This is a genomic window from Pseudomonas sp. P4_B4, assembly GCF_056402255.1.
Genome location: NZ_JBFUHS010000037.1, coordinates 1 through 56101, shown reverse-complemented (window position 1 = coordinate 56101; position 56101 = coordinate 1). Strand labels below are relative to the sequence as shown.

The following is a 56101-nucleotide window of genomic DNA, read 5'->3' as shown; positions in this document are numbered from 1 at the left end:
TAAATCCGGCCTGCTGCCTTGGCTGCGTCCGGACGCCAAGTCGCAAGTGACCTGCCGTTACGAAAACGGCAAGGTTGTCGGTATCGATGCTGTCGTTCTGTCGACCCAGCACAACCCGGAAGTGTCGTACAACGACCTGCGCGAAGGCGTGATGGAGCTGATCGTCAAGCACGTGCTGCCTGCCGAACTGCTGAGCAAGGACACCCAGTTCCACATCAACCCGACCGGCCAGTTCATCATTGGCGGCCCGGTGGGTGACTGCGGCCTGACCGGTCGCAAGATCATCGTCGACAGCTACGGCGGCATGGCCCGTCACGGCGGCGGCGCGTTCTCCGGCAAGGATCCATCGAAGGTTGACCGTTCGGCGGCCTACGCCGGTCGTTACGTGGCCAAGAACATCGTTGCCGCCGGCCTGGCCGAGCGCTGCGAGATTCAGGTGTCCTACGCCATCGGCGTTGCCCAGCCGACTTCGATCTCGCTGAACACCTTCGGCACCGGCAAGATCAGTGACGACAAGATCGTCAAACTGGTCCGCGAAGTGTTCGATCTGCGTCCATACGCGATCACCACCATGCTCGACCTGCTGCACCCGATGTATCAGGAAACCGCTGCGTACGGCCACTTCGGTCGCACCCCGGCGACCAAGACCGTTGGTGACGACACCTTCACCACGTTCACCTGGGAAAAAACCGACCGCGCCGACGCTCTGCGTTCTGCTGCCGGCCTGTAAGATTCCCCCGCAACACCCGAAGCCCCGCACGGTTCGCGCCCTGCGGGGCTTTTTATTGGGATTCGCTTTACACCGCGTCGCGGCCTTCGCGGGCTTGCCCGCGAAGAGGCCAGCACAACCACCAGAAATACCCGGCAAAATACCCCCTCTCCGCGCCACCCAATACTGACCTAGCCTTCAAGCACCTCACCGAGCAAGGATGCTCAAGATGCTTCCCGACCTGCGCCTGTTTTTTGCCGCTCTACTGACCTTTACCTGCCTGACCGCCAGTGCCGCCGAGTGCCCGGACTGGCCATCCGAACGCGCCCTGAACGAAGTCGGCAAACTGCAACAGCAAATCGACTACTGGGACGACAGCTATCACCGTCAGGGACGCTCATTGGTTGCCGATGAACTCTACGACCAGTCCCGCGCGCAACTCATCCAATGGCGCCACTGCTTCAACCTGAGCCCGCCCGCAGACCCCTTGCGCACTGCGCGCGGCACGCTGCCCCACCCCATCTCCCACACCGGCCTGGACAAACTGCACGATCGGCCCGCCGTGGAAAAATGGCTGCGTGACCGGGTGGACGTCTGGGTCCAGCCTAAAATCGATGGTGTGGCGGTGACCCTGGTTTACCGCAACGGTCTGTTGGCCCAGGCAATCAGCCGCGGCGACGGCGAGAGCGGTCAGGACTGGACGGTTCCTGCGCGGCAGATTCCGGCCATCCCGCAACGGCTATCGCAGGCCCGGGACTTGATCGTGCAAGGCGAACTGTATTGGCGCCTGACCGATCACGTGCAGGCCCGGGCCGGTAGCCTCAATGCTCGTGCCTCGGTGGCAGGCCTGATGGCGCGCAAGGTGTTGAGCGCCGAACAGGCCGCCGGCATCGGCCTGTTTGTCTGGGACTGGCCCCAAGGGCCGGCGAGCGTGTCCGCACGTGCCGCGGCGCTGACTGCGCTGGGCTTCCCGAGTACCACGGCATACAGCCAGCCCATCGCCTCCGTCGTCGATGCCGAACGCTGGCGCGAATACTGGTATCGCTCCCCCCTGCCCTTTGCCAGCGATGGCGTGGTCCTGCGCCAGAACCAGCGCCCGGCCGCCGAACGCTGGCAGGCCAAGTCACCCTACTGGGCCATCGCCTGGAAATACCCCTTCGCACAGGCACTGGCCGAAGTCCGCCAGGTTCACTTCAGGATCGGCCGGACCGGGCGGATCACCCCGGTTCTTGAACTGACCCCGGTGAAGCTCGATGACCGGCAGATCAAACACGTCAGCGTCAGTTCGTTGCAACGCTGGCAGGCGCTGGACATACGCCCGGGTGATCAGGTCGCCATCAGCCTGGCCGGGCTGACCATTCCCAGGCTCGATAGCGTTGTATTGCGCAGCAGCGTACGCGCCGAATTGAACGTGCCGGTGGCAGAGGACTTTCATTCATTGAGTTGCTGGCAACCGACTCCGGGCTGCGAGAGCCAGTTTCTCGCGCGCCTGACCTGGCTCAGCAGCAAACAGGGCCTGGCGCTGCCCAATGTGGGTCCGGGCACCTGGGAAAAACTTCTTGCAACAGGTCGCCTGAACGGTCTGCTGGATTGGTTGACCCTCGATGCCCAAGAGCTTGCTACCATTGACGGTTTCGGCGAGCGCAGTGCGGCTCGCCTTGCCGACAGTTTCAATCAAGCCCGGCAACGCCCGTTCGCGCACTGGCTGAAAGCCCTGGGATTGCCGCCGACAGGTCAGGCGCATCTCGGCGATGCATGGCAGGCACTGGCGCAGCGAGACCTCGAACAATGGCGGGCCGAGGCCGATATCGGGCCAGGGCGCGCGGCGCAACTGAACGCTTTTTTCCGCGATCCGCAGGTCCTGGCCTTGAGTGAAACGTTACGTGATGCGGGGATTGACGGCTTTTAGCTGTCGGCCCTGCGCCCACCGGGAACCCCAGGGGACCGCTGGGCTCCAACAAGCCATTGCCACACCGGCCCGCTTGCTTTCTTCCATGGAGCTTTTATGAAATTTCTTTCACCGCTCGCCCTGTTGACCCTTTGCAGCGTGCTGGCCACCCCGTTGATGGCGGACGAGGAAGCGCCGGGGCTGACCGGTTGCGCCGCCAAGAAGCAAGGTATCGTCAACCAGATCGAATTGGCCAAGGTCCACGGCAACGCCGACCAGCAGGCAGGCCTGGAAAAGGCCCTGAGCGAAGTAGAAGCGAACTGCACCGACGCCTCGCTGAAGAAGGAACGGGAAAACAAGGTGCTCGACGCCAGGCACGAAGTCAGCAAGCGTCAGGCGGATCTCGACAAGGCCATGAGCAAAGGCGACCCTGACAAAATCAACAAGCGCAAAGACAAACTCGCCGATGCCCGCAAGGAATTGCAGAACGCACTCGATGAGCTGGATAAGTAACGCAGCAGTTTTTTGTGGCGAGGGGGCTTGTCGGACCGCCGCACCGCCCCGTTGGACTGCGAAGCAGTCCCAAAATCGCTGAATCGAACTCAGTCAGATATTCCTGACTGCTCAAACAAACGACGGCTACGTCGTCGAACGGGGCGGTTCGGCGGTCCGACAAGCCCCCTCGCCACAGGTTATGCGTAGCGCCGAATCAATGATCCCGAAACGCCTTATGACACGCACTGCAAGCATCTTCGACTTTCTGCACCGCCGGCCCCAGGTTGCTGGCCTTGTAGGGTTGAACCTGGCTGGCGATCACCAATTCACCGGTGGCGCTTTCAAGGTCACGGGCCATGGACTGGAAGCGCGCCTGCTGCTCCCAGACATCGCTCTTGGCGCTGGTGTGATCTTCTTCGCGGACCTGCGGAAAGTGTTGCCACGGCTCACGGGACAGCGCATCGAGTTTCACCGCGCCTTCGGCGAACTTCGGGCCATCGAACGCAATGCGTCCACGCAACATGCCGCCCAGGTCTTCGCCAGTATTGAGCATCTGCTTGAAAATGGCCTTGCGCTGGCCGAGCGGCGAGTTGGGGTCGATGCCGCCACAAGCGGACAACGTCAGGCAGGCCAGCAATACAACAGAAAGTCTTTTAAGAGTCATGGTGGCTTCAGGTCACGGGAAACGGCGGCCAGTATCCTCGCGTCATCGGCAAAGACCAATAGCCCTATTATCAACAAGGGTTGTTTGAACGCATGGAGCGCTCAGGCAACCGGCAAAGGAATCACTCCATGAACAGCCGTTTCAAGGCATGGCGTCACAGCCTGGCCTGGACCCTGCCGATGGTGGCCCTGCTCGCAGGCTGCACCGGTGGCGACAACCAACAACCGAAAACCCACGCCCTGGCCACCTACTCCAGTGCCACATGGGAAGCGCTGCCGGCGGTGTCCGACAGTGACCTGGTCGCCGGTTTCGGTTCGTGGCGCAGCGCCTGCACCCGACTCAAGGCCGACCCGGTCTGGGGTGGCACCTGCGCCGCGGCTACCAACGTGCCGCAAACCGCCAGCGACATTCGCGGTTTTCTCAAACAGAACCTCGATGTCTATGGTCTGCGCGCCGCCAACGACAGCCCCAACGGCTTGATCACCGGCTACTACGAACCGGTCTATCCCGGGAGCCTGACCCAGACCAGCGCTGCCAGTGTCCCGGTCTATGGCGTGCCCGAGGACATGATCATCGTCGCCCTCGACAGCATTTACCCGGAACTCAAGGGCAAACGCCTGCGCGGTCGACTCGAAGGTCGCGTGCTCAAGCCGTACGACGATGCGGCAGCCATCGAAACCAAAGGGGTCAAGGCGCCGGTCGTGGCCTGGCTGACCGATCCGATGAACCTGCAGTTCCTGCAAATCCAGGGTTCGGGTCGTATCCAGCTCGACAATGGTCGCCAGTTGCGTATTGCCTACGCCGATCAGAACGGCCATCCGTATCGACCGATCGGCCGCTGGCTGGTGGAACAGGGCGAGCTGAAAAAAGAAGACGTGACCATGGGCGCCATCAGCACCTGGGCCAAGGCCAATCCGTCGCGGATTCCCGAACTGCTCGGCAGCAACCCCAGCTATGTGTTCTTCACCCGCAACCCGGACAGCAACGAAGGTCCGCGCGGTTCGCTGAACGTACCGTTGACCGCCGGTTACAGCGCGGCGGTGGATCGCAAGGTGATTCCGCTGGGCAGCCTGTTATGGCTGTCCACCACCAAACCGGACGGCACAGCCCTGGTTCGCCCCGTGGCAGCACAGGACACCGGCGGCGCCATTGCCGGCGAGGTTCGGGCGGATCTGTTCTGGGGCACCGGCGATGCGGCCGGGCAACTGGCCGGGGACATGAAACAGCAGGGGCAGATCTGGATGCTCTGGCCCAAAGGTGCGGCGCTGCCACAAGTACCGCAGGTGGCGGATGCAGAGAAGACAAAACCCTAAACCAGCGGTGGCTGCCAGATAGCTATCGCGAGCAGGCTCGCTCCCACATTGGAACGCACACTCCTGTGTGCGAGCCTGCTCGCGATGAGGCCCGCAAAAACCCTGAAGATTTTTAGACCGACACCACAAAAAAACTCACGATCAACGCCATCCCCACGAACCACACCAGCGACCGCAGCGTCGCCCAGTCCGCCAGGTAGCAAATGATGTAGAGCAGGCGGCTGGTGATGAACAACACCGACAGCACATTGATCGTCACCAGTTCGGCATTGCCTGCCAGGTGCGCTACGATCACTGCCGCAGCGAACGCCGGGGTCACTTCAAAGCTGTTCAGTTGCGCCGCATTCGCGCGCCTGCCCAAGCCTTCCAGCGAATCGAGAAAATCCCGGGGGTCATGGTTGTCTCTCAACCTGAACCCGCCACTGATCTTGGCGACCCACGTACACACATACGGCAGGAAAATCGCGATCAAAATGCACCACAGAGCAACCGTCATAAAGCAGTCCCTTTTTCACGTTTCAGAACAGTCAAAATTTCATGACCAATATACCGATCAGCACCAGCCCACAGGCCAAGAGGCGCGGCCCGCCAAAAGGTTCTTTGAGGTAACGCATACCGAACAGCACCACCAGAATCACACTGATCTCGCGCAGCGCCGCTGCCTCGGCAATCGAACCCAGCTGCATTGCCCACAGCACCAAAGCGTAGCTGAACAACACGCAGAACCCGACGGCCAGACCCAGCCGCCACTGCTCGCGCCAGAACAACATGAACGCGGGTCGTTTGCGCACCAACGCCAACAACGGAAACGGCCAGGCACTGAGCAAGGTGACCCAGATCAGGTAATCCAGTGGATGGGACCAGCGCCGCAATGCCTGCCCGTCGATGTAGGTGTAGCAACCGATGCACAGGCCGATCAGTGCCACCACCGGTAGCATCGACCATGGAAGGCGCGCTCCGCCGCCGCCCTGCCAGAGCAGGCACAGCATGCCGAACGGGATCAGCAGGATTCCGAAGATCTGCTGATGGGTCAGCACCTCCCCGGCAAAGATCAGCGTTAGCGCCAGCACCACCAACGGTGACAGGCCGCGCATCAACGGATAGACCAGCCCGAGGTCGCCGACCCGATAGGCCTGGATCAGCAAATAGCGATAGAGCAATTCGAACGCCGCCGATGCCAGGATCCACGGCCAGATCTCCAGTGGCGGCACGCTCAGGAACGGCAACATCAGCACGACAAAGAGCAGCGCCACGCTGTCCATGCAGGCCACCACCAACAGCCGCTCCGCACTGAACTTGATCAGGGTATTCCACGCCGCATGCAACAGCGCCGCCACCAACACCAACGCCGTCGCAAGCACGGCCTACTCCTTTTGTTGTCTCCACGATCCGGCAAAATCCGCGCAGAGAATTGATTCGCCATATGTCAGTGGCTGTTTATACTGCAAGCGACCACGCCGCACTCAGTTGCGCACAGACTAACTCCTATAAAAATTCTGCCCGGCCCGCTCTCGTCGAGAACGGTCGTCGGCCTGCGTATGCCTGATCACAGCGTCAAGACTACCGACAGAGACCTTGCGCATGCCACTCGCTTTGCTTGCCCTCGCTGTTGCCGCCTTCGGCATCGGCACCACTGAATTCGTCATCATGGGTCTTTTGCCCGATGTCGCCCGCGACCTCGGCGTGAGCATTCCCGATGCCGGATTGCTGATCACCGGCTACGCCCTGGGCGTGGTGTTCGGTGCACCGATCCTCGCGGTCGGCACCGCCAACATGCCGCGCAAGGCCACGCTGTTGGGCATGACGCTGATGTTCATCCTCGGCAATATGCTCTGCGCGCTGGCGCCGAACTACGCCACGTTGATGGCCGCGCGCGTGATCACGGCACTGTGCCATGGCGCATTTTTCGGCATCGGTTCGGTGGTGGCTGCCGGGCTGGTGGCACCCAACAAACGGGCTCAGGCGATTGCCATGATGTTCACCGGCCTGACCCTGGCCAATGTGCTCGGTGTACCGCTGGGCACTGCACTCGGGCAATACGCAGGTTGGCGCTCGACCTTCTGGGCGGTGTCGGTGATCGGGGTACTGGTGGCGATTGCCCAATGGGTCTGGCTGCCGAAAAACATTGCGATGGATAAAGCCAACCTGGCCAGCGAGTTCAAGGTACTGGGCAAGGCCAATGTACTGCTGGCCCTGGGCATGAGTGTGCTGGCCTCGACCAGCCTGTTCAGTGTGTTCACTTACATTGCGCCGATCCTGCAGGACATCACCGGCGTCAGCCCCCACGGCGTCACCCTCATGCTGCTGTTGTTCGGCGTTGGCTTGACCGCCGGCAGCATGCTCGGTGGTCGTCTGGCGGACAGCCGCTTGCTGCCTTCGCTGGTGGGCATGGCGCTGGCGGTGCTGGTGGTGCTGGCGGCATTCACGCAAACCAGTCACTCGATGATCCCGGCTGCGATCACGCTTGTGCTGTGGGGGACTTTCGCCTTTGCACTGTGCCCGATCCTGCAACTGCTGATCATCGATCAGGCCCACGAGGCGCCGAACCTGGGTTCAACCTTGAACCAGAGCGCCTTCAATCTCGGCAACGCCGCCGGGGCATGGATCGGCGGCCTGGTGGTGGCCAGTGGCGCGGACCTGGCGGATTTGCCGTGGACGGGTGCACTGGTCAGTGGGTTGACCGTGTTGACTGCACTGTTCTTCATCTATCGCCAGCGGCGCGGTGCGGCTGCGCTTGATGTGGCGGGCTGAGCATCAACTTGATTGTATGCTCGCGAAGGTGGCGCCACCGATCTCACTGAGTGGCGTCATCATCCTTGAACTGGTCTTTGACGTACTTGATCTCGGTCCGGCCGTGAGGCGCCGGCAAGCCGTCTTCACCGAGGTTTACGAACACCATTTTTTCAACAGTGAGGATGCTCTTGCGGGTGATCTTGTTGCGCACTTCACACGTCAGGGTGATCGAAGTGCGGCCGAACTCGGTCGCCGTGATGCCCAGTTCGATGATGTCGCCCTGGCGCGAGGCGCTGACGAAGTTGATTTCGGAAATGTACTTGGTCACTACGCGCTGATTACCCAACTGGACGATGGCGTAGATCGCCGCCTCTTCGTCGATCCAGCGCAGCAGGCTACCGCCGAACAACGTGCCGTTGGGGTTGAGGTCTTCGGGTTTTACCCATTTGCGGGTGTGGAAATTCATATTCACTCCTGACCATCCTGCCGACTGATGCCCGGCATCATGGCAGAGCCCGGGCTAGAGCTCTATTAGGCTTCGACTATGGTCGCGATTACCGTTCGGACATTGACCGACAGAAACGCTTTGGAAGATCAGCATAGCCCGCTATAATCGCCACCGTTTCAAAACGGTAACCTCTACTTGATACCGTTTTCCCGCCACCTGTCCGAGGGGCGCTGCAGCAGGTTCGACCTGTCAGGCTCGGATGGGGCGTTGCCTGGCCTTCACTGGCTGGACACTAAACGCACAACGGCGCCCATTCGCATACATTACGAATGGAGGCTCTTCATGAGCGCTGTTATCACGCCTGCAGATTTTAACGATTACAAAGTCGCCGACATGTCCCTGGCTGCCTGGGGCCGTCGCGAGACCATCATCGCCGAATCCGAAATGCCAGCCCTGATGGGTCTGCGTCGCAAGTACTCCGAAGAGCAACCGCTCAAGGGCGCGAAGATCCTCGGCTGCATCCACATGACCATTCAGACTGCCGTGCTGATCGAAACCCTGGTTGCCCTGGGTGCCGAAGTGCGCTGGTCGTCCTGCAACATTTTCTCGACTCAGGATCAGGCCGCCGCGTCCATCGCCGCTGCCGGCATCCCGGTTTTCGCCTGGAAAGGTGAAACCGAACAAGAGTACGAGTGGTGCCTGGAGCAGACCATCCTCAAAGATGGCCAGCCATGGGACGCCAACATGATCCTCGACGACGGCGGCGACCTGACCGAGCTGCTGCACAAGAAGTACCCAGCCGTTCTGGACCGCGTCCACGGCGTGACCGAAGAAACCACCACCGGCGTTCACCGCCTGCTGGATATGCTGGCCAAGGGCGAGCTGAAAATCCCGGCCATCAACGTCAACGACTCGGTGACCAAGAGCAAGAACGACAATAAGTACGGCTGCCGTCACAGCCTGAACGATGCGATCAAGCGCGGCACCGACCACCTGCTGTCCGGCAAGCAAGCGCTGGTCATCGGCTACGGCGACGTGGGCAAGGGCTCCGCTCAGTCCCTGCGCCAGGAAGGCATGATCGTCAAGGTTTCCGAAGTCGACCCGATCTGCGCCATGCAAGCCTGCATGGACGGTTTCGAACTGGTTTCGCCGTTCATCGACGGTATCAACAACGGTACTGAAGCAAGCATCGACAAGGCGCTGCTGGGCAAGATCGACCTGATCGTGACCACCACCGGCAACGTCAATGTTTGCGACTCGAACATGCTCAAAGCCCTGAAGAAGCGTGCTGTTGTCTGCAACATCGGTCACTTCGACAACGAAATCGACACCGCTTTCATGCGCAAGAACTGGGCATGGGAAGAAGTGAAGCCGCAGGTTCACAAGATCCACCGTACCGGCGCTGGCGATTTCGATCCGCACAACGACGACTACCTGATCCTGCTGGCCGAAGGCCGTCTGGTTAACCTGGGTAACGCAACCGGCCACCCGAGCCGCATCATGGACGGTTCGTTCGCCAACCAGGTTCTGGCTCAGATCTTCCTGTTCGGCCAGAAGTACGCCGACCTGTCGCCAGCCCAGAAGGCCGAGCGCCTGACTGTTGAAGTACTGCCGAAGAAACTCGACGAAGAAGTGGCCCTGGAAATGGTCCGCGGCTTCGGCGGCGTAGTGACTCAACTGACCAAGACCCAGGCCGACTACATCGGCGTGACCGTCGAAGGTCCGTTCAAGCCGCACGCTTATCGCTACTAAGAGCAGCTGCAAGCTTTGAGCTTCAAGCGGCAAGCACAGGCCAAAAGCCGATCTTGCCGCACGAAGCCCGCAGCTTTGCCCCAATTTGCCAAAACAGTGTCAGGCAGCAAGTTCCAGGCACAAGAGACGAGCGCACCTCCGCTTCTCTTGCAGCTTGTGGCTTGCAGCTTGTAGCTGGAGGTTCCCTCCATGTCCCAAGATCGTCGCTACAGCTTCGAGTTCTTCCCTACGAAGACCGATGCTGGGCAAGAAAAGCTGCTCGCCACTGCTCGCCAGCTGGCCGCCTACAACCCCGATTTTTTCTCCTGCACCTACGGCGCCGGCGGTTCGACCCGTGATCGCACGCTGAACACCGTGTTGCAGCTCGAAAGCGAAGTCAAAATCCCTGCCGCTCCGCACCTGTCCTGCGTGGGCGATAGCAAAGCTGACCTGCGCGGCCTGCTGGCCCAGTACAAGGCCGCCGGCATCAAGCGTATCGTCGCCCTGCGCGGTGACCTGCCTTCGGGCATGGGCATGGCCAGCGGTGAAATGCGCCACGCCAATGACCTGGTTGAATTCATTCGTGAAGAAACCGGTGATCATTTCCACATCGAAGTCGCCGCTTACCCGGAAATGCATCCGCAAGCTCGCAATTTCGAAGACGATGTCGCCAATTTCGTGCGCAAGGCCAACGCTGGCGCCGACAGTGCGATCACCCAGTACTTCTTCAACGCCGACTGCTACTTCTACTTCGTGGAACGCGTGCGGGCGTTGGGCGTGAACATCCCGATCGTACCGGGCATCATGCCGATCACCAACTACAGCAAGCTGGCGCGCTTCTCCGATGCCTGCGGTGCGGAAATCCCGCGCTGGATCCGCAAGCAACTGGAAGCCTACGGTGACGACACCCAGAGCATTCAGCGCTTTGGCGAACAGGTCATCACCGAGATGTGCGAACAACTGCTGCAGGGTGGCGCTCCAGGGCTGCACTTCTACACACTGAACCAGGCTGAAGCGAGCCTCGCGGTGTGGAAAAACCTGAAGTTGCCACGTTGAGGCAGCTACAAGCTGCAAGTTGAAAGCTACAAGCAAGATCAAAGGATCGCATTCTTCGGCAGCTCCTGTAGGAGCTTTCGCAGGCTGCGATCTTTTGCTTTCAACGCACTATTAATGTGCGGCTATCCACGGAGTTAGAGCATCTGCGGTCAGTTTCTGGCTCTTTCCGGTTTCTCGTCGTAATCTCAAGCCCATGCCTTTGATCACGCAGCTAATCGCCGTGCTTGTCTTCACTTGCCTGAGCTTCACCGCCCGAGGCGAGAAGCTGCGCATTGTCACGGAGCCGTGGGCGCCTTATGTGTACGAAGACAACGGCAAATCGCTGGGCCTGGACTACGAAACCACCGCCATTGTCTTCAAGCGCCTGGGCATCGAAGTGGAGTGGCAGTTCCTGCCCTGGAAACGCTGCCTGTCGATGCTTGAATCGGGCCAGGCCGATGGCGCGCTGGACATCTTCCACAGCGACGAACGCGATGCGACCCTGCTCTACCCCAGCGAACCACTGTCTGAAGTCCAGTTCGTGATGTTCTACGCCAATGAACGGCCCCATCCGTTTCGCACCCTCGATGACTTGCAAGGCCTGACCATCGGCACCTCGCCGGGTTACCTGTACAGCAAGGATTTCAGCGATTCGACGCTGTTCACCCGCGAGCCGGCCCCCACCCATGAAGCCAACTTCGGCAAACTGGTACGCGGGCGGATTGACCTGCTGATCACCGACCGCCGGGTCGGCCAGCATCTGCTCGACGAGCTGGGCATCCGCGACAAGATCACCGAAAACCCCACGATCATCAGCCAGCAAAGCCAGTTTCTCGCGGTGCGGCGCAATGCGGGCATGGATCTGCTGGTGCAGCGTTTCGGCGCCGAACTCAAACGCTTCAAGCGCGAGCCCGCCTACGCTGAACTGAGTGCCCGCTACGGCGCGGAACCGGCAGCCAACGTGAAGACTGAAAAGACCACGGCCGCCACGGAAAAAACCGTTGAGCAGCAGGAAAGCGGCGCACAGTGATTGCTCTGTTATACTCCGGCCTTCCCGCCAGGCTCACGCCCGGACGCCCGGAATCGTTAAAGGCATCTCAACCCCGCTACTGCGCAGCTTTCAGCCCGCGCGAGCGCTTGCAGACGAGCCTTCGAGACCCAGCAGGACCGGACGGGATTGCGTCCTCTTAAACGCCATTCGCGCCAGGCAAGACTCCCATTGGGCCAAGCCCTAACTTAAAACAGGATTACTCATGTCCTTTGCTTCCCTCGGTCTCTCCGAGGCTTTAGTCCGCGCCATCGAGGCAGCGGGCTATACCGAGCCTACTCCGGTGCAACAGCGGGCCATTCCCGCCGTGTTGCAAGGTCGCGACCTGATGGTCGCGGCACAGACAGGTACTGGTAAAACCGGCGGTTTCGCCCTTCCGATCCTGGAGCGGTTGTTCCCCAACGGTCACCCGGACAAATCCCAGCGCCACGGCCCGCGCCAGCCGCGCGTACTGGTCCTGACCCCGACTCGCGAACTCGCCGCACAAGTGCATGAAAGCTTCAAGGTCTATGCCCGTGACCTGAAGTTCGTCAGCGCCTGCATCTTCGGCGGTGTCGGCATGAACCCGCAGGTTCAGGCCATGTCTCGTGGCGTAGACGTGCTGGTGGCCTGCCCTGGCCGCCTGCTCGACCTGGCCGGCCAAGGCAGCGTCGACCTGTCCCACGTGGAAATCCTCGTGCTGGACGAAGCCGACCGCATGCTCGACATGGGCTTCGTCCATGACGTGAAAAAGGTCCTGGCCCGTCTGCCGGCCAAACGCCAGAACCTGTTGTTCTCGGCGACCTTCTCCAAGGACATCACCGACCTCGCCGGCAAGCTGCTGCACAACCCGGAACGCATCGAAGTCACGCCGCCGAACACCACGGTCGAGCGGATCGAACAGCGCGTATTCCGCCTGGCCGCCAGCCACAAGCGTTCGTTGCTCGCGCACCTGATCACCGCTGGCGCCTGGGAACAGGTGCTGGTGTTCACCCGCACCAAGCACGGCGCCAACCGCCTGGCCGAGTACCTGGACAAACACGGCCTCACCGCCGTCGCGATCCACGGCAACAAGAGCCAGAACGCCCGCACCAAAGCCTTGGCCGACTTCAAGGCCGGTGAAGTGCGCATCCTGGTCGCCACCGACATCGCCGCTCGCGGCCTGGACATCGACCAGTTGCCTCACGTGGTCAACTTCGAACTGCCGAACGTCGATGAAGACTACGTGCACCGCATCGGCCGTACCGGCCGTGCCGGTCGTTCGGGCGAGGCGATTTCGCTGGTCGCCCCGGACGAAGAAAAACTGCTGAAAAGCATCGAACGCATGACCAAGCAGAAAATCGCCGACGGCGACCTGATGGGCTTCGATGCGAGTGCCGTGGAAGCCGAGAAACCTGAAGTACGCGAGCGTCCGGATATGCGTAACCCGCGCAATCCACGCGGCCCGCGCGGCGACGGCCCGAACGGCAGCGGTGGTGGTGGCGGTCGCAAGGACAAAGGCAAGGACAAGGGCAAGGAAAAACCGGCCGGCGAACGCGGCGAGCGCCCTGCCCGTCAGCAAAAGCCACGTGAAGGTACTCCGGCTCGCGAACAGCGTCCGTCGCAGCCTCCTCGTGCTGCCTCTGATCGTGCCCCGGACGAGTTCCTGGACGACGATATCGATAACTTCGGTAACCGCGTCGACTACGTGCCGCAGCAGAAACCCGCGCAAGGCCGTGGTCGCCGTCCGGGTGCTCCGGCACAAGGCACTGCGGCAGGTTCGGGCGCTCCACGTTCCGGCAAGCCACAAGGTCGCCAGAACGGTCCGCGCAACAGCGATGGCGCCAGCACCGGCACACCACCGGCCAAGCGTAGCGGCCCTCGCAGTGGCGCACCGCGCGACGGCCAGGCCCGCCGCGAAGATTCGCGCAATCGCCGCCCGGCCCGTGACGACCAGCCGCTTTCGGAACCTGCCGTACAGAACCCGCGCGGCCCCGCGCCGAAGATCATGCACAAGGAGTCGAAGGCTGACCGCTTCCCGACACCTGAGCAGCTGGATCAACTGCCAAGCCGCCCTCGTGGTGAGAAACCAGCGCTGCTGACCCGCAATCGCTGAGTTATCGCCGCAATAAAAAACGCCCCTGACCGCAAGATCAGGGGCGTTTTTTTGTGTCAGGCGCGAAAATTACTTCGCTTTCACACCTTCAAACGTCACGTACAGCTCGACCGCATCGGACGCTGGACCCAGGTTTTTTTGCTTGCCGAAATCGGAACGCTTCAGGTTGGTAGTACCTTCGAAACCGGCACGGTAGCCGCCCCATGGATCCTTGCCTTCTCCCAGGAAAGTGGCCTTGACCACGATCGGCTTGGTCACGCCTGCCATGGTCAGATCACCGGCTACGTCAGCAGTGTCTTTGCCAGCAGCATTTTTACCCGTTGGTGTGACGCTGGTGGAAACGAAGGTGGCTTTGGCAAATTTGCTCGAGTTCAGGAGATCATCATCGCCGGATATGTGCTTGTCGCGCTCAGCATTGTTGGTGAAAACGCTGGCGGTGTTCACGTTGAACTCGATCTTGCTGTCTTCAGGCTTGGCAGCGTCGAAGCTGAACTTGCCGTCGATGTCCTTGAAGGTACCGGTGATGAAGCTGTAGCCCAGGTGGCTGATCTTGAAGTTGACGAAGGCGTGCTGGCCTTGTTTGTCGACGGTGTAGTCAGCCGCCATCACGTTGGCGGACAGCAGAGCAGAACCGATTGCCAGAGCGGCGAGAGTCTTTTTCAACATGCTTTTTTTCCTTGGGAGTCGAGGTTGAACTTCAGGCTTTGCGACCCAGCATTCGCTTGAGGGTCACATCACGGTCGATAAAGTGGTGCTTCAATGCTGCCAACGCATGGAGTACGGAAAAAATTACCAGCACCCACGCCAGGTAGAGGTGAATCGCACCGGCGTTATCTGCCTGGTCCGGTAGTCCGGAAATCAGGGCAGGCACTTCGAACCAGTCAAACACCGGAATCCCGGCACCTTCTGCGGTGGAAATCAGGTAACCGGCAATCATCACAGCGAACAGACAGAGATACAGAAAGGCATGGCCGAACATGGCACCCAGACGCGTCATGCGGCTGTAGCTGGCCAGGGTTGGCGGCGGCGGGCTGATGAAACGCCACAACACGCGCAATACCATGACCCCCAGCAGGATCAAACCGATGCTCTTGTGCAGATCCGGCCCTTCCTTGCGCCATGGGTCGTAATAGTCGAGGCCAACCATCCATAGCCCAAGGGCGAACAAACCGAACACGGCCAGTGCCACGCCCCAGTGCATGAAGATGCTGACCCAGCCGTAGCGGGAGGTAGAGTTACGTAGCTGCATTGCCTAGATCCCTGTAAGTGCTGGCCCAAGACTATCGAGTTATCTGTCGAATTAAAGCGGAAAGTTTTACTTTGAAATATCGAGAAATACGGTCAAGAGTCTGAAACAGGCGAATTAAGGAAAGATTAAAGTCGAAAGTGTCAGGAAAAGTGAATACAAACCGAAGAACACCTGTATCAAATGTTTTATTCGATTTTTGCTCCCGGCTTTTTTCAGGCATAAAAAAACGCGGCATTTACGCCGCGTTTTTTTGCTCCCAGGGCTTACTGCGCCTTGGTATCCGTTGCCAGGGTTGCCGCAGGTTTGACTGCCGGCTTCTTCACCGGTTCGGCTTTCTTCACCGGTGCCTTGGCCGGGGCTTTTTTCGCCTCGGTCTTGGCAGCTGGTTTCGCCGGAGCCTTCTTGGCCGGCTCGGCTTTTGCCGGGGTTGCTGGCTTCGGTGCTTCGACCGGAGCCGGTGCAACGGCCGGGGCGGGTGCTGGCACAGGAGCAGGTGCTACCGGCTCAGGTGCCTTGACTGGCTCTGGCTTCTTCTCGTCATCCGAGCCGCCGAACAGGTTGCTGAAGAAATTGCCTTTCTTCGCCACCACCGCACCAGCGCCCACCGCTGCGGCGGCCGGACCCACTTTCGCCGGTTCGAACGACTTGCCCGCCGCCAGGTCTTCAACCTGACTGGCTGCACGTTGACCGGTACGCAGCGCGCCTTCCAGGGTGCCGGGATACAGGGTATCGGTGTGTTCGCCAGCGAAGGTTACGCGCTGAATCGGGCGTTCCCACAGGCGCCAGAACTTGCTGATCTGGCCCGGACCGAAGGCCAGGTAGGCGCCGCCAGTCGACGGGTCGGTGCTGTAGCGACGGATTTCATAACCGGTGAACGAGCCACGCGCCTGTGGATAGAACGTGTGCAGACGGATCAAGACCTGATCGACCATCTGCTTGTCGCCAAATGCCTGCATCACCCGCGCGTTGTCGCCGGACAGGTTGATCACCACGTTGGCACCACCCTTCAGGGCAGGCTCGATCCACAACATGCCCAGGCCGGTGTTGCTGAAGATCTCACCGGACATGCGCGCCTTGGGCTCCCATACCGGCGTCTTGAACTTCAGCATGATCTGGTCGCGCCAGCCGTAGTTGGTGCCCTTGATCGCTGCCAGGTGCTGGGCGTCCAGCGCCGGGGACATCTGGATCTTGTTCAGGGCGCGCAGTGGCACGGCCAGCACCACGTAGTCAGCTTGATAGCTGACGCTGTCGACTTTGACGGTCACGCCATCCTTGTCCTGAATGATCGACGAGACCCGGGAATTGGTCTTGATGGTTTTCAGCTGTTTGACCAGGGCCTGGGCCAGCACCGGGCTGCCACCGACCAGGCGCGAAGCACGCAGGTCACGATCGGAGACGCCGCGGTAAACGCGGCTCTGCTGCGCGAAGTACAGCAGCGACAAGCGCGAAGGTTCGTCGTAGCGGGTACGGATCTGCTGGTTGATCAACTGGCGAGCGGTGGCCGGCAGGTTCTGCTTGTCGAGCCAGCTCGACACGTTCATCTGGTCCAGCGCATGCAGCGTGTTGTTGGCGGCCGGGTTCTGCGGGTCGTCGATCGAGCGCGCCAGATCGTCCACGGTCTTGTCGAAGCGCTTGAGCGCCTCGGCGGTGGCCGGCTGCTTGGTCGCCAGATCGGCGGCAGAGAAATACTCGCCATCGATCAGGTAGCCTGGGGTCCGCACGAATTCAGGGGCTGGCGTGGTGCTCAGCTTGAAGTTCGATACGTACTTGTTCAGCACCGGTTGGACCTTGTCGTTGCCGATCCACTCGCTGGTGGCCATGCCGGAACGGCCGCCCAGGCTTGACTTGGCTTCCAGCAGGGTGACCTGCCAGCCCTTGTTCTGCAGCTCATACGCAGCAGTCAGGCCCGACAGGCCGCCGCCGATCACGATCGCGGTTTTATCCTTGGCCAGCGCAGACACGCTGAACAGCCCCAACATCACCAGCGCACAGGCGCGCAGCCAACCGACAGACATTCAGCGAACTCCGGAATCACACGAGGAAAACAGCAGTTTTTGCGAGCCAGACGGCTCAAGAACCGCGAAGGATACGTCAGCCTTCAGACGCCCGCCAGCAACGTCTATCGGCCTGTACAAAGTAGCTCATTCGACACAATGGGTTGTCCCCACGGCACGCATTGCATAGGCTTGCGCGATTGTTTGTCCGCGCCGGTCACGGACCGCCTCCAGGAGAGTGAAAATGGGCCTGAATAATCAGTGGATGCAACGCGATCTCGCCGTGTTGTGGCATCCCTGCACCCAGATGAAAGATCACGAACAACTGCCGCTGATCCCGATCAAGCGCGGGGAAGGCGTGTGGCTGGAAGACTTCGAAGGCAAGCGCTACCTCGATGCGGTCAGCTCCTGGTGGGTCAATGTGTTCGGCCACGCCAACCCGCGGATCAACCAGCGCATCAAGGACCAGGTCGACCAGCTCGAACATGTGATCCTTGCCGGCTTCAGTCATCAACCGGTGATCGAGTTGTCCGAGCGCCTGGTGATGATGACGCCGGAAGGCCTGACCCGGTGCTTCTACGCCGATAATGGCTCGTCCTGCATCGAAGTCGCGCTGAAAATGAGCTTTCACTACTGGCTCAATCGCGGTCAGCCGAACAAGAAGCGCTTCGTCACCCTGACCAACAGCTACCACGGCGAAACCATGGCGGCGATGTCGGTGGGTGACGTGCCGCTGTTCACCGAGACCTACAAAGCGCTGTTGATGGACACCATCAAGGTGCCGAGCCCGGACTGCTACCTGCGCCCCGAAGGCATGAGCTGGGAAGAGCACTCGCGCAACATGTTCGCGGCCATGGAGYAGACCCTGGCCGAAAACCACGACACGGTCGCGGCGGTGATCGTCGAGCCGCTGATCCAGGGCGCCGGTGGCATGCGCATGTACCACCCGGTGTACCTCAAGCTGCTGCGAGAAGCCTGCGACCGCTACGGCGTGCACCTGATCCACGACGAAATCGCCGTCGGCTTCGGCCGCACCGGGACAATGTTCGCCTGTGAACAGGCCGGCATCCGCCCTGATTTCCTGTGCCTGTCCAAGGCCCTGACCGGCGGCTATCTGCCGCTGGCGGCGTGCATGACCACAGACGACGTCTACAGCGCGTTCTACGACGACTACCCGACCCTGCGCGCCTTCCTGCACTCCCACAGCTACACCGGCAACCCGTTGGCGTGCGCGGCGGCCCTGGCGACCCTGGATATTTTCGAAGAAGACAACGTCATCGAGAACAACAAGGCCCTGGCGCAGCGCATGGCTTCTTCCACCGCGCATCTGGTCGACCACCCGAACGTGTCCGAAGTGCGCCAGACCGGCATGGTACTGGCCATCGAGATGGTCAAGGACAAGGCCAGCAAGGAAGCTTATCCATGGCAGGAACGTCGTGGTCTGAAGGTGTTCCAGCACGCCCTGGAGCGCGGTGCTTTACTGCGTCCATTGGGTAGCGTGGTGTATTTCCTGCCGCCGTATGTGATTACCCCGGAACAGATCGATTTCCTTGCCGAAGTCGCCAGCGAAGGGATCGACATTGCAACCCGTGACAGCGTCAGCGTGGCAGTGCCGAAGGACTTCCACCCGGGGTTCCGTGATCCGGGCTGACAGTCACTGATTACCCTGTGGCGAGGGGGCTTGTCGGACCGCCGCACCGCCACAAAAGCCCGTCAGCCACAAATGCGATTCCGATCCAATTTTTAGAGACCCAGCATGAGACTGTCCCGCTTCTTTATCGACGCCCCCCTGAGCATCGGCGAGCACGAGTTGCCCGAAGCCCAGGCCCATTACATCAGCCGCGTGCTGCGCATGGCCGAGGGCGATGCGTTGCAGTTGTTCGACGGTTCGGGCCAGGAGTTTCGCGCCAGGCTGGTCGAAGTCGGCAAAAAACGCGTGGTGGTGCTGATCGATGAAAGCTTCGCCGGGCAGGTCGAGTCGCCGCTGCAAATCCATCTCGGCCAGGGCCTGTCCCGAGGCGAGCGCATGGACTGGGCAATTCAGAAAGCCACGGAACTGGGCGTCACTGAAATCACCCCGATCTTCACCGAGCGCTGCGAAGTCCGGCTCAAGGACGAGCGCGCCGATAAACGCCTGCTGCACTGGCGCCAGGTGGCGATCAGCGCATGCGAACAGTGCGGGCGCTCGCGAGTGCCGGTGATTCATCCGCCAATGCTGTTGGCCGACTGGCTGAAGCAAACACAAGCCGAGTTGAAACTGGTACTGCACCCGGTGGCCGAACCGTTGGTGAGCCACGCCAAACCTTCAAGTCTGGCATTCCTGATCGGTCCGGAGGGTGGTTTGTCCGACGCCGAAGTCGATCAGGCCAAGGCCAGCGGCTTTCATGCCGCCCGCCTCGGTCCACGGGTGCTGCGCACCGAAACCGCGCCGGTTGTTGCACTGGCGGTGGCCCAGCAACTCTGGGGTGATTTCTAGGCCCCATCGCGAGCCTGCTCGCGATGGCAGCACCCAAGTCTGGCGCTACTGCACCGGATCACTCACCGGTTTGGCAATGATCGCCTTGAGTTCGCTGGTCATCGGGAACTCAAGGTTCAAACCCTTCGGCGGGATCGGCTGCTCGAACCAGCGCTTGTAGATGCCATTGATCTCGCCCGAGCTGTACAGATCCGCCAACGCGCCGTTGACCAGCGCCAGGAACTGCGGATCGTCCTTGCGCACCATGCAGCTGTAGATCTCCCGCGATTGCTCCTCCCCGACCACCACCCACTTGTGCGGGTCATTGGCCTTGGCGCGCTCGCCGTAGAGCAGCGCGTCGTCCATGTAGAACGCCACCGCCCGGCCCGATTGCAGCATCTGGAAGGCTTCGCCGTGGTCCTTGGCGCTGATCACGAACATGTCGATCTTGTGATCGACGTTGTAGCTTTTCAGGAAGCGCTCGTTGGTGGTGCCGGCGGTGGTCACCACGTTCTTGCCGCGCAGGTCGGCGAAGCTCTTGATCCCGCTGTCCTTCGCGGTCAGCAACTGGCCTTTGACGTAGATGAAGCCATAAGAGAACGCCACCTGCTTCTGCCGTTCGGCGGTCACGCCGGTGGAGCCGCACTCCAGGTCCACGGTGCCGTTCTGCACCAGTGGAATGCGGGTCTGCGAGGTCACCAGGTTGTACTTCACCTTCAAGTCCGGCAGCGCCAGTTGCTGCTGGATGCGCTCGACGATCTTGCCCGCCAGATCCACCGAGTAACCCATCGGCTTGCCGCTGTGATCACCCACGTAGGAGAACGGCACCGAAGCATCGCGATAGCCCAGGGTGATGCTGTTGGCGCTGGCGATCTTGCTCAGGGTGCCGGTCAGCGGCGCTTCATTGGCCTGAACCTGACTGCCGAGCAACAGGCCAAGCGTACAAGCGAGCAACGTGATTTTTTGCATTGTTATTCTCCGTTGTGGGTGTTGGTTTATCAGACGCGTGCAGCGATGACGGTGATTTCCACCAGCACCTGCGGACGGGCCAGTTCGGCCTGCACGGTGGTGCGGCTCGGTGCCTGCCCCGGCGATAGCCAGGCCGACCAGACCTCGTTCATCGCGGCGAAATCCTCGGTGATGTTCTTCAGGTAAATGGTCACGCAGAGCAGATGATCCTTGTCGCTGCCCGCCTCGGCCAGCAAGGTATCGATTTTCGCCAGCACTTCGCGGGTCTGGCCGCTGGCATCCAGGGCATCGCCCGGCACCTGCCCGGAGAGAAACACCAGGTCACCAAAGGTCACGGCGCCAGACAGGCGCGGGTTGCTGTGCAGTCGGGTAATGGTCATTGCGGTCTCCTCTTCAGAAATCGGTGTTCAGGCGGCCCGGTGGTTGAAACCGCGCAGGTCGATGGAAGGCCGGTGCTCGCCGATCAGCTCGCTGAGCAAGCGCCCGCTGCCGCATGCCAGGGTGAAACCCAGCGCGCCGTGGCCGAGGTTGAGCCACAGGTTGCGATACGCCGTCGCGCCCAGTAACGGCACGCCGCTGGGGGTGGCCGGGCGCATGCCGGCCCACTCGACAGCTTCGTCATAGGCGCCGGCATTTGGAAAGGTGTCATGGGCATGACGCTTGATCAGCGCCAGGCGCTTGGGGTCCAGCGCAGGGTCGAAGCCGACGATGTCGACCATCGCCGCCACTCGCAATTGCTTGCCGATGCGGGCATAGACGATCTTGCGGTCGTAGTCGGTGATGCTCACATCTGGCGCCCGGTGACCGGCGACGATTGGCACGGTCAGGCTGTAGCCCTTGAGCGGATAAAGCGGCAGTTGCAGCCCGGGAAGCGCCAACAGCGGACTGCGGTGACCGGCGGCGATCACCAGTTGTTCGACCGGTAGCACGTGTTCGCCCAGTTCGATGGCATTGACGCTGCCGTTGCTGTGGCGAATGCCGGTCACCGCTTGCCCGAGACGAAACTCGCAACGGCCGGACGCTTGCAGCCGGGCGGCCAGTTGCTGGCAGAAACCGTGGCAATCGCCGACCTCTTCGTCCGGGGTGTAGATCGCCCCGACAAAGGGCGCATCGATCAGCGCCGGTTCCAGTTGCGCGCATTCGGCCGGCGACAACACCTGCTGTTGCTGCGGGTCGGCCAGGCCCTGGCGCGCATGCTCGAAGCTGCTGTTCCGGCGAAAAGTCACCAGTTTGCCATTGCGCCGCCACTGGAATCCCGCCAGTCCATCGTCCTCGCGCCAGGACTTCAAAGTGTCCTGGCTGAACAGCGCCAAGCGCAGCAAATGCGCGGCGTTTTCACGGTTGACCGAACGGCGGCAGGCGCCGAGGAACGACGCCATCCAGCGCCACTGGGCCGGGTCGAAGCGCGGGCGCAGCTTCAACGGTGAGTCGCCGCGCAGCATCCAGCCGATGGCTTGCAAAGGCACTCCGGCGTCGGCCAGGGGCGCGACATAGCGATAGGACAACTGGCCGCCGTTGGCGAAGCTGGTTTCGCTGCCCAGCGAGTCCCGTGCCTCGACCACCGTCACCTCGAAGCCGTCGCGCACCAGCGCATAGGCCGTTGCCAGGCCAATCACGCCGCCACCGATGATGCACACACGCTGAGCCATGTCCGTCCTTAAAACCGTTGTGAAGACGAGGCCAAGGTTAGAGCCAGGTGACAGACGTTGAACAATGCATAAAGATGGCAAACCCATAAACAAAGGTTATGGACTTGCCATGCGCCTTCGCCATATCGAGATTTTCCAGGCCATCCGCCAGACCGGATCGATCAGCGCTGCCGCGCAATTGCTGCACGTCTCGCAGCCGGCGGTGAGCAAGGTGTTGCAGCACGCCGAGCAGCAATTGGGTTTTCCGCTGTTCCTGCGGGTACGCGGCAAATTGCAGGCGACGCCGGAAGCGCTGGAGCTGGAGCGCGAAGTGGACAAGGTCAGCGAAAGCCTGCAGGGCGTGCGACGCCTGGCGCAGAGCCTGCGCCGCGAGCCTGGCCACAGCCTGCGCATCGGTGCCACCCCGGCGCTGGCCCTGTCATTGCTGCCGCCGGCCATTCACGAATGGACCGGGCGTTACCCGGACATCGTTTGCGAACTCTCCAGCGCCCACAGTCGCGAACTGGTGCAGAACCTGTTGATGCGCGAAGTGGATGTCGCCCTGACCCTGCAACGCCCCGATCACCCGGGGCTCAAGGCCCAGGCGCTGGCGTCCGGCGTGCTGGTGGCGCTGGCGCCGAGTGGTTACTGGCCTCAGGAAGAGGTGGGTAAACCGTTGCCGCTGATGGCGCTGGCGGATGCGCCGCTGATCGGTTTATCCAGCGCCGATCCACTGGCCGCGCGGCTCGACAGTTACCTGGAAGCGGTCGAACCGCCGCCCCGGGTACGCATCGCCGTGCAAACCTACTCACTGGCACGGGCGATGGTGGAATCTGGCGCGGGCCTGGCGGTGATCGATCCGTTCACCGCCCTTGGCGCCTCTCCCGCCACCACAACGATCCGCCCTCTGGCACCGCCGCTACCCATCACCCTGTACGCAGTGACCCGCGCCGACGAACCACCGCCCCACACCTTGAACGACCTGTTGCAGGTATTCAGCCGTCGAGCCCGGGAGCAGCTGGATCGCCTGGTCCCGGTACAGCCTTAAAGGACATAAAAGAAAATCGCCACAAAGTGCAGCAAACTCCCGGCGATCACGAACAGATGCCAGATCCCGTGGGCATGGCGCAGTCGATGATCGAGGGCAAAAAAGATAATCCCGACGGTGTACAGCACCCCGCCCGATGCCAGCCACGCAAACCCGACGCCACCCAGCGCCGCGAGCAGTGGCTTGACCGCCACCAGCACGATCCAGCCCATCACCGCATAAATCACGATCGACAGAATCCGCGCTTCCGAACGCGGCTTGATCTCTTGCAGGATGCCGATCAGCGCCAGCCCCCAGACAATCCCGAACAACGTCCAGCCCCACGGCCCGCGCAGGGTCACCAGGCAAAACGGCGTGTAGCTGCCGGCGATCAACAGATAGATCGAAAAGTGATCGACCTTCTGCATGATCGCTTTCTTGCGCCCGCGCACGCTGTGGTACACGGTCGATGCGCTGTAGAGCACCAGCAAGGTAAAGGCGTAGATCGCCATGCTGACAATCTTCCACGGGCTGCCGTCGAGACTGGCCAGCACAATCAGCCACACCCCGCCGATAAACGCCGCCACAGCCCCGACCAGATGCGTCCAGGCGTTCAGTTTTTCCCCGTGATACATGCGTTGCTTACCTCGCATTTCATTGCCGCAGAGCGCAAGGCTCAGGCTTGGAGCGTAAAAGCGCAATGTTTCTGTACGACGGGCCCGGTGTAATTGGGCACAATCGAGTCATTCCAAAAAGAGTCCGCCCCATGCTGATCGATGAAGAGTTGACCCTGAAAAAACTCGAGGTGTTCCTGGCCTTCATGCGCACCGGCAACCTGGCGCGGGCCGCTGCCGAGTTGCAGACCAGCAACGTCAGCGTGCATCGGGCAATCCATTCCCTGGAAAGCGCCCTGCGCTGCCCCTTGTTCAAGCACGAAGGCCGCAGCCTGACGCCGCTGGAAAGCGCTTATGTGCTGGAGGAGCGGGCGCAGAAGCTGATTCAGGACGTGGTCGAAAGTGTGCGCCTGACCCGCGAAGCCGCCGGGTTCTCGGCCGAACGTTTCAAACTGGGCTCGCTGTATTCACTGACGGTGAAGACCGTGCCGCAACTGATCATGGGTTTGAAGATCCGCCGCAGCGAGCTCAACATCGACCTGATTCTGGGCTCCAATATCGATCTGCTCTACAAGCTCAAGAACATGGAAGTCGATGCGGCCCTGGTGTCGCTGGACGAGAGCGTCAACGATCCGGATTGCGAGCAGATCCCGCTGTTTTCCGACGACATCTTCCTCGCCACACCCGCCGACTCGAAGTTTGCCCAGCGCACCGAAGTCGACCTGGCCGAGGTTCGCGACGAAACCTTCATCACCCTGACCCAGGGCTTCGCTACTCATCAGGACGGCAAGCGGGTATTCGAGCAGGCAGGGTTCGAACCGAAGGTAGCGATGCAGGTCAACGACATCTTCACCCTGCTGAGCATGGTCAGCTCGGGCGTGGGTTATGCGTTGCTGCCGGGGCGGATTGCGGCGGTGTACGAGAACCGGGTGAAGCTGATCCCGTTACAGGAAAAGTACCGGCTGCAGCAGCACATTGGCGTGGTGTTCCTGAAAGCCAAGGAGCGTGATCCGAATCTGCTGGCGTTGCTGGCGGAGTGTCGGATGTATGCCAATCGGCAGGCTTGAAATCGAGTCGCGCCCTTCGCGAGCAAGCCCGCTCCCACATTCGACCGCATTCCAAATGTGGGAGCGGGCTTGCTCGCGAAAGCGTCAGACCCGACAACTCAGCCCCTGAACCTAGCCGACAATCCCGCGAACAATGAAGAACAACAGCGAAGGCCCGAGCAAGCAGCCAAGCCCGGTGTGGAAGGTCGCAGTCAACGCGCCATAAGGCACCAGGCGCCGATCCGTTGCCGCCAAACCGGCGGTCACGCCACTGACCGTCCCGGCCAGCCCACCGAACACCATCGCCGAGCGCGGGTTATCCAGGCCCATCCAGCGCGCCGCCATCGGCGTGCCGACCATCACCAGAATCGCCTTGATCAGGCCGGTGGCAATCGACAGCGCCACCACATCGGAACTGGCGCCAATAGCCGCGCCGGTCACTGGCCCGACGATGTAAGTCACCGCACCGGCGCCAATGGTGGTCATGCTCACCGCATCGCGGTAGCCGAATGCCCAAGCCATACACGCGCCGACAATAAACGGCAGCACCGTGCCCAACAACAGCGCGATCACACCGATCAAGCCGGCCTTTTTCGCTTCCGTGGCCTGCACCTCAAATGCCGTGGCGACGATGGCGAAGTCCCGCAGCATGGCGCCGCCCATCAGCCCAATGCCGGAAAACAGCGTCAAATCCGCTAGGCCTTTTTGCCCGCCGGTCATCGTGCCGCCGACCCAGGCCAGTACCAGGCCGATGACGATGGCAATCGCCGAGCCGTGGATACGCCCGAAGGTCAGGCGTTTGGAGATCACCACTGACACCCACATGATCACGCCGACGAAGGCGAATGCGGTGACCAGACCGTTGTGCTCCAGACCGTTCTTGATGAGATCCCACATATCAGCGACCTCCTGCCGGTGCGCCAACCGGCGTTACATCCACCGGTTCATCGGGCAAGGGTTCGCCTTTGTGGGTCCGGCTGATCAGGGCAATGGTGCAGCCGCAGATCACCACCGAACCGATCGCCGCCAACACCGCCACCGGGCCACCGTGCAGCGCCGTGACTACGTTTTGTTGCGCGGCCATCGCCACCACCACCGGAATGTACATCGCGCCCCAGAAGCCGACGCCCAGCTCGCAATCCTTGGTCATGCCGCCACGCTTGTGCATCCACAACCGTGCGCAGATCAGCAGGATCATCGCGATCCCGACGCCGCCGACGTTTGACTTCACTCCCAGCAACACACCGAGCATGTCACCCATGATCACCCCTGCCAGCGTACAGATCGCCAACAGCGCCACACCGTAAATAATCATTGTTGTAGTCCTCAAAGTGCATTTCGAATGTTGTTTTTGTTGTTCGAAGCCTAAAGTCGGATGATCTAAGAGTGACGGCTTCCCTCCTCACGCATCAGCGCCTGCAAGGTATCGAGCCGGGCACCGTCGAAGGCAATCACGGTGCCCTGCTCGAACACCCGGCGCGCCAGCCCGGTCAGCACCGCACCGGGCGGCAGTTCGATCTGTAGACGCACGCCGCGCTCGTAGGCGCTTTGTACCGTGCCGCGCCAATCGACGATGCGGCACATGTTGAAGGCCAGGTCGTCACGCAAGGCTTCAGGCTTGATCAGCGGACGCGCGCGACTGCCGCTCAGGTAACCGATCTTCGGGGTTTGCAGCGGCACCTTGGCGAAGGCTTCGGCCAACCGTTGTGCAGGCACCTCAAGCAATGGGCAGTGGGACGGCACGCTCACTGCCAGACGCTTGGCCAAGCCAGCCCCGCAACCTTTCGCCAACTCGGCCACCGCTTTCATCGCCGCGTCGCTACCGGCAATCACCACCTGGTTATCGGCGTTGATATTGGCCAGATAAGCCGGCATTTGCGCGCTGTGCACCCGGGCCAGTAATCCTTCCACCGTGGCCAGGTCCAGACCGATGATCGCAGTCATGCCGTAGCCTTGTGGATAAGCCTGCTGCATCAATTCACCGCGCAGGCTGACCAGATGCAACGCATCGCTGAAATCCAAGGCGCCAGCCACCACTGCTGCCGGGTAAGCACCGATCGACAAGCCGGCCACGTAGTCTGGGGTCATGCCCAGCTGGCGTGAAGCGGCGACACCGGCGATCAGCAGGCAAAGCTGAACCGCCCTCGTCGACTGCAACGCCTCCGCAGAATCCAGCTGCGTCACATCTTCACCGAGCAGGTCGCTCGCCTCGTTCAATGTTTCCCGAGGTAAACGCGCCAGCATCCCGGGTTGTTGCGCGCCCTGGCCGGGGAACACCAGCAAGCGGCTCACGCGGCTTGCTCCTGCAAATTCCACGGGTCGGTAACCAGAGTGGCTTGAATGGCATTTTTCAGCAGGACCCGCGACGAAGTACCGGCCCATTCGCGCAAGGCAACAGCGCCCGACGGTGTCTGCAATTGCAGGTCCACGCGGCACACGGCGGCATCAAGAACGGCCACCAACGCCTGGGCGTCGGCACGACTCAACGGACGTGGCGTACGCAGGATCAGATCGAGGTCGCTGCCCTCGTGCAAAGCGGCAAACCCACAGGCCAACTCGAACCCGGCGCTGCCGCTGACACCCCAGACCCAACCACTGTCATCGAGGTGCGAGCGCAGTTGCGCCAAGGCGCGCAGCGCCGGGAAATCGCGCAGGCCTTGAACATGGCACAGCTCTTCCGGCCGCACCCGCCGCGTGATGGCGGTGACTTCCATCACCGCCGCATATCGCTGTTCGCGCAGCAGCCCGCGCACGCCCACCGCCACCTGCCCCGCCGCGCTCAAGGCGCGACGGACCACCACCGGCTGGCCGGCACTGATCGACGCGATCACCCAGGCAGGCGCATCCGCAGGCAACTGCTGCGGGGTCATGCCCCACAGCAGGTCGTGTGCCAATAGCGTGCTCACCACTGCGCTCTCAGCAATTGGCGAACCTTGCTCGACGCCGCCCGATTGGCCGCCCCCAGGCGACCGCTCAGATCACGGCCAGCGGCGGCCACATCGCCAATCGCCTGATGCAGGCACTCGGTCACCCGCGCCAGATCCGCCGCAGTCGGCTGCTCGATCTGCTCCACCGACAAGGTTTCCCACAGCAGCCCGAGGCTGGCATAGCTGTCGATGTCATAGGCCATCGGTGGCACGCTGGCAGCCAGGGCTTCGAGCTCTTCGACGCTGCGCAAGGTCACCCGCGCCGCCGACACCTTGCCCATGGCGTGCACCATCACCCCCGGATCGCGCAGGGCGATCAAGCGGTTGGCCTGATAGCCGTGGGCCAGAAACGCCCCGGACATTGCCTTGCCCACCAGCAAGCCGATCACCGCATGACCGGCCAGACGGGCACGGGCATAACTGTCCGCCGCAGCGGCCAGCGCCAGATGAATGCCGAGGGCTTCTTCGCGTCGACCGTAAGCCTGGCTCGGCACGTCGACGATGGCGATCAGGGCGCGTTTGCGCGCCTTGTTCTGATCGGCGGCGATGACTTCATCCACGGCCTTGGCCAGGCCCCAGCCTTCGAGCAAACCCACCTCGCCGTTGCGGGCACGGACGAAGCGGTTTTCCGGGTCGGCCACCACCGCGATGAAGCGCACAGGCTGATCGCCCAGCGAACCGTCCGCGACCTTCAGCGAAGCCGGCAAACCTTCGACCGCTTTCGCCCCGGCACTCAAGGCGTTGAACCAGTTCAAGCCTCGCAGGGAATACGAACTCATGGGCGTTCTCCTTGGTACAGATCGCGAACCACAGACGGCTCGATTTGCGGTTCGGCGTCCAGACGCGCCAACCGTTGCAGGAACAGCTCGGCCTGTTGGCTACGTGGTTGCGCCGGCAAACCTAGCTTGAGCAATTCACCCACCTGTTGGCGGATCTGCGCCACATCGTCATCGACATAACGGTCCACCAGACCACTGGCGAAGCGCTGCTCGCCACCGGTCAGGCTCCAGATGAAGGGCCGGTCGCGGGAGTCGTATTCCTCGAGTCCGGCTTCCTGCTCGATCACCTGCGGGCCGTTCAGGCCTAGTCGCGCCTCCTGGGTCACCAACAGATAGCTGCACAACCCCGCGGCAATCGACATGCCGCCAAAGCAACCGACGCTGCCCGCCACCACCCCGACCACGGGTTGGTACTGCTGCAAATCGACAATCGCCGCGTGGATGTCGGCAATTGCCGCCAGGCCGAGGTTGGCTTCCTGCAAGCGTACGCCGCCGGTTTCCAGCAGCAGCACGGCGCGGGTCGGGATGCCGTTGCGATTGTCCTCAGCGGCCAGTTCCAGTGCACCGGCAATTTTTGCTCCGCCGACCTCACCGAGGCTGCCGCCCTGGAACGCACCTTCGATGGCCGCGATCACCACTGGCAAACCATCGAGATTGCCCTTGGCGATCACCACGCCGTCGTCGGCTTGTGGCACCACGCCCTGGCGCGACAGCCACGGCGACATGATCCGTTGAAAGGGGTCGAGCAGTTCGCGGAAGGTGCCGGCGTCGAGCAGGGCCTTGGCCCGTTGCCGCGCACCGAGTTCGACGAAGCTGTGCTTGTTGAGCAGGGATGCGCTGTCAGTCATGGCCGATCTCCTCGAAGCCTTGCTCCAGACGCAGGCGCACCACGCCGGGTGTCGCGCCGAAATCGTGGATATCAATGGCCATCGCCGGCGGCGTCTGGCCGTCGAACATCCGTGCGAACAGATGCTGCCAGCGTTGTTCGCTGCCATTGACCGAGGTCTGCACGTTGATCGTCAGCTTGCCGGCCTGACCCGGTTCGATCAGCACTTCCAGATCGCCAGAGCCGACACAACCCACCAGGGTGCGACCGCGTGGCGGCTGCCCGGCGGGGAATTCAAAGGATAAGGTTTCCATCAAAAAGCTCCCTGGATGAGGCCGTCGCCAGACGCGATACGGTCGATGAACAGGCAGGCTGCGAGCAGGTCGGCAGCGCCGCCGGGCGAGGCATTCAATGCGATGAGTTGTTGGTCCAGCTCATGCAGGCGGCGACGTCCGCCGAGGCTGGCACTGCCACCCGCATCGAGCACCGCCCGGGCGCCCAGTTGCATGGTGTTCAGGCCTTCTTCACCGGCGCGGTAAAGCACACAGGTGTCGGCCAGATTCGTCATGATCGCCAGCAGCGCATCGAGCCGGGCGTTCTGTTCGCCATGACCGTCGGCGCGGCTGCGCAGCAGTTGTGGCAGTGCACGTTGGGTCACCGCCGGAAAACCCAGTTGCGCTTCTTCACGAGCGCCGCGAGCGCCGTAGCGTTGGGCGACTTGCGCACCGTGACTGAGCGGACGTGGCGCAAAACGGTCGTCGAGCAGGGCCAACCGCGCAGCACGTAACGCCACGCTATTGGCGCTGCAGGATTGAGGCTCCAGTGCAGCGGCAGTGATCAACAAGCCCAAGGCCCAGATCGCCCCGCGATGGGTGTTCACCCCGCCGGTGGTGTCGAGCATGGCTTGCTCACCTTCGCGACCGATGCAGCCCACGGCTTCGCGCAGGGGCAAGCCGATCTCGCCGAACTCGATGGCGGCTTCCGCCATTTCCTTAAAGGCCGGCCACAAGGACAGCGCTGAAGCGTGCATCAGCCCCAGGTGCAAATCGGTGTGGGCGCCATTGCCGCGACGATCGACCAGTGCCGGTTTCGGCGACAGATCAGCCTCGTCGATCAGCGCGTCCACCGCCAGGTCCGCCAGCCGTTCGGCCAGGCTCAGGTTTTTGGGTTGCAGGTTAAGTGCGTGCATTACCAGCTCCTGAACTTGGCGGGCGGGTTGTAGAGGCCACCGGACCATTCCACCAGATCGGCCACGCTTTTCGCCGCGAGCAGTTCGCGAGTGGCATCGGTGCGGCGGATGCCGAGGTCTTCGGGCAAGGCGATCAGGCCTTCGCGGCGCATGCGCGCGGTGTCTTTGGGGTTGTGGCGCAGGCCGATGGCGGTCACCCCGGCGACGGCGGCGATCATCGCCTGGCGCTCTTCCAGCGAGCGCGCCTTGTACAGGTAGGCGATGCCTTCTTCGGTCAACAGGTGGGTCACGTCGTCGCCGTAGACCATGATCGGCGCCAATGGCATGCCGCTTTTCTTCGCCACGTCGACCGCATCGAGGGTTTCGACGAAGGTCGGTTTGCCGCCCTCCTGAAAAGTCTCGACCATCTGCACCACGAGCTTTTTGCCACGTTCGAGCATCGGCTCGGCCACATCGGTGTTGCGCATGTCGAGCCAGGCCGGAGTGCCGTGGCGACGACCGCGCGGGTCGTGGCCCATGTTCGGTGCCCCGCCGAAACCGGCCAGGCGCCCGCGCGTCACAGTGGAAGAATGACCGTCGCCATCGACTTGCAGGGTGGCGCCGATGAACAGGTCCACGGCGTATTGCCCGGCCAGTTGGCTGAACATCCGATTGGAACGCAGGGAGCCGTCGCGCCCGGTAAAGAACACATCCGGCCGCGCCGCAATGTAGTTCTCCATCCCCAACTCGGTGCCGAAGCAATGCACGCTTTCGACCCAGCCACTTTCAATCGCCGGGATCAGGGTCGGGTGCGGGTTGAGGGTCCAGTTGCGGCAGATCTTGCCTTTGAGGCCGAGGGACTCGCCGTAGGTCGGCAGGATCAGCTCGATGGCAGCGGTATTGAATCCGATGCCGTGGTTGAGCGACTGCACGTTGTGTTTTTCGTAGATCCCGCGGATCGCCATCATCGCCATCAGCACGTGCACAGGCTTGATGTGCCGAGGGTCGCGGGTGAACAGCGGTTCGATGTAGAACGGCTTGTCGGCCACCACCACGAAGTCGACCCAGGAGGCGGGAATGTCGACGCGTGGCAGGTCGCTGACGTCGTCCACCAACTGGTTGACCTGGACGATGACGATGCCGTCGCTGAAAGCCGCCGGCTCGATGAGTGCCGGGGTGTCTTCGGTGCTCGGCCCGGTGTAGATGTTGCCGGCGCGGTCGGCCATGAAACCGGCCGAAAGCACGACGTTTGGAATCAGGTCCACCACCAGCCGTGCGTAGAGTTCGATGTAGGTGTGGATCGCGCCGATTTCCAGCAGGCCGTCTTCGAGCAACTGACTGATGCGCAGGCTTTGGGTACCGGCGAAAGAGAAGTCGAGTTTGCGGGCGATGCCGCGTTCGAACAGGTCCAGGTGCTCGGAGCGTCCGACGCTGGGCATGATCATGTGCAGGTCATGCAGCTTCGCGGGGTCGGCCTTGGCCAGGGAGCGCGAAAGGAAATCCGCCTGCTTCTGGTTGTTGCCTTCGAGCACCACTCGGTCGCCGGGCAGGATCAGCGCTTCAAGCGCCGCGACGATGTTGTCGGTGGGCAACACCACACCGTCGGCAAGACCTCGCACCAGCTCGAGGCGCCGCTGCTTTTCGCTGCGCCGCCGCGTCCATCGCGAGTCGGGGGATATTGTTGTTGTCATGACCACTCCACGGGTTCGCTGTCGTGGGGTCACCTTAGGAGTGTTGGGTGGGGGTATCAATCAAGCAGAGTGGTGGATCGTTACGCTCAGGTTAATGATCGAGATCTGCGTCGTTCATGCGGGCCTCTTCGCGGGCAAGCCCGCTCCCACAGGGTTTTGTTTTCACCACAGATCAACTGTGGGAGCGGGCTTGCTCGCGAAGGGGCCGGTCAGATCACCGCTGAATCGGGATCAGTTGATTAACCCGGCATCCACCAACAACCCCTCCAGCGCCAACAGATCCGGCACCTTGGCCACCTGCTCGCCCACCTGCACCGCCGCCAGCTCCAGCGAACACAACGGCACATCCACGTAACTCAACTGGCTATCGAGCTTGCAGGAGCGCGGAATCCCCTGCACCAACAACGCGATGAATTTCAGCTCGGGGCGCCCGCCGAGGGCGTTGAGAATGACGATCCGCGCGCGTTCGCCGATGACGATTTTCTGCGCGCATGCGGACTCGAAACTCAACAGCGGAATCTGCCGGTCGCGCCACGTCACCAGGCCCAGGTACCACGGCGGTGTGTCGAGGTCGAACGTCCCCGGCTGCTGGTAATCGATCAGCTCGGCAACGGCGACGTTGGGCAGGATCAGGTTGCGGTCGACCAACGGCAGCAGCAGGCCGGTGAGGTTGCTGGTGCGGTGCTCAAGCATGGGTCTTGCTCCACAAGGCGATGCTTTCGAGCAGCACCGATTCCTGGTACGGCTTGCCAAGGTAGTCGTTGACGCCGATGGCCATGGCGCGGTCGCGATGTTTCTGCCCGGTGCGGGAGGTGATCATGATGATCGGCAGGTGTTGCAGGCGTTCGTCGTTGCGCACCTGGGTCGCGACTTCGAAGCCATCCATGCGCGGCATCTCGATGTCCAGCAGCATCAGGTCGGGCATGTGCTCTTCCAGCAGCAGCATGGCATCGACCCCGTCCTTGGCGGTCAGCACGTTCATGCCGTGGCGTTCGAGCAAGCGGCTGGTGACCTTGCGCACGGTGACCGAGTCGTCGACCACCATCACCAGCAGCGGGCGCTGCGGTTCGGCCTCGATCTCTTGCCCCGCCGGACGTTGGGGTACACGGGCCTGCATGGCGCGGATCGGCGCCAGCAAATCCAGAATCAGCACCACCCGGCCGTCCCCGAGAATCGTCGCCCCGGACACCCCTTGCACCGCCGCAAACTGCGGTCCCAGGCTCTTGACCACGATTTCGCGAGTGCCGGCCATGGCGTCCACCAGCACCGCGATGTGCCGTTCGTTGCACTGCACCAGCAACACCGGCAATGGCAGGCTCTGGCCCAACAGCTTCGGGCGCGGGCTGGTTTTCAGCAGTTCACCCAGGTAGCACAACTCGTAACGTTGGCCGGCGTATTCGTAGGTCGGCGAATCGAATCGGAAATACCCTTCGAGTTCATTGGGCAGGACGCGCACGATGCCGTCGATGGTATTGAGCGGGATCGCGTATTGGTCCTCACCGCACTGCACCATCAACGCCCGGTTGACCGATACGGTAAACGGCAGGCGAATGCGGAAATGCACACCCTGCCCGGGCACCGAGTCGATGCTCATGGTGCCGCCCAGCTGCCGCACCTCTTCGTGCACCACGTCCATGCCGACGCCGCGCCCGGAAATCTGGGTGATTTTTTCGGCGGTGGAAAACCCCGGTTGCAGGATGAACTGCAACACGTCGTGATCACTGATGACGCTGTCCGGGGCGAGCAGGCCTCGCTTGATCGCCTTGCGCCGCACCGCGTCCAGCGGCACACCGGCGCCATCGTCGCGGATGTCGAAAATGATGTCACCCCCTTCGCGCAGCAGATCGAGGGTGATCTTGCCCTTGGCCGGTTTCCCCGCCGCCAGCCGCACTTCGACGGACTCCAGGCCATGGTCGACGGCGTTGCGCAGCATGTGTTCCAGCGGCGCGGCCATGCGTTCGAGAACGTTGCGATCCATCTCGCCTTCGGCGTTATCGACGATGAAATCCACGTCCTTGCCCAGTTCGCTGGACACCTGCCGGACGATGCGCTGCAAACGCGGAAGCATGCGTTCGAACGGCACCATGCGCGTGCGCATCAGGCCTTCCTGCAGTTCGGTATTGATGCGGCCCTGCTGTTGCAGCAGGTTTTCCGTGTCCTGATTGCGTCGTTCGAGGGTTTCCTTGAGGTCGAGCAAGTCAGAGGCCGATTCGAACAGTGCCCGGGACAGTTGCTGCAACTGTGAGTGGCGGTCCATTTCCAGCGGGTCGAATTCCTCGTAGCCCAGGCGTTCGGCGTCGACTTGCTGGCGACTGAGGATTCGCCCCTGGGTCTCGGTATCGAGGCGGCGCAACTGGTCGCGCATCCGCTCGATGGTGGTCTCCATCTCATTCAGGGCGATATGCGCATCGTTGACCTGCTGTTCGATCCGGCCACGGAAGATCGAGGTTTCACCAGCCAGGTTGACCAGATCGTCGAGCAGCTCCGCCGAGACCTTGACCATGTCTGCGCCGGTATCGGACGGCGGCACCAGCGGCTCGGGCTTAGCCGTGGCCGGCGGCGCAACCGGCACGGGTGCTTCCGGCACGGCCGGGTGGCTGAAGTTCTTGATCGCATCGATCAAGCGGTCGGCAGGAGGCATCGGCTCACCGGCGCGGGCCGCATCGAGCATCTGTGCCAGGCGGTCATGGCTGCGCTGCAACAGCGCGAACAACGGCTCCGTCGGTTGCAGCACGCCGGTGGACAGGCCTTCGTAGAGGAACTCCAGTTCATGGGCCAGATCGCCGATCGCGGCGATTTCCACCATGCGCGCGCCACCCTTGAGGGTGTGCAGGTCGCGCAGCAGGGTTTCCACTTCCTGACGACTCGAAGGCTGGGCCTGCCAGCGTTCCAGCGCCGCCCCGGAGCTTTCGATGATGTCGAAACCTTCCTCGAGGAAGATCTCCAGCAATTCCGGATCGTGCGCAACCGAGTCGTTGCCGGTCGCCTGCCGGGCCGCCTCGGCGATACCCGCATGCCCTTGACGGTAGGCACGGATGGCTTCGATCAGCTCACGGGAATCGCCCAGTGGCCGGTTGAGCTGCAACTGTTCGAGGTACAACGCCAGTCGCTCATGGCTCTGTTGCAGCAGCACCGCCAGTGAATCGCTGAAGGCATAACGACGGTCCACCAGGCCCTGGTAAAGGCTTTCCAGTTCATGGGCCAGATCGCCGACCGGCCCGACCTCGGCCATGCGCGCGCCGCCTTCGAGAGTGTATATATCCCGTTGCAGGGACGACAGCGGCGCGCCGTTGTCCGAGTCGCGCAACCAGCGCTGCAAGGCCTGACCGGCGCTTTCGAGGATATCCACCGCTTCTTCAAGGAAGATCGCAACGATTTCATCGTCCAGCCCTGGCGCCGTCGTACTCTGCTCAAGCTCGGCGGTGGCCGTACCCAATTCGCGGATGCTCAGGCTGCGGCTGCCATCGCTGCGGATCAGGCCCATGGCCGACGGGTCGAGGCTCTCGTCGAGCAATTCGCGCAAGGCCCTGATCCGTTGCGGCTGCGGGCCGACTTCCTGGCCGGCGGCCAGTTCGTCGAGCATGTTGATCAGCGCTTCATGGGCACCCTGTGCCTCATGGAAAAACCGCTCGCTGACCGCGAGGCTGCTTTCTTCCACGGCACCGTACAGGTCGAGCAACGCTTCGCACAGTTCATCCACCGGGTGCAGGTCGGCCAGATGGGCGCCTTCGCCGAGGGTGGTCAATTCGTCCAGCAGCGCGCTGAGCTCCTGACGTTCGCCGGGGTGTTGCTGCCAACGCTGCAGCAGGCTTTCGGCGTCCAGCAGGATGTCCATACCCTGGGCGAGGAAGTTGTTGATCAGTTGCGGATCGCGCTTGATCCGCAGCCCGGAGTTCGGTGTGCTCAGGAGGTTTTCCAGGCGCTCGGCCAGCAGCGCCCTGGCGCGCTCGGTCAAACCCCGGGCACCGGGAATTTCCGCCAGCGGATCGCGTTTGAGCTGGCGTAAGCCGAGGAGGAACAGCCCTTCTGCCTCCAGCAGCAGTTCAACTTCGTCCAGATCCAGCGCGATCAGGTGCGCCTTGTATTCCCGGGCCAGTTGATCCAGCGGTGCGGCCAGTTCGGCAATCGGCAACACACCGGCCATATAGGCGCTGCCCTTGAGGGTGTGCAAGGCGCGCTGCAATTCGTCGCTGGCCTGCAACGGCACATGTTCGGCGGCCTGATCAAGGAAGCGATTGAGGCTGCCCAAGTGGGTTTCGGCCTCTTTGCGGAAGATCTCCAGCAACAGCGGATCGAGGGCCGCGACATCTTGCGTATCCTCATCGGACACCGGTTCATCGCCTTTGGCCAGGGCGTGGGCACGGGCGGCCAACTGATCGACATCGTTGCGCTGACGCTGGGCATTGGCGGCATATTCAGCCACCAGCTCCGGCAGCAGGTGCAGCACATCGCCGATCAGTTGCTGCACCGTGGCGCCCGGCTCCACGCTGTCTTCCAGTACGCGATTGAGCAGGTTTTCCACGGCCCAGGCCAGCTCGCCCAGCACCAGAGCGCGCACCATCCGGCCGCTGCCCTTGAGGGTATGGAAGGCGCGGCGCAACTCACTCAGGGYCGAGCGGTTGTCAGGGTTGACCGACCAGCGCGGCAAGTACTCGCGCAGGATGTCCAGGACTTCGTCGGTTTCTTCGAGGAACACTTCGCGCAGCTCCTCGTCCACCGGCTCTTCGCCTGCGGGCGGCGGCAGCAGGCTGCCCGGGGTGTTCAGCGCGGGCGGGTTCAGAGTCGAAACCGGGCTGGCGAGCACATCGGCCAGGGTCTGGACGATCTGTGGATCATCCAGCTCCTGCATCATCTGCATGACCTGCGCTTCGGTCGGGTTGAGCACATCATCAAGCACTGGCACATGTTGCTCACTGGGAAAAAATCCGAGGCTCACCAGGCTTTTTTCCGCGGCATCGAGCAGGTTTTCACCCTGCGTTTGCGGGTCATCACTGAGGCGCTCGAGGTAGTACTCGATGCTGGTGATCACGTCGGCCAGGCTGTCCAGTTCCTGCCAGCCCGGTTGACCCGGCTCGAGCAACAGGTGCTCGCGGATAAAGTGATTGCAGGTTTCCACCAGGCTCGCCACCCGACTCAGCGGAATCATCGCCAGCGCGCCGCGCACCTGGGTCAGCAAGGCCGGCAGCGCCTGCAAATGCTGGCGGTCCCAATCGGCGTCGATGTAGTCGACGATCATGTCCTTGGCCTGCAGCAAACAGATTCGGGCCTCCTTGATCACGATCTGATGGATCTGCGTCAGGTCGGTGGTCGGCAGGCGGTTGTCGTCCTGGCTCTCCGGCTCCACGGTACCGACCATGCCGGCCAGCGTCGCTTCGACGTACAACAGGGCCCCGGCAACGTCCATGAGGATCGCATCGTTGGGTTCGCGCTGGCCCTGAGCGAGGCTGAGCACCACCGCCAATTGATCGATGATCACCTTGCGCGGCTGGCCGAAGCCCAGCACCGCCAGGGTGTCGGCGATTTGCCGCAGCGGCGCCAGCAGGCTGTCGAGGTCGGAGGTGTGCTGGCGATCGCTGCGCACGAACAGGTCCAGGCGCTCCTTGACCCGCACCAGCTCTTCGCACAGCGCAGCCAGCACCGAGCGCATGGCGTCACGGTCGGGACCGGCCAGCCGCGCGCGTTCTTCATCGACCATCGCACTGTCGGGCAGCGCGTCGTCCAGTGAGTAGCGTTCTTTCATGGTCAGCATCTGCCCGGTGGGATGTTCGGCCTTGGCAATGTAGAACAGCAAACTCTTGAGCAGCTCCGGCGGGGCCGGTTGATTGATGCCGGGCATGCCTTGTTCGAGCAGGCGCTTGAGTTCCTTGTCGGCATCTTTGAACAGGCTGCGCAAGGCCGGGCTGTTGGCGATCGCACCGCCCTGCATGCCTTCGACCAGCGCCGATGCCACCTGCCATAACGGGCTCAGGGGTGCGTTGGCGCACAGTGCTTCGAGGTGGGTGAAGACCTTGGCCAGGTAATCGAGGGTGGTGTCGTTGTCCTGTTCACGCAGGAATCCGACCAGCGCCATTTGCAGCATCTGCCGCAGCTTGCGCAGCACACTGGGCAATTCGGCCGGCTCCAGCTGCGCCAGCGTTTCTGCGTTCAGCGCCGGCAACTCGGGCAATTGCGGGCTGAACAGGCTGGTTTCCGACAGCAGGCTCTCGCCACGGGCGCTGCGCAGATCGTTGATCAGGGGCAACACCACCAGTGGCAAGTCGCGACGCGCGCCTTGCACCCGGTCGAGGTAGATCGGCAGCTGCCCGAGGGCCTGCATCAACAGGTGCAACGCCTCGTCGCGATGGCCAACACGGTTGCCCTGCAAGGCCATGGCAAGTTGTTCCATTTCTTCGGCGAGCAACGCCGCGCCGTAGAACTCGACCATCTGCAAACTGCCATGGACCTGATGGATGCATGCCAGGCAATCATCCAGCGCTTGCGTCGCCTGCGGGTCATCGAGCAGGTTTTCAATCGCGTGATGAGCCTGCTTCAGCGTTTCGGCAATCTCGCCCTTGACCCACTCGAGGGCCACATAGTCGTGCCGATCACCCATAACCACTCCAATCACCATTCAGATACCCATGGGCGGTTCAAGCTTTGTCCACAACCTGCGCCTTGGCATCCGGCAAGGTGAAACCGGACACCGAACGACGCAACTGACTGGCCATTTTCGCCAGGTTGCCGATGCTGTCGGCCGTGGCGGTGGAACCCGACGACGTCTGCGAGGTGATCTGCTGGATCACGTTCATCGTCAGGGAAATCTGACCGGCCGACGACGTCTGCTGTTGCGCGGCATTGGAAATGCTCTGGATCAACGCCGCGAGCGTCTTGGAGACGCCTTCGATTTCTTCCAGGGCCACACCGGCATCCTGCGCCAGACGAGCGCCACGCACCACTTCGGTCGTCGTCTGCTCCATGGAGATGACCGCTTCGTTGGTGTCGGTCTGGATCGCCCGCACCAGGGTTTCGATCTGCCGGGTAGCGGCGGACGAGCGCTCGGCCAGGCGCTGCACTTCATCGGCGACCACGGCGAAACCGCGACCGGCGTCACCGGCCATGGACGCCTGGATGGCTGCGTTGAGGGCAAGGATGTTGGTCTGGTCGGCAATGTCATCGATCAGGCTGACAATGTCGCCGATTTCCTGGGACGACTCGCCCAAGCGCTTGATTCGCTTGGCGGTGTCCTGAATCTGTTCGCGAATGTTGTCCATGCCGTGGATGGTGTTGTGCACCACCTCGTTGCCCTTGTTGGCGATCTCCACCGAGCGTTCGGCAACCGCCGAAGATTCCGCCGCGTTGGCCGACACCTGGTCGATGGACTCGGCCATGTCGTTGATCGCCATCGACGCTTCGGAAATCTGCTGGGCCTGGTGCTCAGACGCCTGCGCCAGGTGCATGGCAGTGGCCTGGGTTTCCTGCACGGCGGCGGCAACCTGGCCGGCAGTGAGGTTGATGGTCGCGACCAGATCGCGCAGTTGGTCGACGGAGTAATTGATCGAGTCGGCGATGGTGCCGGTAAAGTCTTCGGTCACCGAGGCCGTTACCGTTAGGTCGCCATCGGCCAGGTCTTCGATCTCGTCGAGCAGGCGCATGATCGCGTTCTGGTTTCGCTCGTTTTTCTCGGCGGTTTCGCGCAACTGACGATTGGTTTCGCGCACCATCACCATGCCGATCAGGATGATCGAAGCCAGCGCCAACAAGCCCAGCACATAACCGCCAATGGTGTCGGTGGTGCGCCCGCCGACCATGTTTTCGAAACCGCTGGCCAGGTGTGAGGCTTCGTCGAGCAGGGTTTGTGACAGGCTGAAAATGTTCGAGGCCGATTCGCGGACCTTGAACAGTTCCGGCGAGGTTTCGAGGATCTCGTCTACCGAGCCCGAGACGAACTCGAACAGCTCGGAAATTTCCGCGAGTCGCGCACAGGCGTCGCGGTCTTCGACCTGGCTGACCTTGAGCGCCGGGTCGCCCTGGAGCATGCCGTTGAGCACCTTGCCGAACTGAGTTGCGTCACGCCCGAACGCATCGGCGGCCTGCTGTGAATTTTCGTCGCCGGCCAACACCGTGTTGACCGCGCCGAGGATCCGTTCGGCCAGCAGCGATTGGCGCTGGGCCATGGCCACCTGAGCCGCCGGGGCGCCCCGTTGCAGGAGAATCTCGACGACTTTCTCGTACTCGACCTGCAATTGCGGCACAGTTTCGGCCAGGGTCGCGGCGACCTGATGCAGCGACAGTACGGTTTGCTCGCTGGAAAGAATCGCATCGGTGTTTTTCAGCAGGCGTTCCCAGTCCTGTTGCACCGCGCGCATCTCCGGACGCACGGTGGCGGGGGCCGGCGGCAGGCCGGTGGCCGGGTCGCCCTTCTTCAGATAACCCCAGCGCTGGGCAAAATCGTTGCGCGCATCGCTGAGCAACTTGAACGCGGCAGACTTGCCGGCAGCGGCTTCGGTGGCGTTCTTGGCGATTCGCTGGGACAGCACGCGCAGTTCGCCGGCGTGGCCGATGTACTGTTTGTCGTAGATAGCCTGGGTGTTGAGGTACGCGAAGTTGGCGAACAGCAGCATGATGAAGACGATCAGCGCGATGAACAGCACGATAATCTGCGACCGCCGCCTTCGCGAGCAAGCCCGCTCCCACATTGGATCTCTGTTGTTCCGCTTACACCGCGACGTTCATGAACCCCTGGGACTGCGTCAACGCAAACGGGCTGAACACCTGCCAGCACTGCTCGCGCTGAAACCGGCCTTTGACGAATGCCGCCACCGGCCCCTTCAACTCGTCTGCCGGCACCGGCTCCAGGCTGTCCTGGGCAAAGTGCTGGAGGCCGAAGACTTCATCGACCAGCAACCCGGCAAACACCTCTTCATGTTCCACCACCAACACCCGCCGTTGCCGGCGCGCCGCCGAAAGCTCGTGCCCGAAGAAGCCGCACAAGTCCATGACCGGCAACAAACGCCCGCGCAGGTTGGCGACACCCCTGACCCAGGGCTTGACCCCCGGTAGCTGAGTGGAGCGCGGCTCGTGCAAGACTTCGCTGACTTCGCTCATTGGCGCGACATACCAGTGTTCGCCCAGGCGAAAACCGATGCCGCTCCAGCTGTCCCGCCGGGCCGGCTGGGACGGCAAGTCCGCCGCCAGCAGACGACAGCGCTGGTCGATTTGCAGCAGCAGTTCGAAAGCCGTCAGCGATTCGTTCATAACCTGTCGATCAACCGGCCAGCACGTTGTTCAGGGTCTTGATCAGGGTGTCTTCATCGACCGGCTTGGTCAGGTAGTCCTTGGCGCCCTGGCGCGTGCCCCAGACCTTGTCGGTTTCCTGATCCTTGGTGGTGATGATGATCACCGGGATATGCCCGGTTTCCGGGTCCTTGGTCAACTGGCGGGTCGCCTGGAAGCCGTTGAGGCCGGGCATGACGATGTCCATCAGCACCGCATCGGGCTTTTCCTGGCGGGCCAGGGCCACGCCGTCGGCGCCGTTTTCGGCTTTCAACACTTCATGACCGTGCTTTTCCAGCATGCCGGTCAATTTGTACATTTCGGTCGGCGAGTCATCGACGATCAGAATACGTGCCATGGTCTTCCCCATTTTTGTCGACGCCGGGCCCGATGGCCGAGCGTCACTGTGCGTGTCCTACTGCGGCAAAACGGCGGCGAAGCCAGGAACATGGGCCTGGATCGCATCAAGCAATTCTTCCTTGCTGAACGGCTTGGTCAAAAACTGGTCGGAGCCGACGATGCGCCCCTTTGCCTTGTCGAACAGCCCGTCCTTGGACGACAGCATAATCACTGGCGTGGACTTGAACGCGCTGTTGTTCTTGATCAGGGCGCAAGTCTGATAGCCATCCAGGCGCGGCATCATGATGTCGACAAAGATGATGCCGGGGTGGTTGTCGACAATCTTGGCCAGGGCATCAAAACCATCGATGGCCGTGATGACCTCACAACCCACGTTCTTGAGCAGCGTTTCGGCGGTGCGACGGATCGTCTTCGAATCGTCGATCACCATGACCTTCAAGGCGCTGGGGTGCTGTTCCATAAAATGCTCTACCGTCGCCTTTGCGAAACAAATTGTCCGTTTGCCGGTTAACGCGGCTCGAAACCCTTGATGCTCAAGGGCCGGCACGACATGGCAGCCTTTTTAGCACAGTCTCCAAAACCAATCTATCGGCCGACCCGCAAGGTGGTTTTTCTTGACCGGGAACACACTCAGCGCCACTCTGACGCCACTTTTTTCATACCGATCCGGTAGCCAATTTTCGAGGAAAACCCAATGAGCGTTCGCGTCGGGATTGTCATGGACCCTATCGCCAGCATTTCCTATAAAAAGGATAGCTCGCTGGCCATGCTGCTGGCCGCGCAGAAGCGTGGCTGGGAACTGTTCTATATGGAGCAGCGCGACCTGTATCAGGGTGAAGGCCAGGCCCGGGCGCGGATGCGTCCGCTGCAGGTTTTCGCCAACCCGGAAAAATGGTTCGAACTGGGCGCCGAAAGCGACGCGCTGCTGAGCGATCTGGATGTGATCCTGATGCGCAAGGATCCACCGTTCGACATGGAGTTCGTCTACTCCACCTATTTGCTGGAGCAGGCCGAGCGCGCTGGCGTGCTGGTGGTCAACAAGCCGCAAAGCCTGCGTGACTGCAACGAAAAGCTGTTCGCCACGCTGTTCCCGCAGTGCACTCCGCCGACTATCGTCAGCCGTCGCCCTGACGTGCTGCGCGAATTCGCCGACCATCATGGCGATGTGATACTCAAGCCGCTGGACGGCATGGGCGGTTCTTCGATATTCCGCCACACCGCAGGGCATCCGAACCTGTCGGTGATCCTCGAAACCCTGACCCTGCATGGTCAGCAGCAAATCATGATCCAGGGTTATCTGCCGGCCATCGTCGATGGCGACAAGCGCATCCTGATGATCGACGGCGAGCCCGTGGATTACTGCCTGGCGCGAATTCCCGCGGCGGGCGAAACCCGCGGCAACCTGGCCGCCGGTGGCCGTGGCGAAGCGCGCCCGCTGACCGACAAGGACCGCTGGATCGCCGCGCAAGTCGGCCCGACCCTGCGTGAAAAAGGCCTGTTGTTCGTGGGTCTGGACGTGATCGGCGAGCACCTGACCGAGATCAACGTCACCAGCCCGACCTGCATTCGCGAGATCGATAATGCGTTTGGCACTGACATCGGCGGCATGCTGATGGAGGCCATTGAGAAGCAGCTGCAAGCCGCAAGCCGCAAGCCGCAAGCTTGAAGCTGATCCTCTTACAGCTTGTCGCTTGCAGCTTGAAGCTTGAAGCTAAAAACCAACATTGCGTTATCATGCCGGGCCCGTAAAAACGTGATGTTGGTTTTTGTGCCATGACCCTCCCGTCCGATCTGCCTGCTGAGCTCGCCCACCGTGGCGTGCGCCCGGCTGATCGCCTCGGTTTTACCCTGTTTCTGGCGGTGCTGATCCACCTGGCCTTGCTGTTGGGTGTCGGGTTTGCAGTGGTCGAGCCCAAACAGATCAGTAAAACCCTGGAAATCACCCTCGCCACCTTCAAAAGCGAAAAAAAGCCCGAGAAAGCCGATTTCCTGGCCCAGGAAAATCAGCAAGGCAGCGGCACCCTGGATAAAAAGGCGATTCCCAAGACCACCGAGGTCGCGCCATTCCAGGACAACAAGGTGCAAAAGGTCACGCCACCGCCGGCCGCCAAGCCTGAAATTCAGGAAGCCCCGCCCAAGGCTGCCGTGACCACCGTGGCGCCGAAGCCGAAAAAAGCCACCGCCAAGACCGAAGAGCCCAAGACCGAGGTCAAGTCCCAGGTCCAGGCGCCGACGTTTGACAGTGAGCAGCTGTCCAGCGACATCGCCAGCCTGGAAGCGGAACTGGCCGCCGAACAACAGTTGTACGCCAAGCGTCCACGCATTCACCGCTTGAGCGCGGCCTCGACCATGCGCGACAAGGGCGCCTGGTACAAGGACGAATGGCGCAAGAAAGTCGAGCGCATCGGCAATCTCAACTACCCCGACGAAGCGCGGCGCAAGCAGATCTACGGCAATTTGCGCCTGATGGTCTCGATCAACCGCGACGGTTCGCTGTATGAAGTGCTGGTGCTGGAATCTTCCGGGCAACCGCTGCTGGATCAGGCGGCGCAACGAATCGTCCGGCTGGCGGCGCCGTTTGCACCGTTTACCGGGGATTTGTCGGATATCGACCGGCTGGAGATCATCCGCACCTGGAAGTTTGCCCGTGGTGACAGGCTCTCAAGCAACTGACCACCACAGAACCCCTGTGGGAGCGGGCTTGCTCCGGGCGGCGATCCGACGAAGAGGCCGGTACATTTGGCATAAATGTCGACTGACCTGACGCCTTCACGGGCAAGCCCGCTCCCACAATGATCTGCATTGTCAGGGAAATCGGAGCATTTCCTGTGCATCCCCAGCTTGTCAGTTCGCCCCTCGAACGCCACACTAGCGGTCATGAAAAACGTCAGCCCCAGCTACCTCAAGCATCAATTCCTGATCGCCATGCCGCACATGGCCGACCCGAACTTTGCGCACACCTTGACCTACATCGTCGAGCACACGGCCAATGGCGCCATGGGGCTGGTGGTCAACCGCCCGCAAGATCTGAACCTGGCCGATATCCTTGAGCAATTGCGCCCGGAAATCGAACCGCCAGCGCTCTGCCAGCATGTGCCGATCTTCATCGGTGGCCCGGTGCAGACCGATCGCGGTTTCGTCCTTCACCCCAAGGGTCAGAGCTTCCAGGCGACCGTTGATCTGGAAGACGAGTTGGCCCTTTCGACCTCCCAGGACGTGCTGTTCGCCATCGCTGACGGCGTCGGCCCGGCAAAAAGCCTGATTGCCCTCGGCTATGCCGGTTGGGAAGCCGGGCAGCTTGAAGCCGAACTGGCGCAGAACGCCTGGCTGAACTGCCCGTTCGACGCCGACATCCTGTTCAATACCAGCAGTGAGTTGCGCCTGGAAGCGGCGGCCAAGCACTTGGGCGTCAACCTCAGCCTGTTGACCAGCCAGGCGGGGCACGCCTGATGGCCCTGAAGCTGATTCTGGGTTTTGACTACGGCACCAAACAGATCGGTGTTGCGGTCGGCCAGGTGATTACTGGCCAGGCCCGCGAGCTGTGCACCCTGAAAGCGCAGAACGGCATTCCTGACTGGAATCAGGTCGAAGCCCTCATCAAAGAGTGGAAACCCGATGCCGTGGTGGTCGGCCTGCCGTTGAACATGGACGGTACACCCAGCGACATGTGCGCCCGTGCGGAAAAGTTCGCCCGGCGTCTGAACGGCCGCTTCAACCTGCCCTTTTATACCCACGATGAACGCCTGACCACCTTCGAGGCCAAGGGCGAACGCCTGGCTCGTGGCGGCCAGAAAGGCAGTTACCGCGACAACCCGGTCGATGCCATCGCCGCCGCCCTGCTGCTGCAAGGCTGGCTCGACGAAAACACCGCACTGTTTGAATCCTGAAGAGCCGCTGTGCGTCTCTCTTAGCTACAACCCGAGCCACTTCCCGCACAGGCTGGCTCGGGCCCAAGAAGGAGCAACCATGAGCCTGCCCAATCCCGCCGAACTGATCAGCCAGATGGCGACCCGACTTGACGCCTATCTGGCCAAACGAGGCATCAGCGACCCGCGTTACATCGGCATTCGTACCGGCGGCGTCTGGGTGGCCCAGGCTCTGCTCAAGGAGCTGGGCAGCAATGAGCCCCTCGGCACCCTGGACGTGTCCTTCTACCGCGACGACTTCAGCCAGAACGGCCTGCACCCGCAGGTTCGCCCTTCGGCGCTGCCGTTCGAAATCGAAGGCCAGCACCTGGTGCTGATCGATGACGTATTGATGACCGGCCGCACCATCCGCGCCGCCATGAACGAACTGTTCGACTATGGCCGCCCGGCCAGCGTCACGCTGGTGTGCCTGCTGGACCTGAACGCTGGCGAACTACCGATCCGCCCGAACGTGGTTGGCGCGACCCTGTCGCTGGCGGCCCACGAACGGGTGAAGCTGTCCGGCCCGGAGCTCGCGCTCGAACTGCAAGACCTCGCCCTTTAATTCGCCCTATTGAGAGTCCCCCTTGCGATGACGCCTCTAGAAACCAAGCGCCCGCTGCAGCTCAATGATCAGGGCCAGCTGCGCCATTTCCTCTCGCTCGACGGTTTGCGCCGGGAGCTGTTGACGGAAATCCTCGACACCGCCGACTCCTTCCTCGAAGTCGGCGCCCGGGCCGTGAAGAAAGTCCCGCTGCTGCGCGGCAAGACCGTGTGCAACGTGTTCTTCGAGAACTCGACCCGCACCCGCACCACCTTCGAACTGGCGGCCCAGCGGCTCTCGGCGGACGTGATCACCCTCAACGTGTCCACGTCGTCGGCGAGCAAGGGCGAAACCCTGCTCGACACCCTGCGCAACCTGGAAGCCATGGCCGCCGACATGTTCGTCGTACGCCACGGTGATTCGGGTGCCGCGCACTTCATCGCCGAACATGTTTGCCCACAAGTGGCGATCATCAACGGCGGTGACGGCCGGCACGCGCACCCGACCCAGGGCATGCTCGACATGCTGACCATCCGCCGGCACAAGGGCGGGTTCGAAAACCTTTCGGTGGCCATCGTCGGCGACATCCTGCATTCGCGGGTCGCGCGCTCGAACATGCTGGCCCTGAAAACCCTCGGTTGCCCGGATATCCGCGTGATTGCGCCGAAAACCCTGCTGCCGATCGGCATCGAGCAATACGGCGTGAAGGTCTACACCGACATGACTGAAGGCCTGAAGGACGTCGACGTGGTGATCATGTTGCGACTGCAGCGTGAACGCATGACCGGCGGCCTGTTGCCGAGCGAAGGCGAGTTCTACCGCCTGTTCGGCCTGACCACCGCGCGCCTGGCCGGCGCCAAGCCCGATGCCATCGTGATGCACCCGGGACCGATCAACCGTGGCGTGGAAATCGAGTCGGCGGTGGCCGACGGCCCTCACTCGGTAATCCTCAACCAGGTGACCTACGGGATCGCCATTCGTATGGCCGTGCTGTCCATGGCCATGAGCGGGCAGACTGCCCAGCGCCAACTCGAGCAGGAGAACGCCCAGTGAAGCTCAGCATCCTCGGCGCCCGCGTGATCGATCCGGCCAGTGGCCTGGATCAAGTGACCGATATCCACATCGAAGCCTGCAAAGTCGTCGCCCTTGGCGCGGCGCCAGCCGGCTTTATCGCCGTCGACACGATCGACGCCAAAGGCCTGGTGGCCGCTCCCGGCCTGGTCGACCTCTACGTTGCCCTGCGCGAGCCGGGTTACAGCCGCAAAGGCTCGATTGTCAGCGAAACCCGCGCGGCGGCGGCTGGCGGCGTGACCAGCCTGTGCTGCCCGCCAAAGACCAAACCGGTGCTGGACACCTCGGCGGTGGCCGAACTGATCCTCGACCGCGCCCGTGAGGCCGGCAACACCAAAGTCTTCCCGATTGGCGCCCTGAGCAAAGGCCTGGACGGTGAACAGCTGGCCGAACTCGTGGCACTGCGCGATGCCGGTTGCGTGGCCTTCGGCAATGGCCTGGAGAGCTTCCGCAACACCCGCACCCTGTGCCGGGCACTGGACTACGCAGCGACTTTCGACCTGACGGTGATTTTCAACTCTCAGGATCACGACCTGGCCGAGGGAGGCCTGGCTCACGAAGGCCCGACTGCCAGCTTCCTTGGCCTGCCAGGCATCCCGGAAAGCGCCGAAACCGTCGCCCTGGCCCGGGATCTGCTGCTGGTTGAGCAGACCGGCGTGCGCGCACACTTCAGCCAGCTCACCAGCGCACGCGGCGTAGAGCTGATCGCCCAGGCCCAGGCCCGGGGCCTGAAGGTGACCGCGGATGTCGCCCTGTACCAGCTGATCCTGACCGACGAAGCCCTGATCGGCTTCAGCAGCCTGTATCACGTCCAGCCGCCGCTACGCACCCGCGCCGACCGCGAGGGCCTGCGCGCAGCGGTGAAATCGGGCGTGATCTCGGCCATCTCCAGTCATCACCAACCCCATGAGCGTGACGCCAAACTGGCACCGTTCGGCGCGACCGAGCCGGGCATCAGCAGCGTTGAACTGCTATTGCCACTGGCAATGACCTTGGTTGAAGACGGCTTGCTGGATCTGCCGACACTGCTCAAGCGCCTGAGCGCCGGCCCTGCCGAGGCCTTGCGCCTGCCGGCAGGCAAACTGGCGGTGGGTGGCGCGGCGGACATCGTGCTGTTCGACCCTGCGGCCTCGACCGTGGCGGGTGAAAGCTGGCTGTCGAAGGGCGAAAACTGCCCGTTCATTGGCCACAGCCTGCCGAGCGTGGTGCGTTACACCCTGGTGGATGGGCGGATCAGCCACCAGGCTTAAACCGCGTCGCTCCAATCGCGGGTAAGCCCGCTCCCACAGGATTGAGATGATCCCTGTGGGAGCGGGCTTGCCCCGGGCGGCGTTCCGACGATGGCGTCTTAGAAGGCGCCTCTGTTCTGCGTATTGCGAACAGAGATCTGATCCTTAAGCATCCAGACGTCATACAGCCCTCCTCCCCCCTCCTCCGTCATCCACTGCCTCTCCCCTAACAGCACATCCGCATCAAGTACATCTCTACAAGCGATGGCGAATAAACCTATCCAATGAACAGAAATTTCTGACTCATCATCATTTGTGCGAAAAGAACTTCGCAACACACAGAAACATCCTACAAAGTTATTGAATGCGGATTCAACGCCTATCATCTAGCATAAAAACAGCACAAGGAAACATCACTACAAACACCATGAACACAAAGTACTAATAAGGAGCAACACATGAAAAATGGACTTACTCTACCTCCTATCGTGACGAAAGGAACAACGGGGAACTCAGGCGGCTTTACAGTTAATCCTGGGTTTACCTGGGGAACCTATGGGACTGCAGATTGGCAGGGCGCAGGTGAAGCCATCATCACCAACGACGGGCAAACTTACTCTCTGCCACTATGCGATGGTCCCGCCATCCCCTCAGCCGAAATGGACATGTTCCATGATTGGCTCGAAATGAAAAGTGGTATAAAAGCCTTTACTTATGAACTACAAATGGTGGGCAGAGCAATTAACAACGACGCCTTCGGCGCCATTAAAGACCTTTGGAAAATCACGGAGAGTGACAACTACCTACTAAACAACTCTTCGATCGTCACTCATGCCTATTTCAAGAACAAACTTGTAAATTTCAGTCTTGCCGACACCTTCGCAGCGCAACAAAAACTAAGCAACCTAGACGCCCTGATCAAAGTAGCATCGACAAGTCTGTACAACATCAAGTATGAAACACAAACAACCGAGCTATCAGGGGGGACATTTAGTCCTGTCAAAGCATTTGCTCACTACCTGTGGGGAAATGGAGAGAAGCTGCGAGTCGATATAAACAACATAGGCCTCAACGTACAGGCGAATGAAATTCCGCTGCTAGCCAACACCATAGCCAGCACCAGAGAATCCGGAAGGTATTATTTATCTGATCCAAAAGTACCTTACGCCACTGCTGACGACAGCAAAGCCACAGGATATTATCTAGGACGAATAACATTGAAAATTGAAGGAGAATTTACAAGAGAAATAAACGGATCATGGGTTTTTGATGGAACTGCAAAAGCTTATACGGACACATACGACTTTGACAAAAGTAACAGATCAACACTACTCGAAGCTTTAACCACAGCAGGCAGAGCATTCTCAGGAACGAAATATGAAATCGATATAACTGGAGAGCAAAAAATAAGACTAACCGGAACTGGCTTTCGGCCGGACCTGCATTAGATTAGTCTGTTAGGTTTTTAAACTATCTACTGCATTCAGGAAGAGCCGACATGAAGACTCTCTACAAGCACCTAAACTACGTCTACCCAGTGCTTTTAGCGATCACCTCCAGTGTAGCAATATTTATTTTAGCAAATAATTTGAGCACAGGCATTTACAACATAGACCGAGACTCAATTGGAATACCAATAGGTGCAATCCTGATTGCAGGCTTAATATTACTTACACTTCATCTATTGCAAATACTCTTATACAAGAAAGCCCGCACACACCGCACGAACGGAGCCTTAATAAAAGCATCAGCATTTATAGTTGCACTTGCATCACTTGCGATTCTTGCTGACAGCATAAATTACTGGGCTACTCCAAACCACCTCATCATTTCAACCTTATACAGCATCAGTACAATTGCATTTGCAACACTTCAACTTCAACTGCTAAAAGTATTTCAATAGTCATTCACAGGCTATGACTCAAGCAGACGAATAGCAGGATCAGTCACCAGGCGTAACACCCTGTGGCGGGGGGCTTGCCCCCTCGCCACATTTAATCAACGACTCTGCGCATTACGCAGCGACACCTGGTCATTCAACGTCCAGAAGTCATACAGCACCCCAAGAAAGAACAACCCACCCGTCAGCAGGTACAGCAACCCACTGATCCATTTCCCCTGATACATCCGGTGCACACCGAACACCCCGAGAAACGTCAGCAGGATCCACGCCACGTTGTATTCGATGGGGCCCGCGGTAAACCGCAAGTCAGCCTCGCGGTCCATCGCCGGAATCAGGAAAAGGTCGATCAGCCAACCGATCCCCAGCAAGCCGAAGGTGAAGAACCAGATAGTCCCGGTCACCGGCTTGCCGTAATAGAAGCGGTGAGCGCCGGTGAAACCGAAAATCCACAGCAGGTAACCGATCACTTTACTGTGGGTGTCTTGCTGCTGGACAGCCTGTTGATAGGGGTTCATGAATGACCTCGATTCACACGATAGATAAATATTCTTTAATTCTTTGTGACTTTTTTACAGGCATCCGACGTATGGCAAATGCTACCTTCACTCCCGTCAAAGCCTTGTAACACCGGACTCCTATCCGACAATTGCGCCATTTTGCCGCTTTTTTGCCACCATTGCCCCCCGGATTGAATCGACCAACGGCCTCGGAGGCAGCAAAAAAGCTGTTATAAAGTTGCGCGCTAACTTATTAAGAGCCTTGCCTAATGCGTTCATTTTTCAAGACATGGCTAACCATTTGCCTTTTGATGCCACTGGCCGCCCACGCCACCAATCGTGAGCAACGTCTTCCAAACGTTAATGGTTACACCCCAAAATCCCATGCCTCTGCTCCTTCGAGCAAAGACAAAAAATCCGCTAAATATGCTCCAAGCCTGGCCAGCGACAAAAGCGGCCTGGTTCCACCGATGGGCACCAAGGAAAGCAGCGACGTGCTGAGCCGCGCCGTGAACGTCCTTGGCACTCCTTATCGTTGGGGCGGCAGCAGCCCAAGCAAAGGTTTCGATTGCAGCGGCCTGGTGAAATACGCGTTCAACGACACCACGTTCGACCTGCCACGCACCTCCAACGCCATGGCCAGCGGTCATGGGGAGAAAGTCGATCGCGACGACCTGAAGCCGGGCGACCTGATTTTCTTCAACATCAAAAGCCGTCGGGTCAATCACGTTGCCATCTACCTGGGCAACGACCGTTTCATCCACGCGCCACGTCGTGGCAAGTCGGTGTCCATCGACACGCTGAAGAAACCGTACTGGGAAAACCACTACGTGGTTGCCAAGCGGGTTCTGCCGAAAGAGCCGAATCAGTTGCGGGTTGTTCAGCGCTGATTGGCTAGCGCACCCCTGGCGGCGAGCACTTGTGGCGAGGGAGCTTGCTCCCGCTGGAGTGCGTAGCGCTCCCAGTTTTTTGGGGCTGCTTCGCAACCCAGCGGGAGCAAGCTCCCTCGCCACAGGTAACATTGCAATTCTCAAAAGTTATCCGGTGACCGCGCCTTCTCCCGCGCATGATCACGACTGATCAGCCCCTTGGTCATCAGGTCCTTCAAGCTCATATCCAGCGTCTGCATCCCCAACGACCCTCCCGACTGAATCGCCGAGTACATTTGCGCCACCTTGTCCTCGCGGATCAGGTTCCTGATCGCCGATGTCCCCAGCATGATCTCGTGGGCCGCGATGCGTCCGCCGCCGATTTTCTTCACCAGGGTCTGGGACACCACCGCCAGCAGCGACTCGGAGAGCATCGAGCGCACCATTGACTTCTCGTCCCCCGGAAACACGTCGACCACCCGGTCGATGGTTTTCGCCGCCGACGTGGTATGCAGCGTGCCGAACACCAGATGGCCGGTTTCGGCCGCGGTCAATGCCAGGCGAATGGTCTCCAGGTCGCGCAGCTCCCCCACCAGGATCACATCCGGATCTTCCCGCAGTGCCGAACGCAAGGCGGTGGCGAAACTACGGGTATCGCGATGGACTTCACGCTGATTGATCAGGCATTTGCGCGACTCATGAACGAACTCGATGGGGTCCTCGATGGTGAGGATGTGGTGATGACGATGGGTATTGAGGTAATCGATCATCGCCGCCAGCGTGGTGGACTTGCCGGAACCGGTCGGGCCGGTCACCAGCACCAGGCCACGGGGAGCGTCGGTCATTTTGCGGAACACGTCGCCCATGCCCAGTTCGTCCATGCTCTGCACCTTTGACGGGATTGTGCGAAACACGGCACCCGCGCCACGGTTCTGGTTGAACACATTGACCCGAAAGCGCGCCACGCCGGGCACGTCGAAGGAAAAGTCGGTTTCCAGATGCTTTTCGAATTCCACCCGCTGGGTGTCATTCATGATGGCATGGATCAGCGCCTGCACCTGCTGGTGGTCCAGGGGCGGCAGGTTGATGCGCCGCACATCGCCATCCACCCGAATCATCGGCGGCAGGCCGGCGGACAGGTGCAGGTCGGATGCGCCCTGTTTGGCGCTGAATGCCAGCAGTTCGGTGATATCCATAGCGTCTCTCAATTCCAGTAGAATGCCGCGAACCTTCAGACCGCTGGCGCCTCTTGATGTCCACCATAGCAGACAACATTCTCGAAGTTAGTTCGCGCATAAACGCCGCAACATTCGCCGCCAACCGCGCCGAAAACAGTGTCCAGTTGCTGGCCGTGAGCAAGACCAAACCCGCACAAGACCTGCGTGAAGCCTACGCTGCCGGCCTGCGCGACTTTGGCGAGAACTACCTGCAGGAAGCGTTGGGCAAGCAGCTGGAACTGGCCGACCTGCCCTTGATCTGGCACTTCATCGGCCCCATTCAATCGAACAAGACTCGTGCTATCGCCGAACACTTCGACTGGGTGCATTCCGTGGATCGTCTGAAAATCGCACAACGCCTGTCCGAACAACGTCCCGCCGATTTGCCGCCCCTGAACATCTGCATTCAGATCAATGTCAGCGGTGAAGCCAGCAAATCCGGCTGCACCCCGGCCGACCTGCCGGCTCTGGCCAACGCCATCAGCGACCTGCCGCGCCTGAAACTGCGCGGGTTGATGGCTATCCCTGAGCCGACGGAAGATCGCGTTGCCCAGGATGCTGCGTTTGCTGCCGTGCAAAGCCTGCAAGCCAGCCTGAACCTGCCGCTCGACACACTTTCCATGGGCATGAGCCACGACCTTGAGTCAGCCATCGCCCAGGGCGCCACCTGGGTCCGTATCGGTACGGCCCTGTTTGGCGCCCGCGACTACGGCCAGCCGTAAACATGGCTGACACACTTCTGAATAAGGACCTGACATGAGCAAGACACGTATTGCCTTTATCGGTGCCGGCAACATGGCCGCCAGTCTGATCGGTGGCCTGCGGGCCAAAGGTCTGGAAGCCGCACAGATCCGCGCCAGCGATCCGGGCGAAGAAACCCGTGCCCGCGTGAGTGCTGAACACGGCATCGAAACCTTTGCCGACAACGCCCAGGCCATCGACAGCGCCGACGTCGTCGTCCTGGCGGTCAAGCCGCAGGCGATGAAAGCCGTGTGCGAAGCCATTCGCCCAAGCCTCAAACCCGATCAACTGGTGGTTTCGATTGCCGCGGGCATCACCTGCGCCAGCATGAACAACTGGCTCGGCGCCCAGCCGATCGTGCGCTGCATGCCCAACACCCCGGCGCTGGTGCGTCAGGGCGCGAGCGGTCTGTTCGCAACAGCCGAGGTGTCAGCGGAACAGCGCCAGCAAGCCCAGGAGCTGCTGTCAGCGGTCGGTATCGCCTTGTGGCTGAATGAAGAGCAGCAACTGGATGCCGTCACCGCCGTTTCCGGCTCGGGCCCGGCGTATTTCTTCCTGTTGATCGAGGCCATGACCGCCGCCGGCGTGAAACTCGGCCTGCCGGCGGACATTGCCGCGCAACTGACCTTGCAAACCGCACTGGGCGCCGCCCACATGGCGATCTCCAGCGACGTTGACGCCGCCGAGTTGCGCCGCCGTGTCACCTCGCCTGCGGGCACCACGGAAGCTGCAATCAAGTCGTTCCAGGCCAATGGCTTCGAAGCCCTGGTCGAAAAGGCACTCGGCGCTGCCGCGCATCGCTCGGCCGAGATGGCTGAGCAACTTGGCCGCTAATCAGCTCTTACAAAGGAATCAATAATGCTCGGACTCAATGACGCTGCCATTTTCATCATTAAAACCTTGGGCAACCTGTACCTGCTGATCGTGCTATTGCGCTTCATCCTGCAATTGGTCCGGGCAAATTTTTACAACCCGCTCTGCCAGTTCATCGTGAAAGCCACTCAACCACTGCTCAAGCCACTGCGCCGGTTCATCCCGAGCATGTTCGGTCTGGACATGTCGTCGCTGGTACTGGCGCTGATCGTGCAGATAGTGCTGATGGCGGTCATCCTGCTGCTCAAAGGCTTCCAGGTCGACTTGCTGCTGTTGGTGCCTTGGGCTCTGATCGCCCTTTTCTCGCTGTTTTTGAATGTACTGTTCTACGCGATGATCATCAGCGTGATTCTGTCCTGGGTTGCACCGGGCAGCCACAACCCTGGCGCAGAACTGGTCGCTCAGATCACTGAACCGGTCCTTGCGCCGTTCCGCCGGATCATCCCTAACCTGGGTGGTCTCGACATCTCGCCGATCTTCGCGTTCATCGTGATCCAGTTGCTGCAAAGCTGGCTGATCCCGCGCATTGCTTACCTTGCCTTCATGCCGCAAGGACTCGGCCTGATCTGATGAGCTACTTTCGCTGGGACGGTGACGACCTGATTCTGGAGTGTCACCTGCAACCGGCAGCCCGCAGTGATGATTTCTGCGGGCTGCACGGCGATCGCCTGAAGATCCGCCTGACCGCGCCTCCGGTCGAGGGTAAGGCCAACGCGTATCTGATGGCGTTTCTGGCCAAGGCCTTTGGCGTGTCCAAGAGCCAGGTCAGCTTGATCAGCGGCGAGTTGAACCGGCAGAAACGGGTGCGAATTTGCTCGCCGAAGAAGTTGCCGGACTTGCCTGGATTGACGCGACAAAACTGATATACCGAGGCGCTGCCTTCGCGAGCAAGCCCGCTCCCACATCTATGGTTACCCCCTTTTCTGCAATACTGTTGTTGATGTCGTGTTTGGCTTGCTTTCATCTATCCGGCGTCTGAGTTGGGGTTGTCGCCCCGCGCCTCGATGAGAATCGATGCCCAACGACCCTAATTAGTGGAACGGCCTTTCAGCCGTGTGAGAGCCCAGGGTTGTCGTCAGGCCGGTTGGCCGTTCACGTCATCAGTTATCCAGCATCGCAAAACCAGGTG

55 protein-coding genes and 1 riboswitch (1 of these 56 cut by a window edge) are annotated in these 56101 nt (G+C 61.2%); of the genes, 27 read left to right on the top strand and 28 right to left on the bottom strand.

Annotated elements, in window-relative coordinates; translation table 11 throughout:
- The 3 genes from metK to AC1DVE_RS26845 all read left to right on the top strand — a co-directional run.
- Positions 1 to 730, top strand: partial view of a methionine adenosyltransferase gene (metK, locus tag AC1DVE_RS26855; protein ID WP_008050251.1) — the 3' portion only. 461 nt of this gene lie to the left of the window's left edge; only the last 730 of its 1191 coding nucleotides appear in the window; the start codon falls outside the window, past its left edge; it ends in the stop codon at positions 728 to 730.
- Between the two features lie 208 nt (positions 731 to 938).
- Positions 939 to 2618 carry an NAD-dependent DNA ligase LigB gene (gene ligB / locus AC1DVE_RS26850; RefSeq protein WP_223460498.1) on the top strand — a complete coding sequence of 560 codons (1680 nt, stop codon included), beginning with the start codon at positions 939 to 941 and terminating at the stop codon, positions 2616 to 2618.
- Between the two features lie 96 nt (positions 2619 to 2714).
- Positions 2715 to 3110: a DUF1090 domain-containing protein gene (locus AC1DVE_RS26845; protein ID WP_223460500.1), complete on the top strand. Its 396-nt coding sequence runs from the start codon at positions 2715 to 2717 to the stop codon at positions 3108 to 3110.
- Positions 3111 to 3306: 196 nt separating this feature from the next.
- Here the strand turns inward: AC1DVE_RS26845 and AC1DVE_RS26840 are convergent, their stop codons facing one another.
- Entirely contained in the window at positions 3307 to 3756 is a 450-nt protein-coding gene (locus tag AC1DVE_RS26840) for a c-type cytochrome (RefSeq protein WP_223460502.1), read from the bottom strand.
- Positions 3757 to 3884: 128 nt separating this feature from the next.
- On the opposite strand from AC1DVE_RS26840, the gene mltA reads away from it, so the two are divergent.
- Positions 3885 to 5069, top strand: a complete 1185-nt coding sequence (gene mltA, locus AC1DVE_RS26835; RefSeq protein WP_223460504.1) for a murein transglycosylase A — start codon at positions 3885 to 3887, stop codon at positions 5067 to 5069.
- A 112-nt stretch (positions 5070 to 5181) separates the two neighbouring features.
- Here mltA and AC1DVE_RS26830 read toward each other — a convergent pair whose 3' ends face one another.
- Together AC1DVE_RS26830 and AC1DVE_RS26825 are read right to left on the bottom strand one after the other, a co-directional pair.
- On the bottom strand, positions 5182 to 5565 hold the full coding sequence (locus tag AC1DVE_RS26830) for an MAPEG family protein (RefSeq protein WP_223460506.1): 384 nt from the start codon (positions 5563 to 5565) through the stop codon (positions 5182 to 5184).
- 31 nt (positions 5566 to 5596) lie between these two features.
- Entirely contained in the window at positions 5597 to 6430 is an 834-nt protein-coding gene (locus AC1DVE_RS26825) for an EamA family transporter (protein ID WP_223533049.1), read from the bottom strand.
- A 220-nt stretch (positions 6431 to 6650) separates the two neighbouring features.
- On the opposite strand from AC1DVE_RS26825, the gene AC1DVE_RS26820 reads away from it, so the two are divergent.
- Positions 6651 to 7820 (top strand): MFS transporter, encoded by a 1170-nt coding sequence (locus tag AC1DVE_RS26820; RefSeq protein WP_477784341.1) that lies wholly within the window; start codon positions 6651 to 6653, stop codon positions 7818 to 7820.
- Between the two features lie 43 nt (positions 7821 to 7863).
- Here the strand turns inward: AC1DVE_RS26820 and AC1DVE_RS26815 are convergent, their stop codons facing one another.
- A complete protein-coding gene (locus tag AC1DVE_RS26815) occupies positions 7864 to 8268 on the bottom strand; it encodes an acyl-CoA thioesterase (RefSeq protein ID WP_317848678.1) in 405 nt (134 codons plus the stop codon).
- 198 nt (positions 8269 to 8466) lie between these two features.
- Positions 8467 to 8569: riboswitch (S-adenosyl-L-homocysteine riboswitch) on the top strand.
- Between the two features lie 23 nt (positions 8570 to 8592).
- On the opposite strand from AC1DVE_RS26815, the gene ahcY reads away from it, so the two are divergent.
- The 4 genes from ahcY (at position 8593) to AC1DVE_RS26795 (ending at position 14138) form a co-directional block, all read left to right on the top strand.
- A complete protein-coding gene (ahcY, locus tag AC1DVE_RS26810; protein WP_223460512.1) occupies positions 8593 to 10002 on the top strand; it encodes an adenosylhomocysteinase in 1410 nt (469 codons plus the stop codon).
- Positions 10003 to 10191: 189 nt separating this feature from the next.
- Positions 10192 to 11037, top strand: coding sequence for a methylenetetrahydrofolate reductase [NAD(P)H] (gene metF, locus AC1DVE_RS26805; RefSeq protein ID WP_223460514.1), 846 nt, complete (start codon positions 10192 to 10194; stop codon positions 11035 to 11037).
- Between the two features lie 193 nt (positions 11038 to 11230).
- Entirely contained in the window at positions 11231 to 12046 is an 816-nt protein-coding gene (locus AC1DVE_RS26800) for a substrate-binding periplasmic protein (protein ID WP_223460515.1), read from the top strand.
- A gap of 223 nt (positions 12047 to 12269) precedes the next feature.
- A complete protein-coding gene (locus AC1DVE_RS26795; protein ID WP_223460517.1) occupies positions 12270 to 14138 on the top strand; it encodes an RNA helicase RhlE2 in 1869 nt (622 codons plus the stop codon).
- A gap of 69 nt (positions 14139 to 14207) precedes the next feature.
- Here AC1DVE_RS26795 and AC1DVE_RS26790 read toward each other — a convergent pair whose 3' ends face one another.
- The 3 genes from AC1DVE_RS26790 to AC1DVE_RS26780 all read right to left on the bottom strand — a co-directional run bounded on the left by AC1DVE_RS26790 (position 14208) and on the right by AC1DVE_RS26780 (position 17402).
- Positions 14208 to 14804: a YceI family protein gene (locus tag AC1DVE_RS26790; RefSeq protein WP_223460518.1), complete on the bottom strand. Its 597-nt coding sequence runs from the start codon at positions 14802 to 14804 to the stop codon at positions 14208 to 14210.
- 31 nt (positions 14805 to 14835) lie between these two features.
- A complete protein-coding gene (locus tag AC1DVE_RS26785) occupies positions 14836 to 15387 on the bottom strand; it encodes a cytochrome b (RefSeq protein WP_223460520.1) in 552 nt (183 codons plus the stop codon).
- Positions 15388 to 15650: 263 nt separating this feature from the next.
- Positions 15651 to 17402 carry a flavin monoamine oxidase family protein gene (locus AC1DVE_RS26780; protein WP_223460522.1) on the bottom strand — a complete coding sequence of 584 codons (1752 nt, stop codon included), beginning with the start codon at positions 17400 to 17402 and terminating at the stop codon, positions 15651 to 15653.
- 223 nt (positions 17403 to 17625) lie between these two features.
- Here AC1DVE_RS26780 and AC1DVE_RS26775 point away from each other — a divergent pair, with 223 nt between their 5' ends.
- On the top strand, positions 17626 to 19032 hold the full coding sequence (locus AC1DVE_RS26775) for an adenosylmethionine--8-amino-7-oxononanoate transaminase (RefSeq protein ID WP_477784340.1): 1407 nt from the start codon (positions 17626 to 17628) through the stop codon (positions 19030 to 19032).
- Positions 19033 to 19137: 105 nt separating this feature from the next.
- Positions 19138 to 19857: a 16S rRNA (uracil(1498)-N(3))-methyltransferase gene (locus tag AC1DVE_RS26770; RefSeq protein WP_223533051.1), complete on the top strand. Its 720-nt coding sequence runs from the start codon at positions 19138 to 19140 to the stop codon at positions 19855 to 19857.
- 45 nt (positions 19858 to 19902) lie between these two features.
- Here the strand turns inward: AC1DVE_RS26770 and AC1DVE_RS26765 are convergent, their stop codons facing one another.
- Genes AC1DVE_RS26765 through AC1DVE_RS26755 form a run of 3 tightly spaced genes read right to left on the bottom strand, consistent with a single transcriptional unit; the run spans position 19903 to position 22454 of the window.
- Positions 19903 to 20805, bottom strand: a complete 903-nt coding sequence (locus AC1DVE_RS26765) for a transporter substrate-binding domain-containing protein (protein ID WP_007975438.1) — start codon at positions 20803 to 20805, stop codon at positions 19903 to 19905.
- Between the two features lie 29 nt (positions 20806 to 20834).
- A complete protein-coding gene (locus AC1DVE_RS26760) occupies positions 20835 to 21185 on the bottom strand; it encodes a RidA family protein (protein WP_223460528.1) in 351 nt (116 codons plus the stop codon).
- A gap of 27 nt (positions 21186 to 21212) precedes the next feature.
- Entirely contained in the window at positions 21213 to 22454 is a 1242-nt protein-coding gene (locus tag AC1DVE_RS26755) for a D-amino acid dehydrogenase (RefSeq protein ID WP_223460530.1), read from the bottom strand.
- Between the two features lie 109 nt (positions 22455 to 22563).
- Here AC1DVE_RS26755 and AC1DVE_RS26750 point away from each other — a divergent pair, with 109 nt between their 5' ends.
- Positions 22564 to 23481 (top strand): LysR family transcriptional regulator, encoded by a 918-nt coding sequence (locus tag AC1DVE_RS26750; RefSeq protein WP_223460532.1) that lies wholly within the window; start codon positions 22564 to 22566, stop codon positions 23479 to 23481.
- On the opposite strand, the gene trhA is transcribed toward AC1DVE_RS26750, so the two are convergent.
- Complete coding sequence (trhA, locus tag AC1DVE_RS26745; protein ID WP_223460612.1) at positions 23478 to 24095, bottom strand: PAQR family membrane homeostasis protein TrhA; 618 nt, start codon at positions 24093 to 24095, stop codon at positions 23478 to 23480. The genes AC1DVE_RS26750 and trhA overlap by 4 nt on opposite strands.
- A 131-nt stretch (positions 24096 to 24226) precedes the next feature.
- Between trhA and AC1DVE_RS26740 the strand changes: the two genes are divergently transcribed.
- Positions 24227 to 25141 carry a LysR family transcriptional regulator gene (locus AC1DVE_RS26740; protein ID WP_223460534.1) on the top strand — a complete coding sequence of 305 codons (915 nt, stop codon included), beginning with the start codon at positions 24227 to 24229 and terminating at the stop codon, positions 25139 to 25141.
- A gap of 111 nt (positions 25142 to 25252) precedes the next feature.
- On the opposite strand, the gene madM is transcribed toward AC1DVE_RS26740, so the two are convergent.
- From madM to pilG, 15 genes are all read right to left on the bottom strand, one after another.
- Entirely contained in the window at positions 25253 to 26017 is a 765-nt protein-coding gene (madM, locus tag AC1DVE_RS26735) for a malonate transporter subunit MadM (protein ID WP_103396750.1), read from the bottom strand.
- 1 nt (position 26018) lies between these two features.
- A complete protein-coding gene (gene madL, locus AC1DVE_RS26730) occupies positions 26019 to 26435 on the bottom strand; it encodes a malonate transporter subunit MadL (RefSeq protein WP_160386103.1) in 417 nt (138 codons plus the stop codon).
- A gap of 65 nt (positions 26436 to 26500) precedes the next feature.
- Positions 26501 to 27412, bottom strand: a complete 912-nt coding sequence (gene mdcH, locus AC1DVE_RS26725) for a malonate decarboxylase subunit epsilon (protein ID WP_223533052.1) — start codon at positions 27410 to 27412, stop codon at positions 26501 to 26503.
- Positions 27409 to 28029, bottom strand: coding sequence for a malonate decarboxylase holo-ACP synthase (locus AC1DVE_RS26720; RefSeq protein ID WP_223460538.1), 621 nt, complete (start codon positions 28027 to 28029; stop codon positions 27409 to 27411). The genes mdcH and AC1DVE_RS26720 overlap by 4 nt, the downstream gene beginning before the upstream one ends.
- The gene (gene mdcE, locus AC1DVE_RS26715) at positions 28023 to 28826 is read right to left on the bottom strand and encodes a biotin-independent malonate decarboxylase subunit gamma (protein ID WP_223460540.1); all 804 of its coding nucleotides are present in this window, start codon (positions 28824 to 28826) and stop codon (positions 28023 to 28025) included. Before mdcE ends, AC1DVE_RS26720 begins: the two co-directional genes overlap by 7 nt.
- Entirely contained in the window at positions 28823 to 29674 is an 852-nt protein-coding gene (locus tag AC1DVE_RS26710) for a biotin-independent malonate decarboxylase subunit beta (protein ID WP_223460542.1), read from the bottom strand. The genes mdcE and AC1DVE_RS26710 overlap by 4 nt, the downstream gene beginning before the upstream one ends.
- The gene (locus AC1DVE_RS26705) at positions 29667 to 29966 is read right to left on the bottom strand and encodes a malonate decarboxylase subunit delta (protein ID WP_008001147.1); all 300 of its coding nucleotides are present in this window, start codon (positions 29964 to 29966) and stop codon (positions 29667 to 29669) included. The genes AC1DVE_RS26710 and AC1DVE_RS26705 overlap by 8 nt, the downstream gene beginning before the upstream one ends.
- Positions 29966 to 30841, bottom strand: coding sequence for a triphosphoribosyl-dephospho-CoA synthase (locus AC1DVE_RS26700; RefSeq protein WP_223460544.1), 876 nt, complete (start codon positions 30839 to 30841; stop codon positions 29966 to 29968). Before AC1DVE_RS26700 ends, AC1DVE_RS26705 begins: the two co-directional genes overlap by 1 nt.
- The gene (mdcA, locus tag AC1DVE_RS26695; protein WP_116579621.1) at positions 30841 to 32511 is read right to left on the bottom strand and encodes a malonate decarboxylase subunit alpha; all 1671 of its coding nucleotides are present in this window, start codon (positions 32509 to 32511) and stop codon (positions 30841 to 30843) included. Before mdcA ends, AC1DVE_RS26700 begins: the two co-directional genes overlap by 1 nt.
- Positions 32512 to 32742: 231 nt before the next feature.
- Positions 32743 to 33204 carry a chemotaxis protein CheW gene (locus AC1DVE_RS26690; RefSeq protein WP_223460546.1) on the bottom strand — a complete coding sequence of 154 codons (462 nt, stop codon included), beginning with the start codon at positions 33202 to 33204 and terminating at the stop codon, positions 32743 to 32745.
- Positions 33197 to 39103, bottom strand: coding sequence for an Hpt domain-containing protein (locus tag AC1DVE_RS26685; protein ID WP_477784339.1), 5907 nt, complete (start codon positions 39101 to 39103; stop codon positions 33197 to 33199). The genes AC1DVE_RS26690 and AC1DVE_RS26685 overlap by 8 nt, the downstream gene beginning before the upstream one ends.
- Before the next feature lie 37 nt (positions 39104 to 39140).
- Positions 39141 to 41186 carry a methyl-accepting chemotaxis protein gene (locus tag AC1DVE_RS26680; protein WP_477784338.1) on the bottom strand — a complete coding sequence of 682 codons (2046 nt, stop codon included), beginning with the start codon at positions 41184 to 41186 and terminating at the stop codon, positions 39141 to 39143.
- Positions 41187 to 41205: 19 nt separating this feature from the next.
- Positions 41206 to 41745, bottom strand: a complete 540-nt coding sequence (locus tag AC1DVE_RS26675; RefSeq protein ID WP_223460550.1) for a chemotaxis protein CheW — start codon at positions 41743 to 41745, stop codon at positions 41206 to 41208.
- A gap of 10 nt (positions 41746 to 41755) precedes the next feature.
- Positions 41756 to 42121, bottom strand: a complete 366-nt coding sequence (gene pilH, locus AC1DVE_RS26670; RefSeq protein ID WP_007897961.1) for a twitching motility response regulator PilH — start codon at positions 42119 to 42121, stop codon at positions 41756 to 41758.
- 57 nt (positions 42122 to 42178) lie between these two features.
- Positions 42179 to 42583: a twitching motility response regulator PilG gene (gene pilG / locus AC1DVE_RS26665; protein WP_090451937.1), complete on the bottom strand. Its 405-nt coding sequence runs from the start codon at positions 42581 to 42583 to the stop codon at positions 42179 to 42181.
- 234 nt (positions 42584 to 42817) lie between these two features.
- Between pilG and gshB the strand changes: the two genes are divergently transcribed.
- The 9 genes from gshB (at position 42818) to AC1DVE_RS26620 (ending at position 50775) form a co-directional block, all read left to right on the top strand.
- The gene (gene gshB, locus AC1DVE_RS26660; protein ID WP_223460551.1) at positions 42818 to 43789 is read left to right on the top strand and encodes a glutathione synthase; all 972 of its coding nucleotides are present in this window, start codon (positions 42818 to 42820) and stop codon (positions 43787 to 43789) included.
- Positions 43790 to 43896: 107 nt separating this feature from the next.
- The gene (locus AC1DVE_RS26655; protein ID WP_223543297.1) at positions 43897 to 44796 is read left to right on the top strand and encodes an energy transducer TonB; all 900 of its coding nucleotides are present in this window, start codon (positions 43897 to 43899) and stop codon (positions 44794 to 44796) included.
- A gap of 204 nt (positions 44797 to 45000) precedes the next feature.
- Positions 45001 to 45573 (top strand): YqgE/AlgH family protein, encoded by a 573-nt coding sequence (locus AC1DVE_RS26650; RefSeq protein ID WP_057712922.1) that lies wholly within the window; start codon positions 45001 to 45003, stop codon positions 45571 to 45573.
- Positions 45573 to 46010: a Holliday junction resolvase RuvX gene (ruvX, locus tag AC1DVE_RS26645; RefSeq protein WP_056726497.1), complete on the top strand. Its 438-nt coding sequence runs from the start codon at positions 45573 to 45575 to the stop codon at positions 46008 to 46010. Before AC1DVE_RS26650 ends, ruvX begins: the two co-directional genes overlap by 1 nt.
- 79 nt (positions 46011 to 46089) lie before the next feature.
- On the top strand, positions 46090 to 46593 hold the full coding sequence (pyrR, locus tag AC1DVE_RS26640; RefSeq protein WP_223460555.1) for a bifunctional pyr operon transcriptional regulator/uracil phosphoribosyltransferase PyrR: 504 nt from the start codon (positions 46090 to 46092) through the stop codon (positions 46591 to 46593).
- 27 nt (positions 46594 to 46620) lie between these two features.
- Complete coding sequence (locus AC1DVE_RS26635) at positions 46621 to 47625, top strand: aspartate carbamoyltransferase catalytic subunit (RefSeq protein WP_223460556.1); 1005 nt, start codon at positions 46621 to 46623, stop codon at positions 47623 to 47625.
- Positions 47622 to 48893: a dihydroorotase gene (locus AC1DVE_RS26630; RefSeq protein ID WP_223460558.1), complete on the top strand. Its 1272-nt coding sequence runs from the start codon at positions 47622 to 47624 to the stop codon at positions 48891 to 48893. Before AC1DVE_RS26635 ends, AC1DVE_RS26630 begins: the two co-directional genes overlap by 4 nt.
- Positions 48894 to 49330: 437 nt before the next feature.
- Positions 49331 to 50320: a lipid II-degrading bacteriocin gene (locus AC1DVE_RS26625; RefSeq protein WP_223460560.1), complete on the top strand. Its 990-nt coding sequence runs from the start codon at positions 49331 to 49333 to the stop codon at positions 50318 to 50320.
- A gap of 50 nt (positions 50321 to 50370) precedes the next feature.
- Positions 50371 to 50775 (top strand): hypothetical protein, encoded by a 405-nt coding sequence (locus AC1DVE_RS26620; RefSeq protein WP_223460562.1) that lies wholly within the window; start codon positions 50371 to 50373, stop codon positions 50773 to 50775.
- 95 nt (positions 50776 to 50870) lie between these two features.
- On the opposite strand, the gene AC1DVE_RS26615 is transcribed toward AC1DVE_RS26620, so the two are convergent.
- The gene (locus AC1DVE_RS26615) at positions 50871 to 51290 is read right to left on the bottom strand and encodes an NINE protein (RefSeq protein ID WP_223460564.1); all 420 of its coding nucleotides are present in this window, start codon (positions 51288 to 51290) and stop codon (positions 50871 to 50873) included.
- A 251-nt stretch (positions 51291 to 51541) separates the two neighbouring features.
- On the opposite strand from AC1DVE_RS26615, the gene AC1DVE_RS26610 reads away from it, so the two are divergent.
- On the top strand, positions 51542 to 52162 hold the full coding sequence (locus tag AC1DVE_RS26610) for a C40 family peptidase (RefSeq protein WP_223460566.1): 621 nt from the start codon (positions 51542 to 51544) through the stop codon (positions 52160 to 52162).
- Positions 52163 to 52302: 140 nt separating this feature from the next.
- On the opposite strand, the gene AC1DVE_RS26605 is transcribed toward AC1DVE_RS26610, so the two are convergent.
- A complete protein-coding gene (locus tag AC1DVE_RS26605) occupies positions 52303 to 53337 on the bottom strand; it encodes a type IV pilus twitching motility protein PilT (protein WP_223460568.1) in 1035 nt (344 codons plus the stop codon).
- A gap of 56 nt (positions 53338 to 53393) precedes the next feature.
- Between AC1DVE_RS26605 and AC1DVE_RS26600 the strand changes: the two genes are divergently transcribed.
- Genes AC1DVE_RS26600 through AC1DVE_RS26585 form a run of 4 tightly spaced genes read left to right on the top strand, consistent with a single transcriptional unit; the run spans position 53394 to position 55835 of the window.
- Positions 53394 to 54080, top strand: coding sequence for a YggS family pyridoxal phosphate-dependent enzyme (locus AC1DVE_RS26600; protein WP_223460570.1), 687 nt, complete (start codon positions 53394 to 53396; stop codon positions 54078 to 54080).
- Between the two features lie 34 nt (positions 54081 to 54114).
- Positions 54115 to 54933: a pyrroline-5-carboxylate reductase gene (proC, locus tag AC1DVE_RS26595; protein ID WP_223460572.1), complete on the top strand. Its 819-nt coding sequence runs from the start codon at positions 54115 to 54117 to the stop codon at positions 54931 to 54933.
- A gap of 24 nt (positions 54934 to 54957) precedes the next feature.
- A complete protein-coding gene (locus AC1DVE_RS26590) occupies positions 54958 to 55542 on the top strand; it encodes a YggT family protein (protein ID WP_223460574.1) in 585 nt (194 codons plus the stop codon).
- Positions 55542 to 55835, top strand: a complete 294-nt coding sequence (locus AC1DVE_RS26585; protein ID WP_223460576.1) for a DUF167 domain-containing protein — start codon at positions 55542 to 55544, stop codon at positions 55833 to 55835. The genes AC1DVE_RS26590 and AC1DVE_RS26585 overlap by 1 nt, the downstream gene beginning before the upstream one ends.
- Positions 55836 to 56101: the final 266 nt, after the last annotated feature.

Coding starts and splice junctions, on each gene's coding strand:
- ligB (WP_223460498.1), top strand. CDS start 939: ATGCTTCCCGACCTGCGCCTGTTTTTTGCCGCTCTACTGACCTTTACC.
- AC1DVE_RS26845 (WP_223460500.1), top strand. CDS start 2,715: ATGAAATTTCTTTCACCGCTCGCCCTGTTGACCCTTTGCAGCGTGCTG.
- AC1DVE_RS26840 (WP_223460502.1), bottom strand. CDS start 3,756: ATGACTCTTAAAAGACTTTCTGTTGTATTGCTGGCCTGCCTGACGTTG.
- mltA (WP_223460504.1), top strand. CDS start 3,885: ATGAACAGCCGTTTCAAGGCATGGCGTCACAGCCTGGCCTGGACCCTG.
- AC1DVE_RS26830 (WP_223460506.1), bottom strand. CDS start 5,565: ATGACGGTTGCTCTGTGGTGCATTTTGATCGCGATTTTCCTGCCGTAT.
- AC1DVE_RS26820 (WP_477784341.1), top strand. CDS start 6,651: ATGCCACTCGCTTTGCTTGCCCTCGCTGTTGCCGCCTTCGGCATCGGC.
- AC1DVE_RS26815 (WP_317848678.1), bottom strand. CDS start 8,268: ATGAATTTCCACACCCGCAAATGGGTAAAACCCGAAGACCTCAACCCC.
- ahcY (WP_223460512.1), top strand. CDS start 8,593: ATGAGCGCTGTTATCACGCCTGCAGATTTTAACGATTACAAAGTCGCC.
- metF (WP_223460514.1), top strand. CDS start 10,192: ATGTCCCAAGATCGTCGCTACAGCTTCGAGTTCTTCCCTACGAAGACC.
- AC1DVE_RS26800 (WP_223460515.1), top strand. CDS start 11,231: ATGCCTTTGATCACGCAGCTAATCGCCGTGCTTGTCTTCACTTGCCTG.
- AC1DVE_RS26795 (WP_223460517.1), top strand. CDS start 12,270: ATGTCCTTTGCTTCCCTCGGTCTCTCCGAGGCTTTAGTCCGCGCCATC.
- AC1DVE_RS26790 (WP_223460518.1), bottom strand. CDS start 14,804: ATGTTGAAAAAGACTCTCGCCGCTCTGGCAATCGGTTCTGCTCTGCTG.
- AC1DVE_RS26785 (WP_223460520.1), bottom strand. CDS start 15,387: ATGCAGCTACGTAACTCTACCTCCCGCTACGGCTGGGTCAGCATCTTC.
- AC1DVE_RS26780 (WP_223460522.1), bottom strand. CDS start 17,402: ATGTCTGTCGGTTGGCTGCGCGCCTGTGCGCTGGTGATGTTGGGGCTG.
- AC1DVE_RS26770 (WP_223533051.1), top strand. CDS start 19,138: ATGAGACTGTCCCGCTTCTTTATCGACGCCCCCCTGAGCATCGGCGAG.
- AC1DVE_RS26765 (WP_007975438.1), bottom strand. CDS start 20,805: ATGCAAAAAATCACGTTGCTCGCTTGTACGCTTGGCCTGTTGCTCGGC.
- AC1DVE_RS26760 (WP_223460528.1), bottom strand. CDS start 21,185: ATGACCATTACCCGACTGCACAGCAACCCGCGCCTGTCTGGCGCCGTG.
- AC1DVE_RS26755 (WP_223460530.1), bottom strand. CDS start 22,454: ATGGCTCAGCGTGTGTGCATCATCGGTGGCGGCGTGATTGGCCTGGCA.
- AC1DVE_RS26750 (WP_223460532.1), top strand. CDS start 22,564: ATGCGCCTTCGCCATATCGAGATTTTCCAGGCCATCCGCCAGACCGGA.
- trhA (WP_223460612.1), bottom strand. CDS start 24,095: ATGTATCACGGGGAAAAACTGAACGCCTGGACGCATCTGGTCGGGGCT.
- AC1DVE_RS26740 (WP_223460534.1), top strand. CDS start 24,227: ATGCTGATCGATGAAGAGTTGACCCTGAAAAAACTCGAGGTGTTCCTG.
- madM (WP_103396750.1), bottom strand. CDS start 26,017: ATGTGGGATCTCATCAAGAACGGTCTGGAGCACAACGGTCTGGTCACC.
- madL (WP_160386103.1), bottom strand. CDS start 26,435: ATGATTATTTACGGTGTGGCGCTGTTGGCGATCTGTACGCTGGCAGGG.
- mdcE (WP_223460540.1), bottom strand. CDS start 28,826: ATGAGTTCGTATTCCCTGCGAGGCTTGAACTGGTTCAACGCCTTGAGT.
- AC1DVE_RS26710 (WP_223460542.1), bottom strand. CDS start 29,674: ATGACTGACAGCGCATCCCTGCTCAACAAGCACAGCTTCGTCGAACTC.
- AC1DVE_RS26705 (WP_008001147.1), bottom strand. CDS start 29,966: ATGGAAACCTTATCCTTTGAATTCCCCGCCGGGCAGCCGCCACGCGGT.
- AC1DVE_RS26700 (WP_223460544.1), bottom strand. CDS start 30,841: ATGCACGCACTTAACCTGCAACCCAAAAACCTGAGCCTGGCCGAACGG.
- mdcA (WP_116579621.1), bottom strand. CDS start 32,511: ATGACAACAACAATATCCCCCGACTCGCGATGGACGCGGCGGCGCAGC.
- AC1DVE_RS26690 (WP_223460546.1), bottom strand. CDS start 33,204: ATGCTTGAGCACCGCACCAGCAACCTCACCGGCCTGCTGCTGCCGTTG.
- AC1DVE_RS26680 (WP_477784338.1), bottom strand. CDS start 41,186: ATGTGGGAGCGGGCTTGCTCGCGAAGGCGGCGGTCGCAGATTATCGTG.
- AC1DVE_RS26675 (WP_223460550.1), bottom strand. CDS start 41,745: ATGAACGAATCGCTGACGGCTTTCGAACTGCTGCTGCAAATCGACCAG.
- pilH (WP_007897961.1), bottom strand. CDS start 42,121: ATGGCACGTATTCTGATCGTCGATGACTCGCCGACCGAAATGTACAAA.
- pilG (WP_090451937.1), bottom strand. CDS start 42,583: ATGGAACAGCACCCCAGCGCCTTGAAGGTCATGGTGATCGACGATTCG.
- gshB (WP_223460551.1), top strand. CDS start 42,818: ATGAGCGTTCGCGTCGGGATTGTCATGGACCCTATCGCCAGCATTTCC.
- AC1DVE_RS26655 (WP_223543297.1), top strand. CDS start 43,897: ATGACCCTCCCGTCCGATCTGCCTGCTGAGCTCGCCCACCGTGGCGTG.
- AC1DVE_RS26650 (WP_057712922.1), top strand. CDS start 45,001: ATGAAAAACGTCAGCCCCAGCTACCTCAAGCATCAATTCCTGATCGCC.
- ruvX (WP_056726497.1), top strand. CDS start 45,573: ATGGCCCTGAAGCTGATTCTGGGTTTTGACTACGGCACCAAACAGATC.
- pyrR (WP_223460555.1), top strand. CDS start 46,090: ATGAGCCTGCCCAATCCCGCCGAACTGATCAGCCAGATGGCGACCCGA.
- AC1DVE_RS26635 (WP_223460556.1), top strand. CDS start 46,621: ATGACGCCTCTAGAAACCAAGCGCCCGCTGCAGCTCAATGATCAGGGC.
- AC1DVE_RS26625 (WP_223460560.1), top strand. CDS start 49,331: ATGAAAAATGGACTTACTCTACCTCCTATCGTGACGAAAGGAACAACG.
- AC1DVE_RS26620 (WP_223460562.1), top strand. CDS start 50,371: ATGAAGACTCTCTACAAGCACCTAAACTACGTCTACCCAGTGCTTTTA.
- AC1DVE_RS26615 (WP_223460564.1), bottom strand. CDS start 51,290: ATGAACCCCTATCAACAGGCTGTCCAGCAGCAAGACACCCACAGTAAA.
- AC1DVE_RS26610 (WP_223460566.1), top strand. CDS start 51,542: ATGCGTTCATTTTTCAAGACATGGCTAACCATTTGCCTTTTGATGCCA.
- AC1DVE_RS26605 (WP_223460568.1), bottom strand. CDS start 53,337: ATGGATATCACCGAACTGCTGGCATTCAGCGCCAAACAGGGCGCATCC.
- AC1DVE_RS26600 (WP_223460570.1), top strand. CDS start 53,394: ATGTCCACCATAGCAGACAACATTCTCGAAGTTAGTTCGCGCATAAAC.
- proC (WP_223460572.1), top strand. CDS start 54,115: ATGAGCAAGACACGTATTGCCTTTATCGGTGCCGGCAACATGGCCGCC.
- AC1DVE_RS26590 (WP_223460574.1), top strand. CDS start 54,958: ATGCTCGGACTCAATGACGCTGCCATTTTCATCATTAAAACCTTGGGC.
- AC1DVE_RS26585 (WP_223460576.1), top strand. CDS start 55,542: ATGAGCTACTTTCGCTGGGACGGTGACGACCTGATTCTGGAGTGTCAC.